The organism is Streptomyces sp. NPDC043427, from assembly GCF_056436655.1.
Genome location: NZ_JBWKCC010000015.1, coordinates 168,461 through 216,818 on the forward strand (window position 1 = coordinate 168,461; position 48,358 = coordinate 216,818).

Annotated in this window: 37 protein-coding genes and 3 pseudogenes (1 of these 40 only partly in view); 27 read left to right on the top strand and 13 right to left on the bottom strand. The window is 70.9% G+C overall.

The window, feature by feature from the left end; translation table 11 throughout:
- A protein-coding gene (locus tag AC067M_RS24095) for a phage tail protein (protein WP_478699081.1) crosses the window boundary here: on the bottom strand, window positions 1-957 show its 5' end (the start). 3,117 nt of this gene lie to the left of the window's left edge; the window shows 957 of its 4,074 coding nt (coding positions 1-957); it begins with the start codon at window positions 955-957; its stop codon lies off the left edge, out of view.
- 180 nt (window positions 958-1,137) lie between these two features.
- On the opposite strand from AC067M_RS24095, the gene AC067M_RS24100 reads away from it, so the two are divergent.
- The 13 genes from AC067M_RS24100 (at window position 1,138) to AC067M_RS24160 (ending at window position 14,820) form a co-directional block, all read left to right on the top strand.
- Window positions 1,138-2,712 (top strand): phage tail sheath family protein, encoded by a 1,575-nt coding sequence (locus AC067M_RS24100; RefSeq protein WP_478699082.1) that lies wholly within the window; start codon window positions 1,138-1,140, stop codon window positions 2,710-2,712.
- Window positions 2,713-2,820: 108 nt separating this feature from the next.
- Window positions 2,821-3,264, top strand: coding sequence for a phage tail protein (locus AC067M_RS24105; RefSeq protein WP_478699083.1), 444 nt, complete (start codon window positions 2,821-2,823; stop codon window positions 3,262-3,264).
- The gene (locus AC067M_RS24110; protein WP_478699084.1) at window positions 3,264-3,749 is read left to right on the top strand and encodes a hypothetical protein; all 486 of its coding nucleotides are present in this window, start codon (window positions 3,264-3,266) and stop codon (window positions 3,747-3,749) included. Before AC067M_RS24105 ends, AC067M_RS24110 begins: the two co-directional genes overlap by 1 nt.
- On the top strand, window positions 3,746-3,889 hold the full coding sequence (locus tag AC067M_RS24115; RefSeq protein WP_167455655.1) for a DUF6760 family protein: 144 nt from the start codon (window positions 3,746-3,748) through the stop codon (window positions 3,887-3,889). Before AC067M_RS24110 ends, AC067M_RS24115 begins: the two co-directional genes overlap by 4 nt.
- A gap of 12 nt (window positions 3,890-3,901) precedes the next feature.
- On the top strand, window positions 3,902-7,051 hold the full coding sequence (locus AC067M_RS24120) for a hypothetical protein (protein WP_478699085.1): 3,150 nt from the start codon (window positions 3,902-3,904) through the stop codon (window positions 7,049-7,051).
- A gap of 37 nt (window positions 7,052-7,088) precedes the next feature.
- On the top strand, window positions 7,089-7,526 hold the full coding sequence (locus AC067M_RS24125) for a phage tail protein (protein WP_393630877.1): 438 nt from the start codon (window positions 7,089-7,091) through the stop codon (window positions 7,524-7,526).
- Window positions 7,523-8,350, top strand: coding sequence for a CIS tube protein (locus AC067M_RS24130; protein WP_478699086.1), 828 nt, complete (start codon window positions 7,523-7,525; stop codon window positions 8,348-8,350). The genes AC067M_RS24125 and AC067M_RS24130 overlap by 4 nt, the downstream gene beginning before the upstream one ends.
- Entirely contained in the window at window positions 8,350-10,218 is a 1,869-nt protein-coding gene (locus tag AC067M_RS24135) for a VgrG-related protein (RefSeq protein WP_478699087.1), read from the top strand. The genes AC067M_RS24130 and AC067M_RS24135 overlap by 1 nt, the downstream gene beginning before the upstream one ends.
- A gap of 67 nt (window positions 10,219-10,285) precedes the next feature.
- Window positions 10,286-10,567 (top strand): PAAR domain-containing protein, encoded by a 282-nt coding sequence (locus tag AC067M_RS24140; RefSeq protein WP_478699088.1) that lies wholly within the window; start codon window positions 10,286-10,288, stop codon window positions 10,565-10,567.
- 7 nt (window positions 10,568-10,574) lie between these two features.
- Window positions 10,575-10,988 (top strand): GPW/gp25 family protein, encoded by a 414-nt coding sequence (locus AC067M_RS24145; protein ID WP_133932537.1) that lies wholly within the window; start codon window positions 10,575-10,577, stop codon window positions 10,986-10,988.
- On the top strand, window positions 10,985-12,931 hold the full coding sequence (locus AC067M_RS24150) for a putative baseplate assembly protein (RefSeq protein WP_478699089.1): 1,947 nt from the start codon (window positions 10,985-10,987) through the stop codon (window positions 12,929-12,931). The genes AC067M_RS24145 and AC067M_RS24150 overlap by 4 nt, the downstream gene beginning before the upstream one ends.
- Window positions 12,932-13,489 (top strand): phage tail protein, encoded by a 558-nt coding sequence (locus tag AC067M_RS24155; protein WP_478699090.1) that lies wholly within the window; start codon window positions 12,932-12,934, stop codon window positions 13,487-13,489.
- Window positions 13,486-14,820, top strand: a complete 1,335-nt coding sequence (locus AC067M_RS24160; protein WP_478699091.1) for a zinc ribbon domain-containing protein — start codon at window positions 13,486-13,488, stop codon at window positions 14,818-14,820. The genes AC067M_RS24155 and AC067M_RS24160 overlap by 4 nt, the downstream gene beginning before the upstream one ends.
- Window positions 14,821-15,182: 362 nt before the next feature.
- On the opposite strand, the gene AC067M_RS24165 is transcribed toward AC067M_RS24160, so the two are convergent.
- From AC067M_RS24165 to AC067M_RS24175, 3 genes and pseudogenes are all read right to left on the bottom strand, one after another.
- Window positions 15,183-17,840 (bottom strand): AfsR/SARP family transcriptional regulator, encoded by a 2,658-nt coding sequence (locus AC067M_RS24165; RefSeq protein WP_478699092.1) that lies wholly within the window; start codon window positions 17,838-17,840, stop codon window positions 15,183-15,185.
- 380 nt (window positions 17,841-18,220) lie between these two features.
- Entirely contained in the window at window positions 18,221-18,649 is a 429-nt protein-coding gene (locus tag AC067M_RS24170) for an RICIN domain-containing protein (RefSeq protein WP_478699093.1), read from the bottom strand.
- A gap of 116 nt (window positions 18,650-18,765) precedes the next feature.
- A pseudogene (locus tag AC067M_RS24175) lies at window positions 18,766-18,978 on the bottom strand (substrate-binding domain-containing protein); the annotation flags it as partial.
- Between the two features lie 699 nt (window positions 18,979-19,677).
- Between AC067M_RS24175 and AC067M_RS24180 the strand changes: the two are divergent.
- Window positions 19,678-19,881, top strand: coding sequence for a cold-shock protein (locus tag AC067M_RS24180; protein ID WP_037680159.1), 204 nt, complete (start codon window positions 19,678-19,680; stop codon window positions 19,879-19,881).
- Window positions 19,882-20,146: 265 nt separating this feature from the next.
- Window positions 20,147-20,434: pseudogene (locus AC067M_RS24185) on the top strand (GH12 family glycosyl hydrolase domain-containing protein); the annotation flags it as partial.
- 126 nt (window positions 20,435-20,560) lie between these two features.
- Here the strand turns inward: AC067M_RS24185 and AC067M_RS24190 are convergent.
- Together AC067M_RS24190 and AC067M_RS24195 are read right to left on the bottom strand one after the other, a co-directional pair.
- The gene (locus AC067M_RS24190) at window positions 20,561-22,588 is read right to left on the bottom strand and encodes a glycoside hydrolase (RefSeq protein ID WP_478699094.1); all 2,028 of its coding nucleotides are present in this window, start codon (window positions 22,586-22,588) and stop codon (window positions 20,561-20,563) included.
- A 53-nt stretch (window positions 22,589-22,641) separates the two neighbouring features.
- Window positions 22,642-24,264 (bottom strand): glycoside hydrolase family 43 protein, encoded by a 1,623-nt coding sequence (locus tag AC067M_RS24195; protein WP_478699095.1) that lies wholly within the window; start codon window positions 24,262-24,264, stop codon window positions 22,642-22,644.
- A 596-nt stretch (window positions 24,265-24,860) separates the two neighbouring features.
- Between AC067M_RS24195 and AC067M_RS24200 the strand changes: the two genes are divergently transcribed.
- From AC067M_RS24200 to AC067M_RS24215, 4 genes are read left to right on the top strand one after another with little or no spacing between them, the layout of a single operon-like run.
- Window positions 24,861-26,507: a glycoside hydrolase family 27 protein gene (locus AC067M_RS24200; protein WP_478699096.1), complete on the top strand. Its 1,647-nt coding sequence runs from the start codon at window positions 24,861-24,863 to the stop codon at window positions 26,505-26,507.
- A 58-nt stretch (window positions 26,508-26,565) separates the two neighbouring features.
- On the top strand, window positions 26,566-28,008 hold the full coding sequence (locus AC067M_RS24205; RefSeq protein ID WP_478699097.1) for a glycoside hydrolase family 43 protein: 1,443 nt from the start codon (window positions 26,566-26,568) through the stop codon (window positions 28,006-28,008).
- Window positions 27,954-28,097 (top strand): cellulose binding domain-containing protein, encoded by a 144-nt coding sequence (locus tag AC067M_RS24210; protein WP_478699098.1) that lies wholly within the window; start codon window positions 27,954-27,956, stop codon window positions 28,095-28,097. The genes AC067M_RS24205 and AC067M_RS24210 overlap by 55 nt, the downstream gene beginning before the upstream one ends.
- Before the next feature lie 11 nt (window positions 28,098-28,108).
- A complete protein-coding gene (locus tag AC067M_RS24215; RefSeq protein WP_478699099.1) occupies window positions 28,109-28,231 on the top strand; it encodes a cellulose binding domain-containing protein in 123 nt (40 codons plus the stop codon).
- Window positions 28,232-28,316: 85 nt separating this feature from the next.
- Here the strand turns inward: AC067M_RS24215 and AC067M_RS24220 are convergent.
- The 5 genes and pseudogenes from AC067M_RS24220 to AC067M_RS24240 form a co-directional block, all read right to left on the bottom strand.
- A pseudogene (locus AC067M_RS24220) lies at window positions 28,317-28,786 on the bottom strand (glycoside hydrolase family 5 protein); the annotation flags it as partial.
- A gap of 150 nt (window positions 28,787-28,936) precedes the next feature.
- Window positions 28,937-30,451 carry a glycoside hydrolase family 43 protein gene (locus AC067M_RS24225; RefSeq protein ID WP_478699100.1) on the bottom strand — a complete coding sequence of 505 codons (1,515 nt, stop codon included), beginning with the start codon at window positions 30,449-30,451 and terminating at the stop codon, window positions 28,937-28,939.
- 43 nt (window positions 30,452-30,494) lie between these two features.
- Window positions 30,495-30,920 carry a hypothetical protein gene (locus tag AC067M_RS24230; protein ID WP_478699101.1) on the bottom strand — a complete coding sequence of 142 codons (426 nt, stop codon included), beginning with the start codon at window positions 30,918-30,920 and terminating at the stop codon, window positions 30,495-30,497.
- A gap of 651 nt (window positions 30,921-31,571) precedes the next feature.
- Window positions 31,572-32,678 carry a ricin-type beta-trefoil lectin domain protein gene (locus tag AC067M_RS24235; protein ID WP_478699102.1) on the bottom strand — a complete coding sequence of 369 codons (1,107 nt, stop codon included), beginning with the start codon at window positions 32,676-32,678 and terminating at the stop codon, window positions 31,572-31,574.
- 586 nt (window positions 32,679-33,264) lie between these two features.
- Window positions 33,265-34,890, bottom strand: a complete 1,626-nt coding sequence (locus tag AC067M_RS24240) for a PucR family transcriptional regulator (RefSeq protein WP_478699103.1) — start codon at window positions 34,888-34,890, stop codon at window positions 33,265-33,267.
- A 249-nt stretch (window positions 34,891-35,139) separates the two neighbouring features.
- On the opposite strand from AC067M_RS24240, the gene AC067M_RS24245 reads away from it, so the two are divergent.
- From AC067M_RS24245 to AC067M_RS24255, 3 genes are read left to right on the top strand one after another with little or no spacing between them, the layout of a single operon-like run.
- Window positions 35,140-36,408 (top strand): aspartate aminotransferase family protein, encoded by a 1,269-nt coding sequence (locus AC067M_RS24245; RefSeq protein WP_478699104.1) that lies wholly within the window; start codon window positions 35,140-35,142, stop codon window positions 36,406-36,408.
- On the top strand, window positions 36,405-39,311 hold the full coding sequence (locus AC067M_RS24250) for an FAD-binding and (Fe-S)-binding domain-containing protein (protein ID WP_478699105.1): 2,907 nt from the start codon (window positions 36,405-36,407) through the stop codon (window positions 39,309-39,311). The genes AC067M_RS24245 and AC067M_RS24250 overlap by 4 nt, the downstream gene beginning before the upstream one ends.
- The gene (locus AC067M_RS24255; protein WP_478699106.1) at window positions 39,308-40,747 is read left to right on the top strand and encodes an NAD-dependent succinate-semialdehyde dehydrogenase; all 1,440 of its coding nucleotides are present in this window, start codon (window positions 39,308-39,310) and stop codon (window positions 40,745-40,747) included. Before AC067M_RS24250 ends, AC067M_RS24255 begins: the two co-directional genes overlap by 4 nt.
- Window positions 40,748-40,784: 37 nt before the next feature.
- On the opposite strand, the gene AC067M_RS24260 is transcribed toward AC067M_RS24255, so the two are convergent.
- Both AC067M_RS24260 and AC067M_RS24265 read right to left on the bottom strand, forming a co-directional pair.
- On the bottom strand, window positions 40,785-41,528 hold the full coding sequence (locus AC067M_RS24260) for an IclR family transcriptional regulator (protein WP_478699119.1): 744 nt from the start codon (window positions 41,526-41,528) through the stop codon (window positions 40,785-40,787).
- A gap of 366 nt (window positions 41,529-41,894) precedes the next feature.
- On the bottom strand, window positions 41,895-42,641 hold the full coding sequence (locus AC067M_RS24265) for an IclR family transcriptional regulator (RefSeq protein ID WP_478699120.1): 747 nt from the start codon (window positions 42,639-42,641) through the stop codon (window positions 41,895-41,897).
- Window positions 42,642-42,949: 308 nt separating this feature from the next.
- On the opposite strand from AC067M_RS24265, the gene solA reads away from it, so the two are divergent.
- From solA to AC067M_RS24290, 5 genes are read left to right on the top strand one after another with little or no spacing between them, the layout of a single operon-like run.
- On the top strand, window positions 42,950-44,059 hold the full coding sequence (gene solA, locus AC067M_RS24270; protein WP_478699121.1) for an N-methyl-L-tryptophan oxidase: 1,110 nt from the start codon (window positions 42,950-42,952) through the stop codon (window positions 44,057-44,059).
- Window positions 44,060-44,061: 2 nt separating this feature from the next.
- Window positions 44,062-45,123 carry a succinylglutamate desuccinylase/aspartoacylase family protein gene (locus tag AC067M_RS24275; RefSeq protein ID WP_478699107.1) on the top strand — a complete coding sequence of 354 codons (1,062 nt, stop codon included), beginning with the start codon at window positions 44,062-44,064 and terminating at the stop codon, window positions 45,121-45,123.
- Between the two features lie 55 nt (window positions 45,124-45,178).
- A complete protein-coding gene (locus AC067M_RS24280; RefSeq protein WP_478699108.1) occupies window positions 45,179-46,285 on the top strand; it encodes an ABC transporter substrate-binding protein in 1,107 nt (368 codons plus the stop codon).
- On the top strand, window positions 46,278-47,417 hold the full coding sequence (locus tag AC067M_RS24285) for an ABC transporter ATP-binding protein (protein WP_478699109.1): 1,140 nt from the start codon (window positions 46,278-46,280) through the stop codon (window positions 47,415-47,417). The genes AC067M_RS24280 and AC067M_RS24285 overlap by 8 nt, the downstream gene beginning before the upstream one ends.
- A 3-nt stretch (window positions 47,418-47,420) precedes the next feature.
- Window positions 47,421-48,314, top strand: a complete 894-nt coding sequence (locus AC067M_RS24290) for an ABC transporter permease (RefSeq protein ID WP_478699110.1) — start codon at window positions 47,421-47,423, stop codon at window positions 48,312-48,314.
- The last annotated feature ends 44 nt before the right edge of the window (window positions 48,315-48,358 follow it).

Consider the following 48,358-nt stretch of genomic DNA (forward strand, 5'->3'; position numbering starts at 1 on the left):
CTCGGCGCCGCGTGCCGTGCCGGGGGCGGTGGCGGAGTGCTGCTCGCCCTCCTTCTTCGCCGCCAAGGCATCCGTGAACTGAGGCTCGTTGCTCTTGGCGAGCTGGTCCTCGGTGACCTCGGCGTCGGCCATCTGCTGGTTGACCTGCTGCGGGCCGCCGGAGAAGTCGGTGACCGCGTCCGGTTGTCTGGCCGGAACCGCGCCCGCCGGGTTCGGGGCACCGGGGGTGGGCGGGGGAGCGTCGGGAGTGAGGGGAGTGACCGGCTTGTCCTGGGCCTTGGACAGGTCCGGTCCCGCCTTCGTGGCGGAGTCGATCTCCTTGGCGGCGGTTTCCCTGCCCTGGGCGACTTGTCCCTTGACCTGGCCCTTGACGGCTTCCGCCTTGCCGGACCCGGAGAACTTGTCGGCCTCGTCGAGGTTCTTCGGAGCCTGCGCGGCGATGGCCTGGTTGACGGCGGCGATGAAGGCGGCCTTGTCGAACACGCCGGGCTTGGCGGCGTTCATCTTCTCGGCCTGCGCGGCCTTGCCCTGGGCCTGCTTGTCGTCCGGCGGGGCCACGGCGGCATCCTGCGCGGCCTTCGACTCCGCAGCGGCGGGGGCGTGTTGGGAGGCCGCGGTCTTCTTCGCCCGGACCTCGGACCTCAGGCCCTGGAACGCGGGCGACGCGGACGGCGGCGGCTTGACCGGCGGAGCCGGGGCGCCCGTGGAACCCGTGGAAGGGGGAGCCGCCGTCTGGCGCTGCGCCACCAGCCGGGCCACCGCGGCGTTCCCCGCGCGTGCCTGTAGCAGACGCAACTGCTGCGGCGCGAGGCCCGCCGGAGGGGCGCTCTCCGGCCCGGGTGCCGTGGACTCCTCCACCGTGGGCCGGGCCGGGGCCGGGGCCTGGGCAGGGGCCGCCGGACGTGCCGGCGCCGCGCTGGTCCTCGCGCTGGTCTTTTTGTCCGGCGCCGCCTTCATGGCCGCAAGTGTTCGGGTTCGTGGCCACTCGTACACGAGAACGGTGGGTACGGCCAGGGGAAGGGCGGCGTGCCTGATCGGGCAGCGGGCTGTGCACCGCGAGGCGGACGACGGCACGTTCCGGGTGATCGCGGCCGGAGTCAGAATCTGCTTCGGCCGCTGGTCATAGGAGGAGTGGGTATGCCGTCGTATCTGTCCCCGGGCGTCTACGTCGAAGAAGTGGAGGCCGGGGCACGACCGATCGAGGGAGTGGGCACCTCGGTCGCCGCGTTTCTCGGCTTCGCCCCGCAAGGGCCTTTGAACGAGCCGACACTTGTCACCAACTGGAGCCAGTACGTAGGTGTCTTCGGCGACTTCGTCGAGGGTTCCTACCTGGCGTCCGCCGTGTACGGGTACTTCGCCAACGGGGGCGGGAACTGTTACGTCGTCCGGATCGGAGACGGCGGGAACGGCGTCCAGGGGGAACCGCAGAGCGGGTCCGCCGTTGGGACGGCGGGCGCTGAGTCCGCAGCCGAGGCGCTGCTCGGCGGATTCCGGGTCCGGGCCCTGCCGAGCGTCACCGGTGAGATCACGGTCGAGGTCGGCGCGGCGGACGGCGAGGCGCCGCCGAGTGAGGCGTTCAAGCTGGTGGTCAAGGTGGACGGGGAGGAGAAGGAGACCTACCCCTCGGTGTCCACCCGCCGCGGCAAGGACAACGTCGTCACCAAGGTCAAGGAGAAGTCGCAGATCATCGCTCTGGAGGAGGTCAGCCGGGCCGCCGCGTCGACGAAGCCCGACACCGGTACGGTCGTCCTCGCGGCCAAGTCCGGCACGGCCCCCGCACCTGCCGGGTCCGGCACGGTCGCGCTGTCGGCCGACCACTACATCGGTGACGCGGACGAGCGGACGGGCTTCGGCGGTCTTGAGGCCATCGACGAGATCACGATGGTGGCCGTGCCCGACCTGATGAGCGCCCACCAGCACGGCATCATCGATGACGAGACCGTCATCTCGGTGCAGCAGGCCCTGATCTCCCACTGCGAGTTGATGGGCGACCGGGTCGCCATCCTGGACGCTCCCCCCGGGCTGTCGCCGCAGCAGATCAAGAACTGGCGGATGGACGTGGCCGGCTTCGACTCGAAGTTCGCGACGCTCTACTACCCGTGGATCAAGGCGTTCGATCCGTCGGTCGGCCGTAACACCTTCGTCCCGCCGAGCGGGCACATAGCCGGGGTATGGGCGCGTAACGACGAGTCGCGCGGTGTGCACAAGGCGCCCGCGAACGAGGTCCTGCGCGGCGCGGTCGGCCTCCAGACGCAGATCACCAAGGGCGAGCACGACCTGCTGAACCCGATCGGCGTCAACTGCGTCCGCTCCTTCCCGGGCCGCGGGATCCGGGTGTGGGGCGCCCGCACCCTCTCCTCCGACGCCGCCTGGCGCTATCTGAACGTACGTCGGCTCTTCAACTACCTCGAGGAGTCGATCCTGACGGGCACGCAGTGGGTCGTCTTCGAACCGAACGACGACGCCCTGTGGGCGCGTATCCGGCGCACCATCTCGGCGTTCCTGGTCAACGAGTGGCGAAAGGGCGCGTTGTTCGGGCTGACCCCGGACGAGGCCTTCTACGTCAAGTGCGACCGGGAGACCAACCCCGCCGAGAGCATCGATGCCGGCCATGTCGTCTGCGAGGTCGGGGTCGCTCCGGTCAAGCCCGCGGAGTTCGTGGTGTTCCGGCTGGCACAGCTGTCGGGCGGAACGGGATCGGTCGACGAGTAGCAGAACGGCAGGCGGGTCACGGTCCGACGGAAGTGGGCCGCCCGCGGATCGGTCCCGGGGCGGTGGAAGACCGCCGCTCCACACACGAGATGAGCCATGGAGGCTGGGATGGCACTCCCCGAACTTGACAGCTCTGTCGGCCACTCCTTCGGGCTGGAGTTCGACGGCGTGGTGATCAAGCAGATCACCGAGGTCAGCGGCTTGAAGATGGAACAGGACGTCATCGAGCTCAAGCAGAACACCGCCGACGGAAAGTACGCCGTCAAGAAGTTGCCGGGCCGCCCCAAGGCCGGCGAGGTCACCGTCACCCGCGGTCTGACCGAGGACAACAGCTTCGAGTCGTGGATCAAGTCGTCCCGGTTCGGGAAGATGAGCGACGCCCGTAAGAACGGCGCGATCATCGTCTACGACTACGAGGGCAGCGCGATCAAGCGCTACCAGCTGATCAACGCCTGGCCGAAGTCGCTGGAGATCGGCACCCTCAAGGCAGGCGACACCTCCGTCCTCACCGAGAAGCTCTCGATCACGTACGAGAGCATGGAAGTTGAGTGATGCGCAGGACGATGCCCACCCAGGCCCGGCAGGCGGCACAGCCGCTCCCGGGCGCACCGGGGCAGGACCAGGCCGGGGGGCCGGGCGAGAGCGCGAGCGGTGCGGGGCGTGACACGCTCCGCACCGAGTTCGCCTTCGAACTGCCCCGGGGGTACGTGGACGAATCCGGCACCGTGCACCGGCACGGTGTGATGCGGCTGGCCACCGCCCGGGACGAGCTCATCCCGCTGCGGGACGACCGAGTCCGGGAGAACTCGGCGTACCTGTCGGTGGTCCTGATCGCCCGGGTGATCACCCGGCTCGGCACCATCGAGGATGTCCACGCGGGCATCGTGGAAGACCTGTTCGCCTCGGACCTCGCCTTCCTCCAGGACTTCTACCGGCGGATCAACGCGGAGGGCCACACCCGCGCCGCGGTCACCTGCCCTTCCTGCCAGGAACACTTCGCCGTGGACCTCGCCGGGGGCCGCCTGGGGGAATCGTGACGTACGCGGTCGAACGCCTCTACGAGGAGATCGCGTACCTGGCCTATCACTTCCACTGGCCGCTGGATGAGCTGCTCGATCTGGAACACCCCGAACGGCAGCGGTACGTCGAGCAGATCGCCCGTCTCAACGGGCGGTGAGAGGACACCGAGATGGGACTGCTGTCCTGGCTGACGAGGAGCGGTGAAGGCTCGCGGGGCGCCACGGAGCCCGGGACGCGAGCGCGCGCCGACGCCGGGACGACGCCACCCGGACCGGACGCGGCGGCGGCCCCACCGGTCACGGCCGGGTGGCGGTCGACGCCCCCCGTGCAACGGACGCTGAGCGCGCACATGGGGCTGGTCACCGACCCCGGCGGGTTCGGCCGGCGGTTGGGTACCTGGCAGGACCCGACGGTCACCGGACCGCTCGGCCATCTCGTCAGCGCCCAGGCGCCGTCCGGCGTCGGCCACGGGCTGGCGGAACCCACGATGCCGGTGCAGCGGACCGGCGTACGGCCGGAGGCACGCGCCGTGGCGCCGGTGGACGCCGTATCGCGGGGCGCGCAGGATCCCGCAAAGGCGTGGGCGGGCGAGCCCGGTGCGGCTGCAGCTGTCGCTTCCGGGGCCGGGGACCTGCAGGGTGATCCGCACGGCACGGGTGGCCCGGTCGTCTTCCGGTCGGTGTCCCCGGCCAGGGGCTCGTCGGTACCCGAGGGCGTACGGGCGGTCGTGCCGACGCCGCCGCTTCCCCTGGCGCCACTCCAGCGGACGACCGTTGCGTCGACCGGCCTGGAGGCGGATACGGCACCGCCCGCTCCGGTGACGGTCATGCGCGTGCAGTCTGTCCCGCCAGCCCCCGCGGGCCCCGCACCCGCCCGCCCCTTGATCGTCGCGGAGCCACCGGACGTACCGGCGCGGAAGCTCGCGGCGGTCCCACCGTCCGTGCCGGACGCGGGCCCCGGTCCCTTGGCTCCGGGCACCCCGGCCGAGCCCGTCGCCGGCCTGCTCGCCACGCCCGGCACGCGTGCGGGACAGGGCGAGGAGGGCGGCGTCCTCCAGCGGACCGAAGCGTCGGTCCCCGACCGGCCGACAGCGGTACGGGACACGGCCTCGCTCCCGCTCGCCGCACCACGCACCGGCACGGCCGCCGGCCAGGGGTCGGAGGCCGCCCCCACCGCTCCACTCATAGGCGGCGTGGACGGCGCCGGGGCTGCTGTGCGGCCCGGTGTGCAGCGTGACGTCACGGCTCCGCCGCGTCCGCGTAATCGGGGTCTCGGCGAGCCGCTCTCCGCGCTGCCGCCCACGGCCCTGCCGCTTCCGGGTTCGGCGGCGCCGCCGGCCGAGTCCGCCGTGTCCCCTTCCGTCCCCTCCGGCGCGCACGTCTCCCGCACGGTGGAGGAGCCGGAGACACCGGCGGCCCCGGAGGACGTGCGCGTCCCGCACGCTCCGAAGGTGCCGGCGGAGCCGGACGTCGTGGCAGGCCCGGCTGAGCCCGGAGTGGCGTCGCCCGACGGCGAGAGCACCGCGCCGCTGCTCGGCGACACGCCACCGTTGACCACGGACCCGGTGGACCTCGGCACAGGGCTCTCGCCCGGGACTACGACCGGCGCCGGCGCCGAAGCCCTGGACGTCGGTCCGGTGCCGGGCTCGGGCCCCGGCTGGGCTACCGGTTCGGGCTCGGGCTCGGGCACCGATTCGGGCTCGGGCACCGGCCCAGGCCCGGGAACTGATGCCGTTTCCGGACCCGCCGCCGGTTCCGGTGGCGCCGCGCCGCCCGGGCCGGTCGCGGTGCAGCGACTCGACGTTCCCGGCGGCTCGCCCCCCGCACCGCCGTCGACCGGTGCGACGCCCCTGCTCGCGGAGGCCGACCGGGCACCGCTGCTCGGGGACGCCGGACCGCTCGCGGTGAGTGACACGGCGGTGCTCGAGGCGCCTGGCCCGGGAGAGATGGTGACGGCCGCGACGCCCATGCCGGTGCGGCGGCTGGATGCCGTGGACGATGCAATGCTTCCCGGTACGGTTCCCGAGGCGGAGGCCGGTGCCGGGTCGGCGGCCCGGGGCGCCGGCCCCGTGTTCCCCCTGGTGGCGCAGCGGTCGCTGCCGCTCTATACGGTTCCGGCACCGTCCGCCGAGGCGCCGCCCGCCTCCGAGCCACCGGCCGCGGTCCCGGTCCGATGGGAGCCCGTCGGGGGCGGAGCGTCCCTCTCGGGGTCCGGCGGTTCCGGAGGTCGTGCCTGGTCCGCCGACTCCGCAGCCGACGCCTTCGCCGGGCCCGGCGACCACGGCGGCCCCGGCGGTGGGCACCCCGCGACCGGCGGCGGCAGCGCATCCCCCGGCGCCGCCCCCCGCCACGCGGGTGGTGTCGTACAGCGCGCCGCGGGCGCCGACGTGTCGGCCCTCGCCCATGGCGCCCCACCTGCCTGGTCCTACGGCAACGCCGGCCTCCCCGGTACCTCCGGCCTCCCCGGTACCTCCGGCCTTCCCGGTACATCCGGCGTCTCCGGCGGTCCCGGCCTCCCCGGCGATCCCGGCCTCCCCGGCGTCTCCGGCCTTCCGAGTGGCCCCGGTCGCCCCAGCCTCTCCGGCCTCTCCAGCCCTCCGAGCGGCCCCGGCAGCCGCAGTCTCCCCGGCATCTCCGGGCTCCCCAGTGTCTCCGGCCTCCCCAGCATCTCCAGGCTTCCAGATGGTCCTGGCGGCCCTGGCGGCCCCCGAGGGCCCGGCCGCCCCGAGCTCCTCATGCCCCCAGAATTCCCCGGCACCTCAGGCGCCGGTGCCCTCTTCCCCGGTGGTGCCCTCCCGCCGTCCACCCGGCCGCTTCAAGCCCCACGGGCCCTCGGCCCCGCCGTCCCGCTGCAGCGCCTCGAACCGGTGCCCGGCGTCGCTCCGCCGCCCGTACGCCACTCCGCCCCGCCGATGCCCCCGTCCCCACCCCTGCGCGGACAGGAACCGTCGGTGCTGCCCGGTGTCAGCGCGGGGGCCGCGGCGGTCGCCGCCGGGGTGGCCCAGTGGATGCCGGACGGCTCCGTGGAGTTCACCGCGCCCGTCGTGCAACGCGCTGAGGACGGCGTACCGGTCAGCGAGCCGCCGCCCGCCGACCCGTCGCCGCAGCCCGAGCCGGCCGAACCGCCGACGCCGTCCGCCGACGCCCCCGGCCACACCGACGGCTCCTCGACCTCGGCCGCCACCCCTGGGAAGTCAAGCGTCCCCAAGGTCACGGACGAACTCGTCCGAGCCCTGGTCGCCCCCCTCAGCAGGCTGCTCAGAGCGGAGTTGCGCATCGAACGTGAACGCGCCGGTTCCTTGATCCACACCCGGCATTGACAGAGCACCCGGTACCGACAGAAAGGCAGGGCATCGGATGTCCATGACCCAGGACCCGGCGGTCTCGGTCTGCTTCGTCGTCACGATCGACGGGATCGAGCTGGGGTCGTTCAACACCTGTGAGGGGCTGGGCTGCGAGGTGGTGCTCGAACCCCGCGAGGAGGGTGGGAACAACGGTCACGTCTGGCAGTTGCCGACGCGCCTGAAGTACCCCAACGTCAAGCTCTCCCGGCCGCTGACGAAGGACACCCAGAAGGTGGCCAAGTGGTTCGCCAGCATGACCACCGGGTTCGCCCGCAAGACCGCGCACATCGAGGCGCGTACCGGCGACGGCGTGATGGTCGCCCGCTGGGGCCTGCTGGAGGTGGTGCCGGTGCGCTGGACCGGGCCGACGTTCAATCCCGAGTCGCCCAAGGTCGCCACGGAGACCATCGAGATCGCGCACCACGGCTACATGATGGAGCCCGGAGCATGAGCGGCCCCGTGGCGTTCAGCGCGGCAGGCGGCGGCGCGAAGTCGGCGTCGGCCGCGGGCGGTGACGCGCGCCCCAAGCTGGAGCACGCCTACCTCGAACTGCGCACCCCGCCCTCGGGCGGCAGCCTCACCCCCGGCGGACCCTGCGGCCGGATCGACTTCCAGTTCAATCCCAAGGAGCTCAGCCTGGGCAAGTCGGCGTCCTGGAAACGCACCCCCGCCAAGGGCGCCAGGAGCGCGGGCCCGCCGGAGTACCAGGGGCCGCAGCCCAGCAAGCTCACCGTCGAGATGTTCTTCGACGCGAGCGACACCCAGGACACCAGTGTGGTCAAGGCGGTGGAGAGCCTGTTCGCCTGCTGCGTACCGACCAACGAGACCCGGCAGGCGCAGCGGTCGTCGCCGCCCTGGGTGGTCTTCCACTGGGGCGGCATCACCGGCTTCCCCGGCTATGTCAGCCAGGTCCAGGTCAAGTACACGCTGTTCACCACCTCTGGGGTGCCGATCCGCGCGGTGTGCCAGGTGACGATGGAGGAGATCAGCGGAGAGACAGCCGGCCAGAACCCGACCTCGGGGGCGCTCACCGCACGCCGCGTCCATCGGCTCCGCGCCGGCGACACGCTGCAGGGCCTCGCCTGGGCCGAGTACGGCGACGCGGCGGCCTGGCGGGCCATCGCCGAGGCCAACGGTATCGACGATCCGATGCGGCTGACCGAGGGACGGGAGCTGCTGCTCCCCTCGGCCGACGAACTGGACACGGTGCCGGGCGGGGCGGCGGAGCCCGTCGCTTACGGGTCCGGAGCGACCGGCGGCCGGAGGGACGTCTGATGGCCAAGGACACCGTCGCCAAGATCCTCGTGGTGGAGATCGGCGGTACCAAACTCCCCGCCGACCTCGCCAACACCCTGGTGGACGGCTACGTCGACGACAGCCGAACCCTGCCCGACACGTTCGTCCTGCGGTTCCGCGACCCCAGCCGGGTGCTGCTCGACAAGGCCGGTATCAAGATCGGCTCGGAGGCGCGGCTGCTGGCCTCGTCCGGCGCGGGCGGCTCGCCGAAACCGCTGCTCAAGGGTGAGGTGACCGCGCTGGAGCTGGACTTCGACGAGACCGGGACGTTCACCGTGGTCCGCGGTATGGACAAGGCGCACCGGCTCTTCCGGGGCCGTCGGGTCGCCGCCTACCAGAACATGACCGTCGCGGACATCTGCCGCCGCGTCGCCAAGCAGGCGGGGCTCGGGACGGGGACGATCGACGTCTCCGGACCGGTCCTCGAACACGTGGCCCAGGCGAACGTCTCCGACTGGGAGTTCGTCCGCGACCTGGCCGAGGACGCCGGAGCGCAGGTGTACGTGATCGACGGCGCCCTGCATGTCACCAAGCCCACCGCGGCGTCCGGTGCGCCCGGCTCCTCGGCCCGCGCCGACCGTGACCCGCTCGTGCTGGAACTCGGGAAGAACCTGGTGCGCTGCCGCGCCGGGGTGACCGCCGCCGAGCAGGTCTCCCAGGTCCAGGTGCGCGGCTGGGACACCAAGACCAAACGGGCCCTGGTGGGCACGGCGGAGGCGGGCAGGGCGGACACCGTCCAGCTGGGCATCAGCCCGGCGGACGCGGTGCGCCCCTTCGGGAAGGCCGACTACCTCGTCACCGACAACACCTACGGTGCGCAGGCCCGCGTCGAGCAGGTCGCCAAGGCGCTGGCGCAGCGGATCGCCGGGTCGTTCGCCGAGATGGAGGCGGTCATACAGGGCAATCCCGAGGTCCGGGCCGGCGGCGCGGTCGCGCTGTCCGGGGTCGGCGCCCCGTTCGAGGGCCGGTACACCGTCACCGCCTCCCGGCACGTCTTCGACGCGGAGCGCGGCTACGAGACCTGGGTGACCGTCTCGGGCCAGCAGGAACGCTCCCTGTCGGCGCTGGCCGGCGGCGCGGGCCGGGCGGGCCGGCTTCCCGGGGCGGACGGCGTCGTGATCGGTCTCGTCTCCGACACCAAGGACCCGGACAAGCTCAGCCGGGTCAAGGTGAAGTTCCCGTGGCTGTCCGACGAGTACGTCAGCGACTGGGCCCGTACCGCGCAGACCTCCGGAGGAGGCGGCAAGGACGGCAAGGGAACCTCCGCGTTCGCCCCCGAGGTGGGTGACGAGGTGCTGGTCGGGTTCGAGCAGGGCCGGTTCGACCACCCGTACGTACTCGGCTGCCTTTTCAACGGGCAGGACAAACCGTCCACGGCGAGCGGCGAGCTGATCGACGGGACCAGCGGCGCCGTCAACCGGCGGTCGTTCTCCTCCCGCAGCGGCAACCAGCTCGAACTGCTCGACAACGCCTCCGGCCCGCAGGGCGTACGGATGGTCACCGGCGACGGCAAGCTCACCATCGACCTCGACCGCAAGGGCACCAAGATCGTTGTGCACAGCGACGGCACGGTGGAGATCGACGCCAAGGACAAGGTCACCGTCAAGGCGGGCAACGGCGCGCTGATGGACGCGGGCAACGGCACCCTCGAACTGACCGGAAAGTCGGTGAAGGTGACCGCGCAGACCGGTGTCCAGGTGGACGGCGGCAGCGGCCAGGTCGGGCTCAAGACGAGCGGGGGAGTGGAGGTGAAGGGCAGCCAGGTCGCGGTCAACGGCACCGCGCGCACGGAGATCAAGGGCGGGGCGACCTGCACGATCAACGCGGGCCTGGTCCGCATCAACTGACGGGCCGTGACCCGACACCGCGAACAGACGACGAGAAGCGTTGAGCCGACGAAAAGGAGCCTCCGCCATGCCACCCGCCGCTCGTGTCGGCGATCCCACCGGCCACCCGGGAACAGTCGGCCCGCCTGGCGTGCCCACCGTGCTCATCGGCGGCATGCCCGCGGCCACCGTCGGCACCACCCACACCTGCGCCTTCCCGCCGCCCGCCGTGCACCCGCCGTCCGTGATCATCCCGCCGGGGTGCCCCACGGTCCTGATCAACGGCAAGCCCGCCGCCCGGATGGGGGACACCGCCGCCTGCGGGGCGCCGATCATCGTGGGTTGTCCGACCGTCCTGATCGGCGGGTGACCGGCTGATGGGACAGCAGTTCGTCGGCGCGGGCTGGGCGTTCCCGCCGCGCACCGACGCCACCGGGAGCATCGCCCTGGTGCGCGGCGAGCGGGAGATCGAGGAATCGATCCGGCTCGTGCTCGCCACCTCCCCCGGGGAGCGCCCCATGCGGCCGGAGTTCGGCTGCGCCATCCACGACTACGTCTTCGCCCCCGCCGACGCCGGCACCGCGGGCCAGGTCGCCTACGAGATCCGGCTCGCCCTGGACCGCTGGGAGCCGCGGATCGAGGTCGTGGGTATCGACGTCCGGTTCGACGCGGTGGAGGACGGGGTGCTGTACATCGACATCAGCTACACCGTGCGTGGCACGAACGACCCCCGCAACCTCGTGTTTCCGTTCTATGTGATCCCCGAACACGAGGAAGGAACGGGTCCGTGACGCTGCCCAGCCCCAATCTCGACGACCGCAGGTTCCAGGGACTCGTCGACGACGCCAAGAGATTCGTCCAGCAGCGTTGCCCCGAGTGGACCGACCACAACGTCTCCGACCCCGGCGTGACCCTGATCGAGGCGTTCGCCACGATGGTCGACCAACTCCTCTACCGCCTCAACCGCGTCCCCGAGAAGAACTACCTGGCCTTCCTCGATCTGATCGGCGTCCGACTGCACCCGCCCACCGCCGCCCGCACGGACGTCACGTTCTGGCTGTCCGCGCCGCAACCCGAGACCGTCCGGGTCAGGGCCGGCGCCGAGGTCGCCAGCGTGCGCACCGAGACCGAGGAGGCGGTGGTGTTCACCACTGTCCGCGACCTGCCGATCGTGCCGTGCGGGCTGGCTCGGCTCGCGACCTGCCCAGCCGGAGGCGGAGCCACCGACCGTACGCAGGAACTCGCCCTCGGCCGCGACGTGCCCTGCTTCGACACGGAGCCCGCCCCTGGCGATGCCCTGTACGTCGGCCTGACCAACCCCGTCCCCGCCGGGGTCGTCGTGCTGCGTCTGGACTGCCGGGTCGACGGCGTCGGCGTCGACCCGCGGCGCCCGCCGCTGCGCTGGGAGGCGTGGGACGGCACGGTGTGGGCGCGCTGCGACGTCGAGGAGGACACGACGGGCGGCTTCAACCGCCCCGGCCAGGTGGTTCTGCACCTGCCGGGCGGCCACGCGGAATCCACCATCGCGCGCCAAAACGCGGGGTGGGTGCGCTGCCGGCTGGTCTCCGCCGAGCCGGACCAGCCCACCTATCTGCAGTCGCCGACCATCCGTGAGGCCGAGGCCTTCACCATCGGCGCGACGGTCGAGGCCGTGCACGCCGAAACGGTGACGGACGAGGTCCTGGGCCTGTCCGAGGGCCTGCCCGGCCAGTCCTTCCACGTCGCCCGGCCGCCCGTCGTCCCCGGCGACGAGCCGTTCGTCGTAGAGGTGGCGGACGGCTCGGACTGGTCGCAGTGGCACCGCGTCGACGACTTCGCCCACTCGGGCCCCGAGGACCGGCACCTGACGCTGGATCCGAACTCCGGCCGGATCGATTTCGGCCCGGCCGTTCGCGAGCCGGACGGGACGATCCGCTACTACGGCGCCGTGCCGGCCAAGGGCACCCCGGTGCGGATCCGCGCCTACCGGACCGGAGGCGGCAGCCACGGCAACGTCGCCAAGGGGACGCTGCGGGTGCTGCGCACCTCGCTGCCGTTCGTCGCGCGGGCCGAGAACCCGCGGGCCGCCGTCGGCGGGGTCGACGGGGAAACCGTGGAGAGCGCCAAGGTCCGCGGCCCCATGACGCTGAGCACCCTGTACCGGGCGGTCGTCCCGCGCGACTACGAGGTGCTGGCGCGGGAGGTCGCCCCGGACGCGGCGCGGGTCGCCTGCGTACCCGCGGGGGAGGGTGAGGAGGGCGGCGTGCGGCTGCTTCTGGTGCCGGCCGTGCGCAGCGACGAACAGGGGCGGCTGCGCTTCGACGACCTGGTGCCGCCCCGGGAGACGCTGCGGGGCCTCGCCGACTACCTGGACCAGCGCCGCCCCATCGGCACCCGGCTGGTGGTCGAGCCGCCCTACTACCAGGGTGTCACCGTCGTGGCGTCCGTCCTGGCGGCCCGCGGTGCCGCCGCCGAACCGGTCCGCACCGCGGCGCTGGCCGCCCTGTACGGGTATTTCAACCCGATCACCGGAGGCCCGAGCGGTCAGGGTTGGCCGTTCGGGCGGCCGATCCATGCCGGAGAGGTGTACGCCGTCCTCCAACGGGTGACGGGCGTCGACCTCGTCGAGGACGTCAGGCTCTTCCCGGCCGACCCGGTGACCGGACAGCGCGCCGACCCCGTCACCAGGATCGTGCTCGACCCGCACGCCCTCGTCTTTTCCTACGAGCACCAACTCCGAATGCGGGAGGCCTGAATGCGCGGAACAGTCGCGGGACTGCCCACGCCCCATCCACTCATCTACCAGCTCCCCGCCGTGTATGTGGGAGAGGACTTCATCCATCGATTCCTCGGGGCGCTGGACGACGTACTGGCGCCGGTGCTGCTGACCATCGACAACCTCCCCGCCCACCTCGACCCGAGAACCGCCCCGGAGGACTTCCTGGCGTGGATGGGCGAGTGGGTGGCCACGGACCCGACCGACGGTCAGCCGGCCGGACAGCGCCGGGCCGCAGTCCTCGGGGCGGTGAAACGGCACCGCAGACGGGGAACAAAAGGCGGACTCGCCGAAGCCGTACGACTGGAGTTCGGCACGGAGGCGGAGATCGAGGAGACGGGCGGAACGTCGTGGTCCGAGACGGCACGCAGCCCCCTGCCCGGGCCGGCCGGGACTCCGCCCCGGGTCACCGTACGGGTGCGGGTGGCCGACCCGGACGCGGCGGGTGCGGAGCGGCTGCGGCGGCTGGTGGCCGGTGAGGTGCCGGCGCACGTCGGGTACGACACGCAACTGCTGCCCCTCGCGGACGCGTCATGAGCGGCCCCGGCGGGCCGGCCTGCCCGGACTGCGGCCACCACAACGCGCCGGGCGCGGCGTTCTGCGCGTCCTGCAGCGCCTTCCTGGAGTGGGAGGAGAGCGGCGCAGGCTCCGCGAACGGCGGCCAGGGCACGGGAACGGCGACCCGCGCAGCCGTCGCGGGGGCCACCGTCTCCGGCCCCGCGGTGCCCAGTCCCGTGGCGCCGGACCCCGTGACACCGGACGCGTCCGGTTCCGGGCCGTCCGTCGAGGGAGCCGCGGCCGCCGGTCCCGCGCCGGAGCCGGCGGCCACCCGGACCGCTTCCGTCCTGCCCCGGCCGGAGACAACGGCACCGGCTCCGACACGGCCCCAGGCACAGCCGGCCGGTTCCACGCCGGAGCAGGCTGTCCCGAATCCGGCGGGCCCGTCCTTCCCCACCGCGCCGACCGGGCCGGTCCGGCCCCGGACGCCGACGGAACGCGGGGCCTCCGGCACCGTGCGGCGGCCCGGTGAACGGTCGGCGGACCCGGACGACCTGCCCGCGTCGCCGGGCACGGAGGACACCACCGCGGCCGCGCCCCGCCCCCGAACCCCGGACCCGGTCGACGAACTGGTCTGTCCGGCATGCGCGCAGGCCAACCCCCGTACCCGCACCCTGTGTCTTCGCTGCGGCGCCGTTCTCACCGCGCCCGTGGTGGAAGAGGAGCGGCTTTCGTGGTGGGCGCGAGTGTGGCGGCGGATCCGCCGCCGCCCGCCGCGTCGGCTCGCGGCCGGGCAGCGTCCTCCGGCCCGGGCATGGCGACGGCCGAGCCTCGCGATCCCGATCACGCTGGTCCTCCTGCTCGGCGGTGGCTACCTCGCCCGGCCTCACCTGGGCAACCTCATCGACAACCTCCGAAACCGGACGGCCGAACCCACCCCCGTCAACCCGAAGTTCGCGGAGGCGTCCGGCCACCTCAAGGACCATGGGCCGAACTTGGCCTTCGACGGGGCGAACAACACCTACTGGGCGTCGGCGCCGGCCGGCGCGGGTACGGGTGAGGATCTGGAGGCGCGCTTCGAACAGCCGGTCACGCTGGAGAAACTCATCATCCACACCGGGGTCTCGGTCAACAAGGACGAGTTCCTCAAACAGGCCAGGCCGTCCGTCCTCGATGTCGAGCTGGGCGGACCGGGTGGCGACGTCGAGAAGAAGCGGCTCAAGCTGGAGGACAAGCCGGGGCCGCAGACGCTGGACCTCGAAGGGAAGAACGTCAGCTCGGTGCGGTTCATCGTCCGGTCCAGTTACGCGGCCGAGGGGAAGGACCGGCACACGGCGATCCTGGAAATCGAGTTCTTCGGTCTGCGATGACGTCGGCTCGGGACACCCGGTGCCAGAGTTTCCCCCGTGGTGGCGTCCAGCCCGCGACGCCCCCCGGACCAGGGGGGTTCGGCGGCCGCGCGCCCCGATGCCCGTCGCTAGGGGGTGTCTTGTGGATCAGGCCGGCTCCGAGCGACGGCGCCTGGACACCGGCCCGAGCGGGGGCTGGTGCGTGCAGCCGCAAGGAGGAGAGGGCGTCGACGTGGTGGGGGTCCTTCCAGCGCGAGCGAGGCCGAGCGTGGGGGGTGCGTGCCGGAACCGCCACCCGGCATGATCCACAAGACACCACCTGGGGCCCGTCCGGCGGATGGGCGTGCCAGGCCCCGTGTCACCGACCTGTCCGAACAGCACACCTAGATCGGGTGGGAGAGCCCGCCGGACGGTGGGATCCCCAGGGAGGCCAGCATCGCCGAGTAGCCACGCCGGGCCCGCGCACTGTCGGCCGCGAGCCCTGCGGCGTCGCACGCCCGAATCAGGACCCGCCACGCGGCGTCGCGGTGCCCGTCGACCTCGAGGCAGCGTTCGGCCGCCTCCACCGCCTCCACGGGCCGGCTCTGGGCGAGACGTATCTCGGCCAGAGCCACGGCCGAGTTGGCCGCTTCCCGGCGCAGCCGTTCCCGGTCGGCGACCACCCATTCGGCCTGCCCGTCTGCGGGCAGCAACTCACCCGCGTAGTGGTCCAGAGCGATGCGGAACGCATCCGCCGCCTCTTCCAACCGCATCTGCGCCCGGGCTCGTCGCCCGTCGCGCACCGCACGCTCGAACGCCGCGACATCGCTCACATCACCGGGCGCCAGCACCAGCCGGTAGGAGTCACCCTGCCGCGCAATGACCCGTGAACCGCCCCTGGGACGTTCCGGTTCCAGGAAGGAACGCAGACTGGAGACCGTCACCTGGAGGTTGTGCAGCGTGGACGGCGTCGTCACTCCGTCCCAGAACGCGAGCAGCAGATGGTCACGGTGGACCGCCTGGCCGGCACGTACCGCGAGGAGCCGCAGCACCGCCTGTGCCCGGGGGCGCAGCTTCGCCCAGTCGTGCTCGCGCCCGGCCAGCGTGAACTCGAAGCCACCGAGGCAACGCACCGTCAGGCCCGGCACCGACTGTGCTCCGAGGACGCGTCCGGACGCGGTGGTGTGGTGCCCGCCGGCTTTGGTCCTGCCCGTTGCCGCTCCGCCGTCCCCGACCGGGCCGACGGGAGCCGCGAGCGCGGTGAGCCAGGAGCGCAGCCCGGCCACCGGCAGTTGCGCGGACCGGGCCGTCGACCAGGTAGCCTCCTGCAACTCCGCCCGGTTCGCCGCGTCAGGCGCCGCCAGAGCCATCGCGCCCATGGCCAGCGCACGTGCGCCCGGTACCCCCGCCGACCGGGCGAACGCTTCCGCCTGGGCGGCGCGCTGCCCCGCGTCCGGCAGGTCGTGCGCTGCCTCCACGACGGCGAGGGCGGCCCGGCCCCACGCCTCCAGCAGGCCCCAGCCCAGCGCCCGGAACCGCCGCACGACGTCCTCCAACTCGCCGATGCCGGGGCGCCCCGTCCGTACCGAGCGCAGGCACACGGCCGATGCGGCGAGTGCCGCCCCTTCGGCGTCGCCGAGCCGGGTGCACTCGTCCAGCACGACGACCGGCTGCCCGGCGTCCTCGGGGTGCGGCCCCAGGCCCAGCAGGCACCGGGCGGCCCGGCTCAGCCACAGCAGGTCCAGCCGTTCGGCGTCGTACGCGATCCGCTGGAGTTCCGGGTAGGGGACCGGCCCGGCCGGACCCCCCGCCAGCACGGCCAGCGCCACCCGGACCAGCTGCCCGGACAGCGCTACCAGGGCGTCGTCCGGTGCCTGCGCCAACGCCCGGCCTACGGTGGTGCCGGCCGTCCTGTCGCCGGTCAGGGCGGCGGCGATGCCCTGGACGAGGAGGGCGGCGGAGCTGCTGGAACCGCCCTCGGCGACGCGTCCGACGGAGCGGCCGAGCCGCGTGTCCGGTGTGCCTGCGACGGCGGCGCGCAGGGGGTCGGGCCAGTCGGCGGACCCGAGGCGGCGGCGCACCGCCGAAGGCGGCGGGTCCTGATGATCGCCTACGGTGGCGCAGGCAGCGGCCCGGCCGCGCAGCCGCGCCAGTTCGGGATCGGTCAGTGTGCTCGTGAGCCGCGCGCGCAGACACTCCCGGAGCAGCGGCTCGGCGACGTACGTCCGTCCGTCCGGGTCGGCGCGCAGGACCCCGTGCTCATGGGCCAGGGACCACAGCATCTCGGCGCTGTCGGCCCGGCCGGTCAGCGCGTGGCAGGCGTCGGCGGTGATCCGGCTCAGCAGGCAGGTCTCCGTCAGGAAACGCCTGAGACGGTCGGGGAGCGGGGCGATCACCTCCCGCTCCAGGTATTCGCGGCCGAACATCCCGTCGGCCAGGATCCGCTCCTGACCGGTGTCGGGGCGGGCCGCCACGGCTCTGGCGAACAGCCTCAGCGTCGCGGCCCTGCCGCCTGTGGCCCGGACCAGGGGCAGCGCGAATCCGGGGCGCAGCGCCGTGTCGTACAGATGCGGGAACAGGCGCTCGACCTCCCAGGAGCGGAAACGCAGCGCGTCGGCGTTCACCACCGTCGCGTTCGACGCCTCCAGCGCGGCCACCGACATCCCGGCGGCGGGGCGCGTCCCGATCAGCATCCGCGGGTGTGGCGGTGCCAGCTGGCCGAGACGGATCACCAGCGCCCGCGCGGCCGCTGAGAGCAGGTGCATGTCATCAACGACGACCAGTCGCCCGACCGCTTCGCCGTCCCTGGCATCCCGGCGCCGCGACACCTGCGGGGCCGCGCCGGGCGGCCCGCCGGAGCCCGCCAGCGCGTCTGCCGGGTACCCGAGCGTGGTCAGCAACTCCTGCTGATCGGCGCCGGACCGGGCCTGATACCACGTCACCGGGCCCGGATGCGCCTTGGCCGCCTGCGCCAACAGCGCGGTCTTGCCGAAGCCGGGCGGGGCGACCACCAAGCCCAACGAGCAGTGGGCGAACTGCTCGGTCAGACGGCCCCGGGACATGGTCTCAGAGGCCGGTATCCGGAATGCGGCCCACTGCTGAGCCGGTAAAAGACTCGACATATGCCTCATCTCCGTGGTTCCCGGATGCCCTCACAGGGGTGTCCCATTTCGACTGTTTCTTCTTTTGTGCTGTTTTTTGGCACTACAAAGCCTGGCAGATTACGGGGCGTAGGACTTGCGTTGCCGTAGGGTGTCATTTTCGTGCTTTTCCTCATCCGGCGTGCCCGGAAACGGCCGATGGCAAAGAGAGTGCTGTTTCTCGGGCCCGAGGCACGATCGACTCGACACCGCCAGGGACAGCCGCTCCCCTGGCCGTGGACTCTCAGGTCGGGGCCAGGGGAGCGGGCGCGCCATGGACAGCCTGGTTTCTGGGGCGGGGCTCAGTTGATGCGGACGATCTTCCACAGTTGGTCGTCGATGCCGGCGTCGTTCCACTGAACGACGGATGCGCCGTTGGCGGTGGACGACTGGGCCACGGCGGCCAGCAGGCCGCTGCCCGCGTTTGACGAGTTTGTGACGAGTGCGTACTGACCGGTGCCGAGGGGAGGCAGGTCGGTCTGGGCGAGGTTCCAGCGCTGGCAGGCGCAGCTGGTGCTGTCCCACTGTCCGGCGGTGGTGGAGGCACTGGGGATCTCCAGGTACTTGCCGGTCAGCCGGTTGACGAGGGTGAAGCCACCCGCGGGGTGGGGAGAGGCCGCCCATTCGTGGTCGAGGGTGCCGTTGTCGTCCCACTGCAGGATTCTGGCGCCGTTGGCGGTGGACTGGTTCTCCATCCGGGTGGGAAGCGGCGAGCCCGAAGGCGCGTCCACCGCGAATGAATCGGCGACGCGGATCGCGACCGGCCGTCCTCGCTATGGGACAGTCGGCGAGTGGCACAGCGATGCCCGGGCGTTCGGGTGTGCTCCCTGCTGCTGCCGGGGTGCTCTCAGGTGGTGCGCTGTTCCGGTGCGTCGGGGTGGGACGGCGGAGGCGCGGTCGAGCCGCGGACGACGAGTTCGACCGGTGGGTCGCTCGCCTGCGGCAGGTCGGTGTCGGGCTTCTCGATCGCGTGTACGAGAAGGCGGATTCCTTCCCGGGCCGCTGCCTCGAAGGGCTGGCGCACGGTGGTCAGGGGAGGAGAGACGTAGGCGAACGAAGGAGGTCAACTGTATGTCCACGCGGTCATGTCTACGCAGCCAACGGACGTCAAGGGCTCTGGCGGCATCGATTCGGACCGGGCGCAGCGGATGCCGGTAAGTGCAACTTTGTTCGATCGTGTTTATTCTTGGTCGCACTGGCGCTGTTTCCACGTCACACCCCTCGGGTCGACGTACACCTCGACGCCATGGAGCAGACCTCCCGGCCCAGTGACGAACTCCGCTTCCAGGCCAAGTGAGGGCCTGGTACACACCGTTGTGGAGGTCGGAAGGGGCGGTCGACTTCATGCGTCCCGACATCGGCTACCGCGACCGCTACCGGCCCGTCTCACCCTCCGCCTGCATCTAGGGCCTCTCGTTCGGATCATGCCGGGCTCGCGGGGTCCGGCACCGCGCCTCGCCGCGTTGTCGTCGGTTGGCAGGGCTCCGCCCTGCCGCCCTCCTCCGCCTTGCGATGCACGGCACCGGACCCCGCTCCCTGATCCGGCCTGATCCGACCCTAGGACACCGTGTCGGCGCGTTTTCGGTGGCGATGTCCGGCAGACCGATATAGCGTTGTGATCAGCAGTCGTGGTTCCGAAGTCTCGTTCGCCCGTGATCGCCATCGCGGGCGTTCTTGCTGTTCAGCACCTCTCCGGACCAGGGCGATCACCTCCCGGGCGCGCAGGGCGCGGGCCCGGTTTCCCTCGAAGGAGACGGTCATGGCCAAGGGCACAGTCAAGTGGTTCAACAGCGAGAAGGGCTTCGGCTTCATCGAGCAGCAGGGCGGTGGCCCCGACGTGTTCGCGCACTACTCCAACATCACCGGCCAGGGGTACCGCGAGCTGCAGGAGGGGCAGACGGTGGAGTTCGACGTCACCCAGGGCCAGAAGGGCCCGCAGGCGGAAAACATTCGCCCGGCCTGATCGCGCCCATCCGATAATGCCCGGCGTTCCCACCGCGGAACGCCGGGCATTGGCGCGTCGGTCGTTCCGCGCGCCGCCCTCATCACACCGCCGGCGCCCTGCCCCACTCGTTGTGCCGCGGTCGCCCCAGGCGGTGATCCTCGTACTCCGAGGCCTCCGGAAGCGCCCGCATCGAGTCTTTCCCTGGCGGCGAGCAGCAGGCGTTCGCGTATTTGTCCACTGAAGGCTTGCGGTGCCGCGACAGCAGCCGGAGCTGGTCCGTTGAGCCGTCGGCCCGATCGGCACCTTCCAGGACAACGTCACAGTCGGTGGCCACAACCGGAACGTCTACAAGGGCACCAACGGGTCCAACCAGGTGTTCTCGTTCCTGCGGACGTCCGACTCCAACTCCGGCACCGTGGACATCAAGCCGATCCTCAACTGGATCGCCTACACCAAGGGCTGGATGTCCGGCAACGAGATCATCGGCGACGTCCAGTTCGGCTATGAGATCACCTCGTCGGCCGGAGGACTCGACTTCAACACCAACAACCTGACCGTCAGCGGCGGCTGACCCGACACCAGGGCCGAGGTCGGTCCGCGCCCCTCCTCAGGAGCGGTCGACCTCGGCCCGCAGCGCGTTCGGGACGGCGGAGGAAGAGTGGGCATGGGCCCCGCGCGAGGGGCGGGGCCCATATGGTCAGCAGGTCGAGTTGTTCTGGGTGAGCAGACCCAGCCGCCACGGCAGACTGTTGTAGTCACCGCCCGCGTTCGGGTCCTTGCCCTGGTACAGGTACTGGAGCTTGCAGGCCGGGATCGTGAGCGTCTGGTCGTAGCCCGCGCGGATCATCTCGCCGTGACTGATGTCCCGGGTCCAACTACCGGAGGGGAACGTCACGTTGCTCGACTTGGCGAACGGGTTGCCCTCGGACGCGGCCAGGGGTGACCACGAGCCGGCGAGGCTGCTCGCGGACCAGGAGCGGAAGTATCGCCGGCCGTCCGAGCCGACGGCCTCCACGAGGAGCAGGTACTGGTTGCTGCCCTGCACCTTGTACACGTTGCTCGCTTCGAACATGGCGAACTTGGAGTCCTGGGCCGCGATGACGGTGTTGGTGAAGCCGTTCGGGAACTGGCCGACGGTCGTCTGGGAGCGGTACAGGTGTCCGTTGTCGTCGGAGGAGAACAGGTAGCAGTTGGCGTTGTCGCAGATCACCCACATGTCGACCCAGTAGCCGTTGCCGATGTTCCGCCTGATGATGTCCGGCATCGACGAGTAGAAGTTGCGCGGTGCGCTCCACCCGTTGGGGTTGCTGATGTCGGGGTTGGTGGAGTAGGAGGCGTTGCCGGTCTGGTAGACGAGGTACCACAGGCGCTGCTGTGTGTTGTAGAAGACCTGGGGAGCGGCCCGGTACCCGGCGCCGATGGCGGTGCGGTCGAGGTAGTGGTGGGTGGCCGACCCGGCCTGCGACCAGTCACTGAAGCTCAGGTACACCAGGTTGTACCCGGAGGAGCTCGCGGTGCTCGCGAACACGTGGTACTTGCCGTTGTAGTAGACGACCGACGGGTCCTTGATCCCGGCGATCCTGTGGGTCGCGTCCGGCTTGGGGGAGATCAGTGCTCCGCTCGAGCTCCAGCGAAAGGAGGAGGGGAGTGCGGCGGCGGACCGATCCGAACGGGCGTCCGTCCGCTGTACCGCTGCCCTGCCGCCCAACGCGGTGAGCGTTGCCTGATAGGCCGCCTTCTTGTTGCCGTTGCGGTCGAACAGCAACGGGTTCTCCCCGCCGCGCCAGGAGTCGCTGTCGCGGATGCCCCAGACGGTGATGCCGGTGCAGCGCCCCACGTTCATGCAGGCCCTGACCGTGTTCGCGTACGCGTTCGGCGACGCCTGCGCGATGTCCAGCTCGGTGATCTGTACGTCCACGCCGAGTGCGGCGAAGTTCGACAGCGTCGTCTGGAAGCTCGACGGCGGGCCGCCGGCGCCGAAGTGGGACTGGAAGCCGACGCAGTCGATGGGCACGCCGCGCGACTTGAAGTCGCGCACCATGCGGTACACGCCCTGGGTCTTGGCGTCGCTCCAGTTCTCGATGCTGTAGTCGTTGTAGCAGAGCTTGGCCGACGGATCGACCGTCCGGGCCGTGCGGAACGCCTGCTCGAGGAAGCCGGTGCCCAGGACGTCCCGGAAGACCGAGCTGCGCAGCTGGCCGCTGCCGCCGTCGGCGAAGGCCTCGTTGACCACGTCCCAGGAGTGGATCCGGCCCTTGTAGCGGTTCATCACCGTGGTGATGTGGTTGTTCATCACGCCGCGCAGCGTGTTCGCGTCCCTGATGCCCTTGACCCAGTCGGGCAACTGGGAGTGCCACACCAGCGTGTGGCCCCGCACGCGCTGACCGTGGGACGTCGCGCCGTTCACGATCTGGTCGGCGGCGCCGAAGGTGAACTGTCCGCGGTTGCGCTCGGTCGCGTCCCACTTCATCTCGTTCTCGGGTGTGACCGAGTTGAACTCGCGACCCAGGATGCCGGTGTACGTTCCGTCGCCGAGCCGTCCGGCGGCCACGGCGGTCCCGAAGTACCGTCCGGACTGGGCTGCTTGGGCTCCGAGAGTGGAGGCCCGGACGGCGTCGGACGTGGCGGGCGCGGCGGTCGCGGCGACGGGCGTCACCAGGGCGGCCACGGCCATCAGGGATAACACCGAGGCTCGGCGACGGCCGAGCCGCGTCAGCGGCTTCATGGTTCTCCTCTACGGTCGGTGGGGGGTTGGGTGGTGCGGTCGGTGGGATCGGATCAGGGCGTCGACAGCTCGAACCGCAAGACGCGGACCGCGCCGCCGAGTGCCTGCGTCGCGTGGTTGAAGAGGGCGAATCGGTAGCCCATGAAGAACCGCCAGTCGTTGCCCATGGAGAAGGCGGGCCCGAGGCGGGTGAAGTTGGTGCCGTCGGTGCTGTAGGAGAACGTGCCGGGGCGTGCCGCGCCGGGGCGGATGTCCGCGCTCGCGCGCAGCCAGATGCGGCCGCCGGAGACTGTGGCGCTCGCGACCTCGGTGCCGGTGCCGGTGGTGTTCCAGTTGCCGTCCATGGTCAGCCCGTTGACCATCGCGACCCGCGTCACCCCGCCGTCGCGTTTGACACCGATCCACGCGGAGGAGTCACGCAGCAGCGCGAGTCCGGCCCGGTCGCCGTCCCGCATCGCCGAGTGGTCGAGCAGGGCCGTTGCGGTGGAGGTGGGACCCTGGATGCGGTGCGTGAGGGTGTTGCGGGCCCAGTACAGGTCGTTGGTGACGGTCGCGGTCCGCAGGGTCAGTCCGTTGTTGACGGACCACTTGGTGTTGTCCGGGTTGTGGTTCCACTCCCACCGCGGTTTGAGGGCCGTGCCGTCGAACGTGTCGACGCCGGTCATGGGGGTGACCTGGCGGGGTGGAGTGGGCATGGCCGGGCTGGGATACGAGGCGCCCCACGCGCCGTTGACCAGTTGCACGACGGGCCAGCCGTCCGAGGTCCAGGTCACCGGGGCCAGGGCAGGCATCCGGCCGCCGGGATAAGCGTCCACGAAGGCCATGTAGTACCAGGCGCCGCTCTGCGTCTGCACCAGCCCGCCCTGGTGCGGGACGCCACCGCCGGGGATCGGCCCGCGCAGGTTGAGGAGGACCTGCCGCATCGTGTACGGACCGAAGGGGCCGTTCGACGACTTCAGGATGTACTGCCCGTTCGCGGGGCGGGTCAGGAAGATGTAGTACTGCCCGTTGATCTTGTAGAAGCGGGAGCCCTCGAGGGTGCCGACACTCGACGGTGTGGTGAACACCTGCTGCGTGCGGACCTGGTTGCGGCCGTCGGGCGAGAGCTGGGCCACGTTGATGGTGGTGTTCCCGTACGCCACGTACAGGGTGTCGTCACTGTCGACGAGCAGCCCCGCGTCGTAGTAGGGAGTGCTGATCGTCGTCAGCCTGTTCCACGGTCCCTCTACGGCGGTGGCGGTGTAGACGTACGTCCGGGCGAAGTCGATCTGGCCGAGCCAGTAGAACGTCCTGTTGCTCGGGCGGTAGGCAAGTGACGAGGCCCAGATTCCCCGGACGTAGCCACGGGCGCCGTTGAGGTCGTACTTGGGGCCGAAGTCCAGGACGGGCACCGAGTGACCGGCGATCTCCCAGTTCACCAGGTCGTACGAACGCAGGACGGGTGCGCCCGGCGAGTAGTGCATCGTTGAGGCGGAGGCGTAGTAGGTGGCGCCGACGCGGATGACATCGATGTCCGCGAAGTCCTGCCAGATCACCGGGTTGGTGTACTCCGCGGCGGCCGCGAGGGCCGGTTCGGCGTCGGGAGTGGCAGCGGCGGTCCGGGACGCCCCGGCCAGAGGCAGGAAGGCACCGGTGACCAGGCCGCCGGCGGCGGTCAGCGCCCGGCGGCGATCCATATATTGGCGAGAGCATGACATATCCATGTGTCGTTCTCTCCGTGTGTGGGGGCGCTTCGGTAACGGGTTGAGCTCACGTGTTCGAGATCGCGAACGCTGACTGCTGTGGCTCGTTGAAACTGACTCGTTGAGCATCCAGGATGATAGGAGTCCCAGACATCCCGTCAATACATCTCGCAGGATTCGCTGGAATCAACGAAATCTTTCGGAGTCAGGGCTGGGGCAGGGAGCTCGGGAGTCATCGGAGCACTTCCCCGCGACCCCGCTGTCGCGGGGCGATGAGGTTTCGGCCGAACGGTTGACCGGTCGGTCGGTGTTGACATGCTCGGGAATCACTCTAATCTCCGTGAGGTCGGCGATCCGAAATCCGATCGAAATTTCGAACCGTCGACAGGGGTCGCATGCATGACAGGGTCGGCCGCAGCGCAGTGGTCATCCGCTGTCTGCCCGTCATGCGCCGTGCAAGCCGGTCCCACCGCGTTTCCGCCCGCCCCGCACCAACGAATCGGCCTGTCGACGATCGCATCGTTTCGCCGAGCCCTCGCGGGCGCCGTCGGTGACCAGCCCACGGCGCCCTCCCCTGAAAGGAGCCCACGGTGCCCACGCAACCAGGCAGACGACTGCTCCGTCTTCTCTCGGCCGCCGCGCTGGCGGTCGCCGCGTCCTTCACGGCTTCCGCCCACTCGACCGCCTCGGCCGCGCCCGGCAGCCCGGCACTCACCCCACCTCTGGGCTGGAACAGCTGGAACAGCTTCGGATGCGGGGTCACCGAGACGCAGGTTCGCCAGGCCGCCGACGCGATGGCGTCCTCGGGCATGCGGGAGGCCGGCTACCGGTACGTGGTGGTCGACGACTGCTGGTTCGACCCGCAGCGTGACGCGGCGGGCAACCTGCGGTCCAATCCGACCAAATTTCCAAGCGGGATGAAGGCGCTCGGGGACTACATCCACAGCAAGGGCCTGAAGTTCGGCATCTACCAGGTGCCGGGTGAGCGCACCTGCGCGCAGACCAGCGGCGGCTATCCCGGGTCGACGGGCAGCAGGGGGCACGAGACCCAGGACGCCGCCACGTTCGCCTCATGGGGCGTCGACTACCTCAAGTACGACTGGTGCTCCTCCAGCGGCACCCGTGACGAGCAGGTCGCGCGGTTCAAGCTCATGCGCGACGCCCTGCGTGCCACCGGGCGGCCGATCGTCTACAGCATCAACCCCAACAGCTTCCACGCCATCACCGGCGCCACCTACAACTGGGGCGAGGTCGCCGACCTGTGGCGGACGACCGAGGACCTGCTCGACATCTGGCAGAACGGCAACACCAACAGCTATCCGATGGGCGTCGGCAACGTCCTGGACGTCACCGCGCCGCTGGCGGCGCAGTCGGGCCCGGGACACTGGAACGACCCCGACATGCTGGTCGTCGGCCGTCCCGGCCTGTCACTGACCGAATCCCGTTCGCACTTCGCCCTGTGGGCGCTGATGGGTGCCCCGCTCATGGCCGGCAACGACATCCGCACCATGTCCGCCGATGTGAGCGCGATCCTGCGCAACCCGCGTCTGCTGGCGGTGAACCAGGACCCGCTGGGCGCGGGCGGGCGCAGGGTGCGCGACGACGGCGGCACCGAGGTGTTCGCCAAGCCCCTGTCCGACGGTTCGGTCGCGGTGGGCCTGTTCAACCGGGGAGGCGGCACGGCGACGGTCACCACCACGGCGGCGCAAGTCGGCCTGGCCGACGGGTCGTTCACGCTCACGGACCTGTGGACCGGCGGCACGTCCAGCACGTCCGGGCAGATCTCGGCGAGCGTCCCCGCACACGGCGTGGCCGTGTTCCGGGTGAGCGGTGGCAGCCCGCTGGCCGCCACCACCTCGCGGCTGCGCGGCAACGCCTCCGGCCGCTGCCTGGACGTGGACAACGCCTCCACCGCGGCTGGAGCCACGGCACTGATCTGGGACTGCCACACGGCCGCCAACCAGCTGTGGACCACGTGGGCCGGCGGCGAGATCCGGGTCTTCGGCGACAAATGCCTGGACGCCTACAACCAGGGAACCGCCAACGGAACCCGGGTCATCACCTGGCCCTGCAACGGCCAGAACAACCAGAAGTGGACCGTCGGCTCCGACGGGACGATCCGCAACGTCCACGCCGGGTTGTGCCTCGACGTCGACCGGTCCGGCACCGCCAACGGAACCCCGCTGGTCCTGTGGACCTGCAACGGCCAGGCCGGCCAGAAGTGGAACCGCGCGTGAGGGACGTCGCGCACCGGCCAACAGCTCAGCCGCCAGCCGACATCCAACGGAGGCCATGATGATCACGGCGCGACCGTTACCCGCCACCGGCACGAGGCTCACCCGGGCAGTCGCCTGGGTGGTGGGCCTCCTGCTGGCGTTCGCCGTCGTTCCCGCCGCGGTGCAGCCCACCCCGGCCCGGGCCGACAACCCCATCGTGCAGCACATCTACACCGCCGACCCGGCCCCGCTGGTCCATGACGGACGGGTCTACCTCTACACCGGGCACGACGAGGACGGCTCCACCTACTTCACCATGAAGGACTGGCGGGTGTGGTCCTCCGCCGACATGGTCAACTGGACCGACCACGGCTCCCCGCTCAGCCTGACCACCTTCAGTTGGGCGTCCGCCGACGCGTGGGCGGGACAGGCCGTGCAGCGCAACGGCCGGTTCTACTGGTACGTGCCGGTGAAGAACCGGGCGACCGGCCGGATGGCCATCGGGGTGGCGGTGGCGGACAGCCCCACCGGCCCGTTCCGGGACGCCCTCGGCCACCCCCTGGTGGAGAACGGTGAGATCGATCCGACCGTGTTCATCGACGACGACGGCCAGGCGTATCTGTACTGGGGCAACCCGAACTTGACGTACGTCAGGCTGAACGCCGACATGACCTCCTACTCGGGCAGCCCCACCAGGATTCCCCTCACCACCGCCGGGTTCGGCACACGCACCGGCGACCCCAACCGCCCCACCCTGTACGAAGAGGGACCGTGGGTCTACAAGCGGAACGGCCTGTACTACATGGTCTTCGCGGCCAAGTGCTGCTCGGAATTCATCGCCTACTCCACGGCGCCCGGCCCGACCGGGCCCTGGACCTACCGCGGGACGGTCATGCCCACACAGGGCAGCAGCTTCACCAACCACCCCGGGATCGTGGACTTCAAAGGCAATTCGTACTTCTTCTACCACAACGGCGGGCTCCCGGGCGGCGGTGGCTTCACCCGCTCGGTCGCGGTGGAGAGGTTCTCCTACAACGCCGACGGCACCATCCCGACCATCACCATGACGAACACCGGCGCACCCCAGGTCGGCACGCTCAACCCCTACGTACGCCAGGAAGCCGAGACGATCGCCTGGGGTTCCGGGATCGAGACCGAACCGGCCGGCGAAGGCGGCATGAACGTCGGCTGGATCGACAACGGCGACTACATCAAGGTCAAGGGCGTGGCCTTCGGCTCGGGCGCGTCCTCCTTCACCGCGCGCGTGGCCTCCGGCAGCGGCGGCGGCACCGTCGAACTGCGCCTGGGCTCCCCGAGCGGGGCGGTCGTGGGCCGGTGCGGTGTGCCGAACACCGGCGGCTGGCAGACCTGGACGACGGTGACCTGCCCGGTCAGCGGCGCCACGGGGACCCAGGATCTCTACCTGCGGTTCACCGGCGGCAGCGGTTACCTGCTCAACGTGAACTGGTGGCGGTTCACCCCCGGCACCACCGTGACCGCAGCGCCTGGAACACCGGACTGACCTCCAACATCACCCTCACCAACACCGGCACTACGACGATCGACGGCTGGTCCCTGGCCGTCACCCTGCCCGGCTGCCAGACAGGGTGACGGCCAGGATCGTGTCCCACAACGCCACCATCGCCCCCGGCGCGCTCGTCGACATCGGCTTCCAGGCCGCCCACACCGGCGATACCGCCACGCCCATCGACTTCACCCTCAACGGCACGCCCTGCGCCACCTGACCGACAAGAGGTTGAGCAGATCAGGTGCCAGAATGGCAGGCGGCAGCAGGCGAGGGGATGGGGTGACGCGACCGTGCCGGAAAACCGAGATCCACTGCCATGAGTCGTGGTGGACGTTGAGCACGACGTAGAGGTTCTCGGCGAGCGCCCAGTCGACCACCTGTTTGACGCGGCTCATTACGCATCGTCGACGGTGTAGGGCGCGGTGGTGGACTGGTGCGCTCTCCAGGTGACGGGGATGCGGACGCTGCGGAAGCCCTGCGCACGGATGGTTGCGAACAGCTCCCTGATGGCCTTGGGGTTGCCCCAGGACGTCTCGTCCGGAATCGCGTCCAGGGTGTTGCCCAGGTTCCAGCTGGGCTGCATCGCCGCGACGGCGTCCATGGCGCGGCCCATAACTCTGACCGTGGAGCCTGCCTGCTGTGCCGTGCCGCCGGGCGCGGCCAGCGCGGTGCTGCCGGACAGTCCCAGGATCACGAGCAGCGCCATCAGCAGGCCGGCCAGGCGCCCGGGGCCGCGGCCGCGGTGGTGCGCGGGTTGCCGTATGTCCTGCATGCGTCATGCCTTTCGGTCGGTCATGCCTTTCGGTCGGTCATGCCTTTCGGTCGTCGTGCCTTTGGGGCGGTCGTGCCTTTCGGTCGGCGTACGGGTTGGTTCCATCCGTGGTCAGGAATGGACCGGTTCAGTGGTCAGGAGAAGGCGGGTTCAGTCATCCAGGGGCTCGTAGTCGAACCAGTCGAAGTGGACGGTGCCTGCCGCGGCGTACATGCCGATGACCCGGCCCGTGAATCCGCCGGCGACCTCGGTCGACAGGTAGCGGCCGTCGAGTGCCGCGAGCTCGGTGAACGAGCCGTCGGGCTGCTCGACGCCGAGGGAGACGACGTCGGGTCCGGTGCACGGCCCGTGCGGAGACGGCGGTTCCGTGATCGTGACGGCGAGGACCACAGGCCCGGCGGGCACGGACCGTGCGGCCACGACCGTGCGCAGGGAGCCGACGCGCGCGACCACCCGCACGCGCGTGCCGGACACCTCGATCGCGTAGTGGTGCCGCTCGTCGAGCCGGACGGCGAGGCCACCGCTTCCCTCCGCGGCATCGACCAGAGTGCGCGCCCGGCACGACAGATGCTGCTGGCGCCGGCCGGTGAACACCACGTCGGGCTCGTCCAGGGAGCCGCCCCGCGCGCGGAGCGTCAGCCATCCGGGGCGCTCCTTGGTGGTGCAGTGCTCCGCGGGCCGGTCGCGTAGGGAAATCCAGGACGGTCGTAGTTCGGCGAGCTCGAAGTCGTCCCGGTGCTCCACGACGGGGCCGGGGGAGAGCGGCCAGGGGAACTCGGGCAGGTCCAGGGCGACTTCGCCGACGACCGGCCAGTCGTCCACCCAGGTCACGGGTGTCAGGAAGGTCTCCCGGCCGAGCACGTGCCAGCCGGGAGTGCCTCCGTGCGGTCGTACGCCGAGCAGCACCATCCACCAGGAGCCGTCCGGGGCCTGGACCAGGTCCGCGTGCCCGGTGTTCTGCACCGGGTGGTCGGTGCCGCGGTGGGTGAGGACCGGGTTCGCCGTGCACGGCTCGAACGGCCCGCTGGGCGTAAGGCCGCGGGCGATCGACACACCGTGGCCGCGCTCGGTGCCGCCCTCGGCGATGAGCAGGTACCAGTACTCGCCGATCCGGTGCAGGTGTGGCGCCTCCGGGGCCTTGGCGCCGGGCGCGCCGGACCAGACCTTGTGCGGTGTTCCGTACGTCTGCCCGGTGGACGGGTCGATACGGACCTGCGAGACCCCGGCGACCGTGCACCAGCAGCTGCCGTCCTCGTCCCAGGCCAGATCGGGATCGATGCCGGGCACACCCGGCGCCCGAACGGGATCCGACCACGGTCCGGCGGGGTCGGTCGCCGTGACGATCAGGTTGCCGCCGCCCTCGCTGCAGTTGGTGACGATCAGCCAGAAGCGGCCGTCGTGGTGGCGCAGCGTGGGGGCGTAGATCCCGCCGGAGGACGGCATGTCGGCCGGCAGGCGCAACTGGCTCGGCCGGTCCAGGGCGTTCCCGATCTGCGTCCAGTTCACCAGGTCGCGGCTGTGGAACAGCGGTACGCCGGGGAAGTACTCGAAGCTGGAGCAGGCGAGGTAGTAGTCGTCGCCGACGCGGCAGATGCTCGGGTCGGGGTGGAAGCCGGGGATCACGGGGTTGGCGAAGCGTCCGTCCCGCCGGTGCAGAGGGGGCACCCGATAGGTCCTCTCGTCGAGTCGTGGTGCAGGCGTGGGTGGTTCAGGGAGCCCCGGGGTCTGTGGGGGTGATGCGGAGGAGGACGGCGGACGGCGCGGTGGGCAGGGCCAGGCTCAGCTCGGCCGTGCCGGGCGTCCAGGAGGAGACGGCCCGACTGCTCGAGGGGTAGAGCAGGTCGACACGGGCGGCGGTGTCCCGCAGGTGGAGCAGGTGAAGCGTCGCCGTGGCGTCGGTTCCGGGGCGGCGCCAGGCGGTGAGGTAGGTGGTGGCGGGAGTGCGCAGGGCCAGGGCGATCCAGGGGTCGTCCCAGGCGGGAAGGCCGAGTGGCCAGGACGGCACGGTGTGCGGCAGGTCGGCGCGGATGGCCTTGTACGCCGCCACCGCCTCGTGGACCAGGGCGCGGGCCTCCGGCTCGAGTTCGGGAATGCGGCCGGAGAGGTGGATCCGGCCGAGGAGCGCGTTGACCATGGTGAAGGCCACCTCGTCGAGGGAGTCCTCCGGCTGGGGGTACGCCCAGACGGCACCCTGTTCGGGAGTGACGGCGGTGGGCGCGGACGCCGCGATGGGCGCGTAGAGGTGGAGGTTCTCGGCGCCCGCCCGGGACTGCCGCCACTGGAAGAAGAGAGCCCCCTCCGAACCGCGCGTGGGTTGTAGTCGCCGCCGAAGGCGAGGCCGCCCAGGCGGTCGGTGATGCTGCGTGCCGTCATGAGGCTTCCTCGGATGCGGAAAGGCGAGTTGCGCGGCGGTGAGCCGGGGCCGGTGAGACCGCTCATGTGACCGAGGCTGCTGTGCTGACGAGGCTTCTGCGGTTCGACTCATGGCTCATGGCGGCGGCCTTCCTGCGGGCGGGGTTGTCGAAGCGCTTCAATGCAGCCGAAAGGTAACGGATTTATTTCTCAGGAAACAAGGGCCTGTTCAGGGCGAGAAACTTTCTCCTGCCGGGTCCATTGACAGCATGACGAGGAGGATGGCACCGTCGAAGCGCTTCGACAACTACCGCTCGCGTCAGCTTCACACTCGGCTTTCGCGGGGGTGTGTCCTGGCGGATCACCGCTCCTGTGCCACCGATGTCCTCCGGGGACCGGAGCCCGCAAAGGGCTCCGGTCCCCGGAGCGGGGGTCATCCGGCGGTCAGAGTGGTCCACTTCTGGTTGGCGCCGCCGTGGCAGTCCCACAGTTGGAGCTGCGTGCCGTCGGCCGTGGAGAAGCCCGGAACGTCCAGGCAGCGGCCGGAGGCGGGGTTGCGGTAGCCGCCGTTGTAGGGCTGCCAGACCTGGTTGGAGCCGCCGTGGCAGGCCCAGATCTGCACCTTGGTGCCGTTGGCGGTGCCCCAGCCGTCGGCGTCGAGGCACTTGCCCATGGAGCGCAGGGTGCCGTCGGTGTAGGCGGACCAGAACTGGTTGGCGCCGTCCCCGCAGCTCCAGGTCTGGACGGCCGTCCCGTCGGCGGTACCGGCGCCGTTGACATCCAGGCACTTGCCGGCGATGCCGGACTCCACGCGTGCTGCGGCGGGAGCGGGGTTCCTCAGCCACCCCGCGCTGTCCGCGGCCTGGATGCCGCGGTGGAAGGCGTCGGCCATTTTCTGGTAGCCCGAGTCGTTGGGGTGCAGGGTGTCGGCCAGGTCGGCCGTGGTCAGGCTGCTCATGTCCACGGAGGCGACCTTCTTGCCCGCGGCCTGCGCGTCGCTCACGATCTGAGGGATGGCCCGGTTGTACGCGGCCCTGTACTGCTCCTCCGAGCCGCTGGTGGACACGACCAGGGAGGCCACGAGGACCGTTGCGTCGGGGGCGGCGGCGGTGATCTGGTTGACCAAAGACTTCAGTCGGTCGGTGGCGGTGGAGGGCTGGTAGCTCTCGTTGAGGTCGTTGGTGCCGATCTCCAGCGTCACGACGTTGGGCCGGTAGCGGGTCAGCGATGCGTCGGCGAGCGCGGCGATCTGGTGGATCTTGTATCCGGAGTGGCCTTCGTTGTCGGGGTCGGACATCGAACCGCCCCGCAACGTGCCGACGAAGTCCACCGGATGGCCGTCCGCCGCGAGCTTGTCCCGCAACGGACCCCGGTAGCCGTTGCCCGTACTGCTTCCCACCCCCCAGGTGATCGAGTCGCCCAACGGCATGACCCGCAAGGGCGTGGTCGAGGCGGCGGAGGCAGGGGTCACACCTGCCGCCGTCACCCCGAGCGCGGCAGTGACAAGTGTGATGACGGGCAGAATCCAGGATCTTCTCATGTAGGCGTCCTTCTACTGCGAGTGAGTGCTGAATCAACGGGACTGATCGCCGTTCGTGTCAGCAACTCGGCCGTCGTGCCGTCACGTCGGCGTCGACGGTCGCCTGACGTACCGTCAGAACGGCGTGGGTGAGGGGGAGCCTCTTGCACTGTGGGAGTTGACGACACCGAGCCTTTCCGATGTCCCGTCTGCCCCGGCCCTCCTGTGCCGAGCGGGTTCGGCCCTGACGTCCCCTCAAGCGCACCCGTACAGATATCACGCAGATCCCCGCCTGGACATCCCATGGATGACGGAATTCGGGGATCGGCGACCCAGGGGCGAATTCTGCGTCACTTCGTCCCATCGCCACTGCTCCGATAGCCCCTTTGCCGCCTTCCCTCTCTCCGGTACCGGCCCGTTTACATCCCATGTCTCGTTGCTGGTGTTCGATGCCGTTCGACAGCGCCCGGCTCAGGATCGGCTTGTCCGCCATCGGCTACGGGGCCGGCGGACCGCAAACCCTCGTCGGCGGACAGATCGTCAAGAAGCGGCAGGCGGCCGATGTGGACGCGATAGCCCTGTCGCGGCGGGCAGGGGTCGCTCCACGTCAGTGGGCTCGAATGGCATCAAGTGCCGTGAGAGCCGCGTGCAGTTCGGTGCGCTGTACGCCGGACTCCAGGTCGCGGTCGAGGAGACGCTCGATGGTGCGCAGGCGTTGGTACATGGTTTCGCGGGAGAGACCGCCCCGGCGTGCGGCGGTGGTCTTGTTGCCGGCCGCTTCGAGGTAGTGGCGCAGGGTCGTCAGCAGGTCGGTGCCGTGCTGGGTGTCGGAATCGATGAGTCGCCCTAGCTGCTGTTCGGCGTACTCCTGGACCCGGGTGTCCTCGCGGAGGGCGTACAGCAGGCGGTGCAGACCGATGTCGGACAGCTCGTGGAAGGACCGGTCCGGGGGAAGGGGCTGACCGGGCGGGGTGGCCTCGGCGACGCGGGCCGCCTCGCGGAAGGAACGGGCGGTGTCGGCGAGATCCGTGACCTCCGAACCGACAGTCACGACTGCTTGCGGGGCCAGGCTGAGTGCGGTGCCGCCCAGTCGTTCGACGATGGGTCGCCAGGGTTGGGAGGGACGCAGAGCCAGCAGGATGCCCAGGCGGTCGGGGGCCAGCTCGCCGACCAGAGCCGGGATGCCTGCCGTCCGGAGTTCCTGGAACAGGTGGGGCGCGGGCTCGGTTCCCCCTCTGCCCCTGCGGAGGTCCACCAGGGTCGCGACGAACCGGCTTCGGTCGGCCGGCAGGCCCAGTGCGGCACAACGGGCGCGGGCGTCCTCGGCGGAGTGGTGGCGCTGGTCGACCAGGTCGCGCAGGGCGTTTCGGTGTGCGGTGCGTTCCCAGGGGGTGGGGTGGATGAGGCGGGCGACGGTCAGGGCCATCGCGGTCCTCGCCAGCACGGTGATGTGCTCCGGCCCGAAGGCGGGACCCTCGGTGCGGGCCGGGAGCATGACCACACGGCCCCAGCGCTCGCCCTGGTACTCGACGGGTGCGGTGAGCCAGCCCTCCGGGCCGCAGGTCACCGTGTGGTCGTCGGCCCGGCTGGCTCTGGAGCGCCCTTCCCAGCCGGTGAGTGCCTCCTCCATCGTGCTCCCGGAGGGTTCGCAGATCAGTGCCTGGTGCACCAGGTTCTCCAGGACGACCGTGCGGCCGCACATCTCCGCCGCCGCGCGCACCACGTCCTCCGGGCCGGCGCCGCGCAGGGTCAGGGCGCTGAACGCCTCGTGGATGCGCTGGGTGCGCCGCATCGCGTCCGCCTGGTTGCCGAGCAGAAGGGCGTGCACGACCTGGGTGACCTCCATGAAGTTGACGTCCTTGGCGAGCGTGACGAGGGGGAGGCCACGCAGGCGGCAGGCGTCGACGAGTGCGTCCGGCGGGCGGTGATAGCGACGTACGAGTTCGATGACCAGCGCCGCGGCCCCGACGTCGGCGAGTTCGTCGACGTACCGGCGCACGCCGACCACGTCTTCCGGGAGCGGCATTCCGGTGGTCAGGACGAGTTCGCCGCCCTTGAGGAAGGACGCGGGGTCGGTCAGTTCGGTGATGTGGACCCACCTGACCGGCCGGTCCAGGTGGGGCACACCGGTGACGACCTGGGGTTGTCCGGCTGCCAGGACGGGAAGGGCCAGGACGTCGGCGACGGTGAGTGCGTGGGTGGGCCCATGGCCGGCCGGGTGGTTGTCGTTCACGGTGTCTCCATGGGGGTTCCCTGCTCGAGCACGGCCCACTGCCCGGGAGTGCCCGGCCACTGTGACAAGCGTCGCTGACCTGCGCAAGAGCGGGCCGTGAGCGATCAGCACCCGGCATGCCCCCCGATGAGGCTGACACAATGTCCGGATGTCGCGGCCCGGCCGGACAGATCGCACGTTGGCACACCCCTGGTCCGCAGACATGCTCGGGACACCGCAGCAGACCGAACACGAGGCCGGGAGACGAACATGACCGCACTGTCGCCGCACCTTCGCCAGGCCACGCCCGTGGTGGCTGCCCGGGGCGAGGGCGTCCACATCTTCGACCAGGACGGCCGCCGCTACCTCGACTTCACCGCCGGCATCGGAGTCACCAGCACCGGGCACTGTCACCCCAAGGTCGTGGCGGCGGCACAGGAACAGGTCGGCACGCTGATCCACGGCCAGTACACGACGGTCATGCACCAGCCCCTGCGCCGCCTCGTCGACAAGCTCGGCGAGGTGCTGCCGGCCGGCCTGGACAGCCTGTTCTTCACCAACTCCGGCAGCGAGGCCGTCGAAGCCGCGCTGCGCCTGGCCCGCCAGGCCACCGGCCGGCCGAACGTCATCGTGTGTCACGGCGGCTTCCACGGACGTACGGTCGCTGCCGCCTCCATGACCACCTCCGGGACCCGCTTCCGTTCCGGCTTCTCGCCGCTGATGAGCGGAGTCGTCGTCACCCCGTTCCCCTCGGCCTACCGGTACGGCTGGGACGAGGAGACCGCCACCCGCTTCGCCCTGAAGGAGCTCGACTACACGCTGCAGACGATCTCCTCACCCGCCGACACGGCCGCGATCATCGTCGAGCCGGTGCTCGGCGAGGGCGGATACGTCCCCGCGACCCGCGCCTTCCTGGAGGGGCTGCGCGAGCGTGCCGACCGCCACGGGTTCCTCCTCATCCTGGACGAGGTGCAGACGGGCGTCGGCCGCACCGGACGCTTCTGGGGCCACGACCACTTCGGCGTCACGCCCGACATCCTCGTCACCGCCAAGGGCCTGGCCAGCGGCTTCCCCCTCTCCGGCATCGCCGCCTCCGAGGAGCTGATGACCAAGGCGTGGCCGGGTTCGCAGGGTGGCACCTACGGCGCCAACGCCGTCGCGTGCGCCGCGGCCTGCGCCACCCTCGACGTCGTACGCGACGAGGGGCTCGTCGAGAACGCCGAGGCGATGGGCAAGCGGCTGCGCCACGGGCTGGAGGCGGTGGCCGACCGGACGCCCGGCATCGGCGACGTGCGGGGCCTGGGCCTGATGCTGGCCACCGAGTTCGTCACCGAGGACGGCAGCCCCGACCCCGAGACCGCCGCCCGCGTGCAGCGCGCCGCCATCGACGAGGGCCTGCTTCTGCTGCTGTGCGGGGCCTGGAACCAGGTCGTACGCATGATCCCGGCGCTCGTCATCGACGAGACGGCGGTGGACGAGGGCCTCCAGGCCTGGGCGACCGCGGTCGAGGCAGGCACGTCGGGGGCGTCGCAGCGATGACGGCCTCCCTCCCGCGCCTGGTCGACGAGCTCGCCCGTACCGCTCCCGGCCTGCGGATCGAGACCGGTGCGGGAGGGACCGGCGCGTACGCATACGACGCCTCCAACTACCGGGTCCCGCCGCAGGCGGTGGCCTTCCCCCGCAGCGCCGACGACGTCGTCGCGGTGCTGCGGGCCTGCCGCGGGGCCGGCGTCCCGCTCACCGCCCGCGGCGGCGGCACCAGCATGGCGGGCAACGCCGTCGGACCCGGCGTCGTCCTGGACTTCTCCCGGTACATGAACCGGATCCTGGACATCGACCCGCAGGCACGCACCGCGCGCGTCGAGGCGGGAGTGGTCCTCGACGCCCTCCAGAGCGCGACGAGCCTGCACGGGCTGGCCTTCGGCCCCGACCCGTCCTCGCACAGCCGCTGCACCCTCGGCGGCATGATCGGCAACGACGCGTGCGGGAACCGGTCGGTGCGGCACGGTCGCACCAGCGGTCACATCGAGGCCCTGGAGATCGTGACGGCCGACGGCGTGCGGGCCGTCGCCGACCGCACCGGTCTGCGGGCCGCCGATCCGAACGACACCGACGCCGTGCGGCACGTCGCCCGGCTGGAGGCGGACGTACGACGCCTGATCGGCGACAGCCTGGCGCCGATCCGTACCGAGCTGGGCCGGGTACCGCGCCAGGTCTCCGGCTACCAGTTGCACCACCTGCTGCCCGAGCACGGCTTCGACATGGCCCGCGCACTGGTGGGCACCGAGGGCTCCTGTGCGGTCGTCACCGCCGCGACGGTCCGCCTGGTGGCGACCGCACAGGCTTCCACCCTCCTCACCCTCGGCTACGACGACGTGGTCGACGCCGCCGAGGACGTCCCCGAGATCCTGCGCTGGAACCCCACCGCCGTGGAGGGCATGGACGAGGCGATCGTCGCCACCATGCGTGCCCGGCGTGGCCCCGACTCCGTCACCGGACTCCCCGAGGGGCGGGCTTGGCTGTACGTCGAGCTCGACGGCGACGACCAGGCGGCCGTCGACGCCCGCGCCGCCGAACTGCTGGCCGTACTCGAGGCCCACGGCCGGCTGACCGGCGGGCGGGTCGTGCACAGCCCGGCCGAGCGGCGTTCGCTGTGGCGGGTGCGGGAGGACGGGGCGGGGCTCGCCGCCCGGCTCGTGGACGGCGGGGAGTCCTGGCCCGGCTGGGAGGACGCGGCGGTCGCCCCCGAGAACCTGGCCGCCTATCTGCGCGGCTTCCGCAAGCTGCTGGCCGCGCACGGCCTGACCGGCGTGCTGTACGGACACTTCGGCGCGGGATGCGTCCACGTGCGCATCGACTTCGACCTCGCCACGGACACGGGGCGGGCCGCCACCCGCCGGTTCCTGTCGGAAGCCGCCGCCCTGGTCGTCGAGCACGCCGGAAGCCTGTCGGGCGAACACGGCGACGGGCGGGCCCGGGGCGAGCTGCTGGAGGTCATGTACAGCCACCGGATGATCCGGACGTTCGCCGCCTTCAAGGAGATCTTCGACCCCGAGGGGCTGCTCAACCCCGGCGTCATCGTGGCCCCGGCCCGCCTCGACGCCGACCTGGCGCTGCACACGCCCTCCCCGCAGGTGCTGCCCGTGGAAACGCTGTTCTCCTTCCCGCACGACGAGGACGGCTTCGCAGGAGCGGTGCGCCGCTGCGTCGGGGTCGGCCGCTGCCGCAGCGACTCGGGCGGCGTGATGTGCCCCAGCTACCGGGCCACCGGGGAGGAGAACGCCTCCACCCGCGGCCGGGCCCGTCTGCTCCAGGAGATGGTGCGGGGCGGAACCGTCCAGGACGGCTGGCGTTCCACGGAGGTCCGTGACGCCCTCGACCTGTGCCTGTCCTGCAAGGCCTGCTCCAGCGACTGTCCGGTCGGCGTCGACATGGCCACGTACAAGGCGGAGTTCCTGCACCAGCACTACAAGGGCAGAGTCAGACCCCGCTCCCACTACTCCCTGGGCTGGCTGCCCTTGACCTCCAGGCTCGTCGGATACGCGGCCCGCCCGGTGAACGCGCTGCTGCGCGGCCCCCTCGGGAAGCTGCTCGCACGTCTCGGCGGCGTGACCACCGAACGCCGGATCCCTGCCTTCGCCTCCCGGCACGCACTGCGCCGGGCCCTGCGCCCGGCGAGGACCGGCGAACCGGCGAAGACGCTTCTGTTCGTGGACAGCTTCACCCGCGCCTTCCGCCCCGAGGTGGCCGGGGCGGCGAGCCGCGTACTCGCCGACGCCGGCATTCCCTGCACGGCACAGGACGACCTGTGCTGTGGCCTGACCTGGGTGAGCACCGGGCAGCTGTCCCTCGCGCGCCGCATCATGGCCCGCACGGTCGCCCGGCTGGACAACGGCGACGACCGGCCCATCGTCGTGGCCGAGCCCAGCTGCGCGGCAGCCCTCAAGCGTGACGTGCCCGAACTCCTCGGCACCGACGCCGCCCAGCGCGTCGCGGCCCGCGTCCACACCCTCACCGGAGCCCTCACCGACCTCGCCGCACCGGGCTGGCGCCCGCCCACGCTGCCGGACGAGGTTGTCCTGCAGACCCACTGCCACGAGTACGCCACCTTCAAGGGCCGCCACCCCCGCGACCTGCTCGGCCGCCTCGGCGTACGCAAGGTCGACGAGGCCGAGGGCTGCTGCGGACTCGCCGGCAACTTCGGTTTCGAGGAGGAGCACTACGACACCTCCATGGCCGTCGCGGACCTGGCCCTGAAACCCCGCCTCGACGGCATCCACGCCACCGACGGGGCCACCCCGACCGTCGTCGTGGCCGACGGCTTCAGCTGCGCCACCCAGATCGACCACCTCGCCGGAGACCAGGGCGTCCGCGCCCTGCACCTCGCGGAACTGCTCGACCCCGCCGCCGATCGACCCGATCAACGAGGAGAGACCTCATGACCGACACACCCACGCAGTTGTTCATCGGCGGCGCCTGGGTGGACGCCGCAGACGGCGCCACCCTGCCCGTCGACGACCCCGCGACCGGCGAGATCCTTTGCCACGTCGCCGACGCCGGCCCCAAGGACGCCAAGCTCGCCGAGGAAGCGGCCGTGCGGGCACAGGAGGAATGGGCCCGTACAGCACCCCGGGTGCGCAGCGAGATCCTGCGCCGCGCCTACGAGATCATCCTGGAGCGCACCGACGAGCTCGCCCACCTGATGACGGCCGAGATGGGCAAGCCGCTCGCCGAGGCCAGGGGAGAGGTGGCGTACGCGGCCGAGTTCTTCCGCTGGTTCTCCGAGGAGGCCGTCCGCATCGACGGCGGCCTCGGTGTCCTGCCCGACGGCCGCAACCGGATGCTGCTCTCCCGCCGCCCGGTCGGCCCCTGTCTGCTGATCACCCCGTGGAACTTCCCGCTGGCCATGGGCACCCGCAAGATCGGCCCGGCGGTTGCGGCCGGCTGCACGATGATCCTCAAGCCGGCCCCGCAAACCCCTCTGTCCAGCCTGGCTCTCGCCGCGATCCTCAAGGAGGCCGGGCTGCCGGACGGCGTACTGAACGTCGTCACCACCTCCCGTGCGGGGGAGGTGTGCGAACCGCTCCTTCGCGGGGGGCGGATTCGCAAGCTGTCCTTCACCGGTTCCACGGCCGTCGGGCAGTTGCTGCTGGCCCAGAGCGCGGAGGCCGTGGTCCGGACGTCGATGGAGCTGGGCGGCAACGCGCCGTTCATCGTCTTCGACGACGCCGACCTGGACAAGGCGGTGGACGGCGCCATGGTCGCCAAGATGCGCAACATGGGTGAGGCGTGCACCGCCGCCAACCGCTTCTTCGTACACGGGTCGGTGGCGGAGGAGTTCGGGCGGCGCCTGGCCGAGCGGATGGGCGCGCTCGTCGTGGGCCCCGGTACCCGGGACGGCGTCGATGTCGGCCCGCTGATCGACAGGAGGGGGCGTGCCAAGGTCGAGGAACTGGTCGCCGACGCGGTGGAGCGCGGTGCGCGCGTCCTCGCCGGCGGCCGTACGCCGGAGGGCCCGGGCTGTTTCTACCCGCCGACCGTGCTCGCCGACGTCGACCCCGGCAGCCGTCTGATGGACACGGAGATCTTCGGCCCGGTGGCCGCGATCCTCACCTTCGACGACGAGGACGAGGTGATCCGCCGGGCCAACGACACCCCGTGGGGCCTGGTCGGTTACGTCTTCACCGAGGGCCTCGACCGTGCCCTGCGGGTGGGCGAGCGGCTGGAGGTGGGCATGGTGGGGCTGAACACGGGTCTCGTCTCCAACCCGGCCGCACCCTTCGGCGGGGTCAAGCAGTCCGGGCTGGGCCGCGAGGGCGGCCGGGTGGGGATCGACGAGTTCCTGGAGTACCAGTACCTCGCGGTGCCCGTGAGCTGACGGCGGTCTCCCTGTCCGGCCTCGCCTCGCCGCGGCCTCAGCGCAGGTGGCGTGCGCTGATCTCCGCCGCGGTGTCGGTCACCAGTTGGCCCAGCTCGGCGAGCCGGCCGGGCTCGAAGCGGGAGTCGGGCAGGGAGACGGCCACGGCGGCCAGCGGTACGCCCTCACCGTCCAGCACGGGTGCCGCGATCGCGCAGACACCCTGAAGGTACTGGTTGTGGTTGACGGCGTAGCCACGCTCTCTCACACGGCGGAGCTCCGCTCGCAGTTGCTCCGGGTCGGTGATGGTTTCCTCGCCGTAACCCTCCAGCGTCCCCGCGGTGACCTCGTCGACCTCGGACTTCCCCAGATGGGCGAGGACGGCGTTCCCGCCGGCGGTGGCGTGCAGGGGTGAGGTGTCGCCGATGGCGTGGAAGGTGCGTACGGCGTGGTCGCAGTCGACGCGGTCGACGACCACCATGCCGTGCAGGGCGTCCGGGACCGACAGGTGGATGGTCTCGTTCAGCGTGTCGCGGAGGCGGATCATGGGTTCACGTGCGGCGGCGAACAGGCTGGAGCCCTGCAGGGCGGCGGGGCGTACGGCCAGGACGCGGGCGCCGATCTCCCAGCGGGTGGTGTCCCTGCGGTTGGCGCGCAGCCAGCCGGCCTCGGCCAGCGTGACCAGTGTGCGCTGCACGGTGGACTTCGGCAGCCCGAATATCTTCGTCAACTCCCCGACGGTCACGGGCTGATGTCGGGCGACCGCCTCCAGAACCCGCAGCGACCTGGTGACGCTCTTCATTTCCATTCGATGCCCCCTCAGACCTGTGGATTCCTTGTACTCACCTCGTGATTCCGGCGCGGAGTCACGGCCACGATCATGCCGTATTTTAGCACAGCGTTCCACAATACGGCACGTGGCTGAGGTTGGCCCCTCACCGGACCGAACCTTGAGGGGTGCTGGGGGTCCCGATTCCCCGCGGCGATGGACAGCGGTAGTGCCCTGACCGCGCCTACCGTGCCGCGTGGTGCGGCCGCCCTGTGTCCCGGTCATCCCCCGGCCGGGCACAGGGCGGTGGCTGCCGGGGCGCATGGCCGAGGGGCCGACCCGCGCGCTGACGCGTGCGAGCCGGCCCTGGTCGACGGGTTGCGGGCTGTCGACCGCCGTTCAGGCGCCCAGGCGGCGCTGCGAGATCTCCGCGGCCGTGTCGGCGACGAGGCGGCCCCACTCGGGTGCCCGTGCATCGTCGTACCGTGCCTCGGGCATGGAGATGGCCACGGCGGCCAGCGGGGTGCCGTCCTCGTCGAGGACGGGCGCGGCGACGGCGCAGACGCCCGGCCGGAACTGGTTGCGGTTGACCGTGTAGCCGTCGGCGCGGATCCGGTCCAGCTCGGCGCGCAGTTCGTCGGGCCCGACAGGGGTCGTGTCGCTGAATCGCTCCAGCCCGGCCGTGATGAGCTCTTCGACGTCCCGCCTCGGAAGGTGGGCGAGGATGGCGCGCCCGACGGCGGTGGCGTGCAGGGGTGAGGTGTCGCCGATGGTGTGGAAGGTGCGTACGGCGTGGTCGCAGTCGACGCGGTCGACGACGACCATGCAGTGCAGGGCGTCCGGGACCGACAGATGGATGGTCTCGTTCACCGCGTCCCGAAGGCGGATCATGGGTTCACGTGCGGCGGCGAACAGGCTGGAGCCCTGCAGGGCGGCGGGGCGTACGGCCAGGACGCGGGCGCCGATCTCCCAGCGGGTGGTGTCCCTGCGGTTGGCGCGCAGCCAGCCGGCCTCGGCCAGCGTGACCAGTGTGCGCTGCACGGTGGACTTCGGCAGCCCGAACATCTTCGTCAACTCCCCCACGGTGACCGGCTGATGCTGGGCTACCGCCTCGAGGATGCGCAGCGATCTGGTGACGCTCTTCATTTCCATCCGGTTTCCCCCTGTTAATCCGCGAAATTTCTGCCGGACACCCTCTTGACTCCCCTCTGGCTCGCTGTCATTGTCTGTGCCAGATTCTAGCACAGCATTCCACATAGTGGCACGCTCCTGGGGATCCCACCGAAGTGAGCCGGACTGCGAGATGCGGCGGTTGTCAGCCGCAGGTCCCACAAAGAAGGGCCTGGCTCCCGCCCACACCTTCTTGAATCGAACAGCCTCACGTCGAGGGCTCAGCATGCGCCTCGGCGATACGAAAGGAAAGTCCTGTGTCACCTGCGAGGAAGCGTGTCGCGGTGGTAGGCGTCGGAACGATGGGCAGTCAGGCCGCCTGGCGGCTGGCGGCCCGCGGCGCCGAGGTCGTCGGCTACGACCGGTACGCACCCGGCCACGACCGCAGTGCCGCCGGCGGCGAGACCCGGATCTTCCGCAGCGCCCACTTCGAGGACTCCCGCTACGTCCCGCTGCTCAAGCACTCCGACGCCCTGTACGAACAGCTCCAGCAGGAGAGTGGCCGCGAGCTGCGCCGCCTGACCGGGTGCCTGCTGATGGGGCCGACCGAGCAGCAGCAGATGGCGACCGTGCTTGAGTCCATCGCCGAGCACGGCCTGGACCACGAGGTGCTGGACGCCGAGTCGCTGGCCAAGCGCTTCCCGCAGTACCGCATCGAGGACGGCGACGCGGCCGTGCTCGACCGCCGCGCCGGCTTCATCCGCCCGGAGCTGACCATCCAGACCGCCGCGCGCCGCGCAGAGCAGCTGGGTGCGGTGATCCACCGTTACACCACGGTCCGCGAGATCGTGCCTGTCGCGGGCGGCGTGGAGATCCGCACCGACGCCGGCAGCGAGCGCTTCGACACCGCCGTCGTCTCCCCTGGCCCCTGGGTCAACGACCTGCTGCCCGACCTCCCCTGGGAGGTGGACATCCGCCGCCTCGTCAGCGCCTGGTTCGTGCCCACCACCGACGCCTGGTTCGGCGAGGAGCGTCCCGCGTTCATTCGCACGGCCCCCACGCACTGCTACGGCCTGCCCTCCCCGGACGGCATCTCCGTCAAGCTCGGCCTCTCCCAGGCCCTGCACAAGCCCGCCGGTGACCCGAACCAGCTGGACCGGACGGTGCATCCGGAGGAACTGGAGATCTTCAGCGAGCTGATCGGCCGCTACCTGCCGGACCTGCACCCCGACCCGACCCGGCTGTCGGTCTACATGGAGGGCTACACCAAGAGCAGCCGCCCCCTGGTCGGCCCGCTCCCCGGCGCCGAGAACGTGATCCTGCTCGCGGGCTTCTCCGGCCACGGCTTCAAGCTCTCGCCCGCCTTCGGCGACATCGCCGCCGACCTCGCGCTGGACGGCACCTCCACCCAGCCCATCGACTTCATCTCCACCCTCGGCCGGACGGAGGCATGACCATGAGCGGCACCACCCTCTCCGTCGGCTCCCTGGACGCCGAGCCCGGCACCAAGGCGCGCGGCAGTGTCCGCGCCGACCTCGGCACCCTCACAGCGGACATCCCGCTGACCCTGATCAACGGCACCCGCCCCGGCCCCCGGGTCGTCATCACCGCGGGAGTGCACGGCGGCGAGTTCACCCCCATCGACGCCGTCGTACGCCTGGCGGACAGGCTGGGCCCCGGTGAGGTGCACGGGCAGGTCATCATCTGCCCGGTCGCCAACCCCAACGCCGTGTACCAGGGGCGGCTCAACGTCTCCCCGGCCGACGGCGTGAACATCAACCGCGTCTTCCCCGGTGACCCCGACGGCGGCCCCACCGAGCGGCTGGCCGCCTGGCTCTTCGCCCACCTCGTCGACGGCGCCGACGTCTACATCGACCTGCACTGCGGCGGCATCGACCAGGTCCTGCGCGACTTCGTCGGCTACCGCCTCACCGGCGACACGGACCTCGACAAGGCCACGGCCGAACTGGCAGGCTCCTTCGGCATCGAGGACGTCATCATCGGGCTGACGCCCGAGGGCGGCAACAGCCACGCGGCCGCCGCCCGCCGGGGCATCTCGGCGGTCCTCGTCGAGGTGGGCTCACTCGGCCAGCGCGACGAGCCCACGGCCCTCCGCCGCGTCGACGGACTGTGCCAGGCGCTGCGCCACCTGGGCGTCCTCGACCCGGACGGCTCCGCCCCGGCACCGACCCGCGAGTGGGTCTGGTCCGCCGGCGTCACCGCCGAGGCCACCGGCCTGTGGTACCCGGAGTTCTCCTTCGACGCCGACATCATCGGCGAAGTCGCCGAGGGCGACCTCCTCGGCCGCATCGTCGACCCGGCCGACGGCCGGGAGCACACGGTCCACGCCCCGGCCGGCGGACGGATCATCTACGGCATGCACGGCCTCACCGTCCGCCCCGGCACCGAACTCGCCGCCCTGGCCATCCCGTGGGACCCCGACACGGCCACGCGACCCGACACCCTCCCGGTCCCCGGCATGGGCCGCGGATCCGACGAGGCGGACCCCCGCCCCTAGACCCCCATCCCCAGCCGTCCCCTTTCCCCGTAGCACCACCCCCAGGAGGCACACTATGAGAGACGCCCGTATAGACCGCAGGCTCTTCCTGCGCGGCGTCGGCGGAGCCACGGCGGGTCTCGCCGCCGCGACCGCCCTCAGCGCATGCGGCACCGGCACCAGCCGCACCCCTTCCGGCAGCGCCAAGGGCGGCAGCAAGACGGTGGTCGTCCGCGACAGCGGCGGTTCCTACGGTGCGGCCCTGCAGAAGGCGATCTACACGCCGTTCACGCAGGAGACCGGCATCAGCGTCAAGGTGCTCAACCTGGACGACGCCCCGCTGCTCGCCCAGATCAAGCAGGGCCGCCCGCAGTGCGACCTCATCAACAACGCGATGATGTCGCACTACAAGTATGTTGCTCAGGACGCCCTGGAGACGCTGGACCGCGACCGGATCAAGAGCCTGAAGAGCGCGAAGATCCCCGACAACCAGATCACCGACCACGCCATCGGCAGCAGCTTCTACGGCCAGTGCATCGCGTACCGCACCGACGCCTTCGGCGGCAAGAAGCCGGAGTCGTGGGCGGACTTCTGGGACACCAAGGCGTTCAAGGGCGACCGTGCGATGGTCCACCCGGACGGTGACCTGCCCGAGCTGGAGTTCGCGCTGCTGGCCGACGGCGTCCCCATGGACAAGCTGTACCCGCTGGATGTGGACCGTGCCTTCAAGGTGCTGACCCGGCTGCGGCCCCACATCAAGAAGTTCTGGGACAGCGGCCCGCTGCCGGGTGTGCTGCTGAGCCGCCAGGAGGTGACGATGTCCACCGTCTGGGACGGCCGGGTCGCCGATATGCAGAAGCAGGGCATCCCGGTCGAGCGGCAGCTCAACGGCATGCGCCGTCAGTTCCAGGGCTATGCCATCGCCAAGGGCGCGGCCAACGTGGACGCCGCCTACCAGCTGATGGACTTCTCGCTGCGTGCCGAGAGCCAGGCCAACCTGGCCAAGGCCTTCCCGTCGAACCCGTCCTCCCCGCTGGCCTACGAAAAGCTCACCGAGGACGAGCGCAACGCGCTGTCCGGTGCGCCGAAGTACTACGACAAGGGCTTCGACGCGGACGTCGACTGGTGGCTGAAGAACGAATCGGCTGTCACCAAGCGCTGGCTGGAGTGGGCTCGTGGCTGATTTCGGTGTTGCCACACCGTCCGTCAAGGTGGCCGGCGGCAAGCCGGCCACCGCGACCGGCAAATCGCTGTCGGTGGTGGCCTTGCGCAAGACATACGGGGACGTCGTCGCGGTCGACGAGGCGTCCATGGAGATCGCGGCGGGAGAGTTCGTCACCTTCCTGGGCTCCTCGGGGTCGGGCAAGACCACGACCCTGATGATGATCGCCGGGTTCTGCGAACCGGACTCCGGCACCATCACCGTCGGGGACCGTGACGTCACGAAGCTCGCGCCGCAGAAGCGGGGCCTGGGTTTCGTCTTCCAGCAGTACCTGCTCTTCCCGCACATGACCGTCCGTGAGAACGTCGCCTTCCCGCTCACGCTGCGCGGGGTGCCGAAGGACGAGATCCGCAGGCGGGTCGGGGAGACGCTGGAGATCGCGGGTCTGTCCGGGTTCGGCGGCCGCAAGCCGCGCGAGCTGTCCGGCGGTCAGCAGCAGCGCGTGGCCCTGTGCCGGGCGCTGGTCTACCGCCCGCCGGTCATCTTGATGGACGAGCCGCTGGGCGCGCTGGACAAGAAGCTGCGTGACCAGCTCCAGGTCGAGATCAAGACCATCCAGCAGGAACTCGGCCTGACCGTCATCTACGTGACGCACGATCAGGAAGAAGCGCTGGTGATGTCGGACCGGATCGCGGTGATGCGCAACGGACTGATCGAGCAGTTCGACACCCCCAGGGAGCTGTTCGAGCGGCCGAAGACGCCCTTCGTCGCGGACTTCCTCGGCGCGGCCAACTTCCTGCCCGGCCGCATCGAACAGCACACCGACGAGCACACCCTGGTCCGCCTGGACAACAGCGGCGGCCTGATCAAGGCGCGCCGCCACCAGCTGGCCTCCGGCACCCCGGTCAAGGTCGCCGTCCAGCCGGGCCGGCTGCGGGCCTGCGCCACCGACGACGGCTTCTGTACCGGCACGGTGGAGACCGCCACGTATGTGGGCACTCTGGTCCGCGCCGGCGTGCGGATCGACGGCGGTGACGCGCCGCTGCTGCGGCTGGAGGTACCGGCCGGCCGGGGCCCCGTTGCCGGCGAGCGGGTCGGGATCACCGCCGACCCGGACGACGTCAACCTCTTCACAAGCGAACAGGGCGGGTGAGCCATGGCCGCCCTCACCGCCACCGCCCCCGCCCGTCCGCGCAAGCTGCTGGCTTCGCGCAAGACCCGGGTCGGGATCCTCTACGCGCTGCCGGTCGTCGTCTATCTGCTGGTGCTGTTCGTCTACCCGATCTTCAGCACGCTGCTTCTCAGCCTGAAGAACGCCGACGGATCGTTCACCCTGCACTGGTACGTCGAGGCGCTGACGGGGGTCAACCTCTCGGTCCTGTTCACCACGCTGCGGATCTCGGCGGAGACGGCGCTGCTCAGCCTCGTCTTCGGGTTCCTCCTGGCGAACGCGATCTCGCGGCTCAAGCCCATTTGGGCCGGACTGGCGATGCTGGTCGTTGTTGTTCCGCACTTCATCAGCGCTCTGGTGCGCACCTACGGATGGATCATCCTGCTGGGTGACAAGGGCCTGGTGAACGAGACCCTGGTCGGCCTGTCGGTACCGGGGGCGCCGTTCCGGCTGCTGTACAACGAGATCGGCGTGGTCATCGGCACCACTTCCATGATGCTGCCCTACACCGTGCTGTTGCTGTACGGCGTGATGCGCGGCGTGGACCGCCGCCTGCTGGCGGCCGCGGCCAGCATGGGCGCGGGACGCGTGACGATCTTCTGCCGGGTCTACCTGCCACTGGTCGCCCCTGGCCTGGCCAGTGCCGGACTGCTCAGCTTCATCCTCTCGCTGGGCTACTACATCACCCCGGCCCTGATGGGCGGACCCAACCAGACGATGATCGCCACCCTCATCAACCAGCAGGTGACCAAGGACAACCAGTGGAACGGGGCGGCCGCCCAGGGCGTCATCCTGCTGCTGCTCACCATCGCCGGACTGCTGCTGGTCAAGCTCGTCAGCTCCCTCGGCGCCAGCCGTAAGAAGAGGAGCGCGTCATGATGGAGCTGCGCAAGACCCTCGCCGGGCGAATCGCCCTGACGGCC

What these genes read in the sequence shown, in the direction of transcription:
- AC067M_RS24280 (WP_478699108.1), top strand. Translation starts at nt 45,179, where the DNA reads ATGAGAGACGCCCGTATAGACCGCAGGCTCTTCCTGCGCGGCGTCGGC.
- AC067M_RS24260 (WP_478699119.1), bottom strand. Translation starts at nt 41,528, where the DNA reads ATGAAGAGCGTCACCAGGTCGCTGCGGGTTCTGGAGGCGGTCGCCCGA.
- AC067M_RS24275 (WP_478699107.1), top strand. Translation starts at nt 44,062, where the DNA reads ATGAGCGGCACCACCCTCTCCGTCGGCTCCCTGGACGCCGAGCCCGGC.
- AC067M_RS24250 (WP_478699105.1), top strand. Translation starts at nt 36,405, where the DNA reads ATGACGGCCTCCCTCCCGCGCCTGGTCGACGAGCTCGCCCGTACCGCT.
- AC067M_RS24165 (WP_478699092.1), bottom strand. Translation starts at nt 17,840, where the DNA reads ATGTCCCGGGGCCGTCTGACCGAGCAGTTCGCCCACTGCTCGTTGGGC.
- AC067M_RS24235 (WP_478699102.1), bottom strand. Translation starts at nt 32,678, where the DNA reads ATGAGAAGATCCTGGATTCTGCCCGTCATCACACTTGTCACTGCCGCG.
- AC067M_RS24145 (WP_133932537.1), top strand. Translation starts at nt 10,575, where the DNA reads ATGGGACAGCAGTTCGTCGGCGCGGGCTGGGCGTTCCCGCCGCGCACC.
- AC067M_RS24230 (WP_478699101.1), bottom strand. Translation starts at nt 30,920, where the DNA reads ATGGTCAACGCGCTCCTCGGCCGGATCCACCTCTCCGGCCGCATTCCC.
- AC067M_RS24290 (WP_478699110.1), top strand. Translation starts at nt 47,421, where the DNA reads ATGGCCGCCCTCACCGCCACCGCCCCCGCCCGTCCGCGCAAGCTGCTG.
- AC067M_RS24120 (WP_478699085.1), top strand. Translation starts at nt 3,902, where the DNA reads ATGGGACTGCTGTCCTGGCTGACGAGGAGCGGTGAAGGCTCGCGGGGC.
- AC067M_RS24195 (WP_478699095.1), bottom strand. Translation starts at nt 24,264, where the DNA reads ATGGATCGCCGCCGGGCGCTGACCGCCGCCGGCGGCCTGGTCACCGGT.
- AC067M_RS24125 (WP_393630877.1), top strand. Translation starts at nt 7,089, where the DNA reads ATGTCCATGACCCAGGACCCGGCGGTCTCGGTCTGCTTCGTCGTCACG.
- AC067M_RS24255 (WP_478699106.1), top strand. Translation starts at nt 39,308, where the DNA reads ATGACCGACACACCCACGCAGTTGTTCATCGGCGGCGCCTGGGTGGAC.
- AC067M_RS24245 (WP_478699104.1), top strand. Translation starts at nt 35,140, where the DNA reads ATGACCGCACTGTCGCCGCACCTTCGCCAGGCCACGCCCGTGGTGGCT.
- AC067M_RS24135 (WP_478699087.1), top strand. Translation starts at nt 8,350, where the DNA reads ATGGCCAAGGACACCGTCGCCAAGATCCTCGTGGTGGAGATCGGCGGT.
- AC067M_RS24110 (WP_478699084.1), top strand. Translation starts at nt 3,264, where the DNA reads ATGCGCAGGACGATGCCCACCCAGGCCCGGCAGGCGGCACAGCCGCTC.
- AC067M_RS24100 (WP_478699082.1), top strand. Translation starts at nt 1,138, where the DNA reads ATGCCGTCGTATCTGTCCCCGGGCGTCTACGTCGAAGAAGTGGAGGCC.
- AC067M_RS24190 (WP_478699094.1), bottom strand. Translation starts at nt 22,588, where the DNA reads ATGAAGCCGCTGACGCGGCTCGGCCGTCGCCGAGCCTCGGTGTTATCC.
- AC067M_RS24140 (WP_478699088.1), top strand. Translation starts at nt 10,286, where the DNA reads ATGCCACCCGCCGCTCGTGTCGGCGATCCCACCGGCCACCCGGGAACA.
- AC067M_RS24105 (WP_478699083.1), top strand. Translation starts at nt 2,821, where the DNA reads ATGGCACTCCCCGAACTTGACAGCTCTGTCGGCCACTCCTTCGGGCTG.
- AC067M_RS24160 (WP_478699091.1), top strand. Translation starts at nt 13,486, where the DNA reads ATGAGCGGCCCCGGCGGGCCGGCCTGCCCGGACTGCGGCCACCACAAC.
- AC067M_RS24265 (WP_478699120.1), bottom strand. Translation starts at nt 42,641, where the DNA reads ATGAAGAGCGTCACCAGATCGCTGCGCATCCTCGAGGCGGTAGCCCAG.
- AC067M_RS24180 (WP_037680159.1), top strand. Translation starts at nt 19,678, where the DNA reads ATGGCCAAGGGCACAGTCAAGTGGTTCAACAGCGAGAAGGGCTTCGGC.
- AC067M_RS24155 (WP_478699090.1), top strand. Translation starts at nt 12,932, where the DNA reads ATGCGCGGAACAGTCGCGGGACTGCCCACGCCCCATCCACTCATCTAC.
- AC067M_RS24205 (WP_478699097.1), top strand. Translation starts at nt 26,566, where the DNA reads ATGATCACGGCGCGACCGTTACCCGCCACCGGCACGAGGCTCACCCGG.
- AC067M_RS24130 (WP_478699086.1), top strand. Translation starts at nt 7,523, where the DNA reads ATGAGCGGCCCCGTGGCGTTCAGCGCGGCAGGCGGCGGCGCGAAGTCG.